This is a genomic window from Aeromonas sp. AE23HZ002T15 (assembly GCF_054165525.2).
Genome location: NZ_CM201342.1, coordinates 1,603,838 through 1,661,508 on the forward strand (window position 1 = coordinate 1,603,838; position 57,671 = coordinate 1,661,508).

The window sequence follows — 57,671 nt, forward strand, 5'->3', positions numbered from 1 at the left end:
CACCCTCAGCCTGCAATACCAGAGCGATGCGGGGGTGGCCGAGAACGGCCTGTTCGTGGATGAACTGCAGGTGACCGCCGATGGGGAAACCCTGCTCAGCGATGGCGCCGAGGGCCATTCCGCCTTCACCCTCGCCGGTTTCGTGCAGAGCAACGGCAAGGAGGCCAAGGATCACTACTATCTCGCCGAGTGGCGCAACCACGCCGGGGTCGACAAGGGGCTGGCCCACATCAACGTGGCGGATCAGCTGATGCGCTACGAGCCGGGTCTGCTGCTCTGGTACGTGGACAACAGCCAGAGCAACAACTGGGTGGGCCAACATCCGGGCGAGGGCTTCCTCGGAGTGGTGGATGGAGATCAGCGCACCCTGCACTGGAGCGATGGCGCCGTCGCCGGCACCCGCTACCAGATCCATGACGCCACCTTCAGCCTGGGCTTCCAGCGCCCCCTCGATCTCACCCACCCGAGCGGCTCCCTGCTGCGGGACTTCTGGATAGCCCCGAACCGGGTGTTCAAGGATTCCCGCAGCTACCAGAGCGAGGCGATCCCGGACGCGGGCCGGCTGCTACCCGAATATGGCCTCAAGATCAGCGTCACCGGTCAGGCCAGGGACATGAGCACGGGCCGGATCATCGTCAGCCGTCATTGAGGCAGGCCAGATGCAAAGGGGCCTTTGGCCCCTTTTTTCATGGCAAGTGGCTGAAAAAGCGGGCGCTCTGCTGGCTTATACGGAGAAAAATCCTCGGCAGTAGGCCGGATTGTTCGGTTATCGAGCGAACGGCACCACAATCTGCACCCCGTGGTTGACACCTCAGTCCAGAAAGGGTTTAATGCGCGCCGTTGCCCAGATAGCTCAGTCGGTAGAGCAGGGGATTGAAAATCCCCGTGTCGGCGGTTCGATTCCGTCTCTGGGCACCAACAATTCCTCCTTAGTTCAGTCGGTAGAACGGCGGACTGTTAATCCGTATGTCACTGGTTCAAGTCCAGTAGGAGGAGCCAAATTTGAAAGGCCCGCTCATCTGAGCGGGCCTTTTCGCATTCTGTCATCCTGATCGTGCCTCCCTAATAGCGATTCTCGTCCCCGTGCCAGACGTGCCCGGCGGAGCAGGCCCGCGCCACCTCGTGGCAGGGATCGTCCGCATGGCTGCGAAAGAAGTGCTGATCCTGCTGCAGCAGGAGTGAGCTCATCGAGTGGCTGATGCCGGCCAGCGCCTCGCCAGCGGTCAATCCTGCAACCCGGTGATCGGTGGCCAGATGAGCCAATACTTTTTCACGACTATTCATGATCGCCTCCCTCGATGAACAGAGCCGTCTCTTGACCATAGCAGCAGCCCTTCCCATACCGCAAACCCGCGCCGGCAAAGGGTTTCAGGCTGGTCCGCTTGCTCGGAGCCGACCCGGGATCGAGAGCAGCACATATGTAAAAGGCCCGCTCAGTGAGCGGGCCTTTTACATTATCGATGGCTAGCCGCCATTACAGGCCGCCAGCAGCAGGGTGGCCCCGCAGGTGGCGCTGAACATCAGCAGCCCCGCCTGCAGCACCCCTTCGGGATCCGTCGGTTTCTTTCTCTTCCTGAACCTTATCCATCTAGGCTTCATCGAGCCCACCTCATCCTTTTGTGCACCTGGGTGCGCATCCCCTGCCCTCCTCGGCAGGCGGCTCATCTTTGACCGGCCAGGGTCCCCCGTCAATGGCCTTTGACGGGTAAATTTTCGACCATGGCCCGGATGAAACCAATGGATGCTAACCGTCTCTCAGCAATGCATTAACAATCCAGAAAACCGGCGTGACCAGCCTGCGTGCCAGGGCTATGATGAGGCCGACGATTTCCGACCCCAGGGAGACCCCAGATGAGCAGCCCCTTGCATTACGTGCTGGATGGCATCCATTGCGAGCCACACTTCTTCACCGTGCCCCTCGACCACCAGCAGCCCGATGACGAGGCGACCCTCACCCTGTTCGGTCGCACCCTCTGTCGCAAGGACAGGCTGGACGACGAGCTGCCCTGGCTGCTCTATCTGCAAGGGGGCCCTGGCTTTGGCGCCCCGCGCCCGAGCTCCAACGGCGGCTGGATCAAGCGGGCCCTGCAGGAGTTCCGGGTCTTGCTGCTCGATCAGCGTGGCACGGGCCATTCCACCCCCATCCACGCCGAATTGCTGGCTCACCTCAGCCCCCGCCAACAGGCCGACTACCTCAGCCATTTTCGCGCCGACAGCATAGTGCGGGACGCCGAGCTCATCCGCGAGCAGCTGAGCCCGGACCGTCCCTGGAGCCTGCTTGGCCAGAGCTTCGGCGGTTTTTGCAGCCTCACCTACCTCTCTCTGTTCCCGGACAGCCTGCACGAGGTCTACCTCACCGGTGGGGTGGCCCCCATAGGTCGCAGTGCGGACGAGGTGTACCGCGCCACCTACCAGAGGGTGGCGGACAAGAACCGCGCCTTCTTCGCGCGTTTCCCCCACGCCCAGGCCATCGCCAACCGGCTGGCGACCCATCTGCAGCGCCACGACGTGCGCCTGCCGAACGGCCAGCGCCTGACGGTGGAGCAGTTGCAGCAACAGGGGCTGGATCTCGGTGCCAGCGGCGCCTTCGAGGAGCTCTACTACCTGCTGGAGGATGCCTTCATCGGCGAGAAGCTCAACCCCGCCTTCCTCTATCAGGTGCAGGCCATGCAGCCGTTCAACACCAACCCGGTGTTCGCCATACTGCACGAGCTCATCTATTGCGAAGGGGCCGCTAGCCAGTGGGCGGCCGAGCGTGTAAGGAAGGAGTTTCCGGCACTTGCCTGGGCACCGGGCAAAGATTTTGCCTTCACCGGCGAGATGATCTTCCCCTGGATGTTCGAGCAGTTCCGCGAACTTATTCCCTTGAAAGAGGCCGCCCACCTGCTGGCCGAGAAAGCGGACTGGGGCCCCCTCTACGACCCGGTGCAGCTGGCCCGCAACCAGGTACCCGTGGCCTGCGCCGTCTACGCCGAGGACATGTACGTGGAGTTCGACTACAGCCGCGAGACCCTCAAGGGCCTTGGCAACAGCTGCGCCTGGATCACCAACGAGTACGAACACAACGGCCTGAGGGTCGATGGTGAGCAGATCCTGGACCGGCTCATCCGCCTGAACCGGGACTGCTGATCCTGCCGGGCATAGGCCCGCGGCAAAAAAACATAATATAGAGGGCGGATAACAAACCGCCCCATCCCCTGGAAGCAGCACAAAATAATAAGGATCACCCATTGGATCACCCGGAAATCTCGGCCGGCTGGCTGAGCCGTCTCTTCTATCACTGGACGGGCCCCTTGCTGCGCAAGGGGCTGAGCCAGCCCCAGGTCAGTCTCGACGATCTCTACACCCTGCTGCCGGAAGACAGGCGCGATGAGCGCGCCGATGCCTTCCTCGCCATCACCGCCAAGGCGCCGGTGCGCCCCTGGCCCATCACCGCCTTCATCTGGCGTCACTACAAGGGGCGGATTGGCCTGCTCACCCTGCTGCAACTGCTCGGCATGCTGGCGACCCTGGCCAGCCCCTGGCTGCTCAACCACAGCATGACCCAGCTCGGTGCCGGTGCTTCCACCGGCCACAAGCTGCTGCTGGCCTTCGCCCTGTTCGCCTCCGTGCTGGCCGCCGGCATGCTGGCGGAGCATTCGCTGCAGTTGGCCCTCAAGATGCACGTGCCCATTCGCCGGCTGCTGGCGGAATCCCTGCTCGCCAAGGTGATGAAGCTCGGTGGCAAGAGCTTCGATGACAGGGCCGGTGGCCGGGTGCAGAACCTCATCAACCGGGACGTGTGGGACATCACTTGGATCTTGGCGGATCCCGCCATGCCGCTCACCATGGCGCTGCAACTCATCGGCACCATAGCCCTGCTGGTGTGGCAGGTGGGCAGCGCGGGCCTGGTGGGCTTCGCCGTGCTGGCCCTGCTGCTGCTGGTCTCCACCCGGGTGGTGCGCCGCATGAATCAGCAGGAGCAGCAGCTCAAGCGCCAGCAAGATGACCGCAACGGCATACTGGCCGAGTACATCAAGAAGCTGCGCCTGGTGCGCCAGAACGGGCTCGGCGCCTTCTTCACCCAGGCGGCCAACACCAAGCGCCAGCGCGAACTCGGCGTGCTCGGCCGGGTGCTCAAGCTCGATGCCATCAACAGCTTTCTGATGATGAGCACCCCCCTGTTGGTGACGCTCGCCACCTTCACCACCTATCTGGCCTCGGGCCAGAGCCTGACCCTACCCCAGGTGTTCACCACCATAGCCCTGTTCGCCGTGCTGCGGATCCCCATGATGAGGCTGCCTTATCTCATCCGCACCCTGATCAACTTCAACACAGGTTTCAACCGGCTGTGCGAATTCCTCAACAGCCCGGAACAACACAGAGACCTCGGTGACCCCAGCCTGCCGCTCGGCGCCCTGCGGATGGACAACGTCACCGCACTGCACCAACAAAAACCTGTACTGCAAGGGGTCAGCCTCGCCATAGCGCCGGGAGAACTGGTGGGGATCACCGGGGCCACGGGCGCCGGCAAGAGCTGCCTGCTGCACCTGGTCGCCGGTTTTGACAACGACTTCGAGGGCAGCATCCGCCGCCACGGCCGGGTCGCACACCTCGGCCACAAGCCCTGGCTGATGAACGACAGCATCCGCAACAACATCCTGTTCGGCCAGCAATGGGATGAGGAGCGCTACCACTGGGTACTCGGCGCCTGCGCCCTGGTGAGCGACCTCGAGCTGCTTAGCCATGGCGATCAGACCCTGGTCGGGGAGCTTGGCACCCGCCTCTCCGGCGGTCAGCAGCAGCGGGTCGCCCTGGCCCGCGCCCTCTACGCCAGGGCCGACATACTGCTGCTGGACAACCCGCTGTCGGCGCTGGACCCCATCGTCTCGGCCCAGGTGCTGGAGCAGGGCCTGGCCTTCAAGCCGGGCCCGACCCGGCTGCTGGTGAGCCACGATCCGGACGTGCTGGCCCACTGCGATAGGGTGATCCGCATCGAGCAGGGCCAGCTGACCGAGCTCGACGCCCATCAGCTCGTGGATCTCATCCAGCACCCGCAGCCGGCTCCCCTGGTGGCTCCCCAAGAGGCGGAGCAGTTCAGCGAGGAGAAGGTGGTGGAGGGCAAGGTGGACTGGGCTCTGTTTGGCTTCATGTGGCAGCGCCTGGCCGCCCCCGGCGCCATCCTGATCGCCCTGCTGCTCACGCTTGGTCAGGAGGGGTTGCGCATCGCCTCGGATCTCTGGCTCGGCGGCAAGGCCGAGGTGAGCGAGGTCAGCTCATTGCTCGGCATCTATGTGCTGCTGGGGGCCGGCTCCCTCGTCTGCATCATGGTGGTGCGGGTCATCAACTACAAACTCGGCCTCAAGCTGGCCTGGACCCTGTTCGACGGCATGCTGGGCCGCATCAGCCGCGCCCCCATGGCCTTCTTCGACAAGGTGCCCCAGGGGCGCATCCTCAACCGCTTCGACCGGGATCTGGGGGAAGCCCAGGAGGTCTTGCTGCCCATGCTGATGGGGCTGTTCGCCATGCTCATCTCCGTGCTGCTGCAGGTGGTGGTGATCGGCGTCAACATGCCGCTGCTGCTGCTCATCGCCCCCCTGGTGGGCTGGGCGCTCTATGGGCTGCAACGCCGCTACCGGGCGGTGCAGCTCAAGCTGAGGCGCCAGTCATCCGTGCTGCGCTCGCCGCTCTACATCAGCATCAGCGAGACCATTCGCGGCGCCCCCGCCCTGCGCCTGGCCGGGGCCGAGCGCTTCGCGCTGGATCAGGTGCTGCACCACTATGACAACAACCTGCGCAGCTGGTACACCACCACCTCCATCAACCGCTGGCTCGGCATGTACCAGACCCTGCTCTCCGCCGCCCTGGTGGGGGCCGTGGCGCTGATGGTGGCGTTCAGCAGCAGCTCACTGCTGGGGGCCGTGGCCATCACCTACGCCTTCACCGCCTCCGCCATGCTCAACTCCCTCATTCGCAACTTCGCCGAAGTGGAGCAGGTGATGAACGCGGTGGAGCGGGTGCGGGAATACAGCGAGATCGAGAGCGAACGCCAGACAGGGGAAGCCCTGACATGTCCCCATCCCAAGGTGCGCTTCGACAATCTGGGGCTGCGTTATCCGGGCTCCAGCCAGTGGGCGCTGCACAAGGTCAACTTCGAGCTGGCACCGGGGGAAAAAGTCGGCGTCTGCGGCCGCACCGGCGCGGGCAAGAGCTCATTGCTCGGGGTGATGCAGGCCATGTACCCCAGCTCCCAGGGGGAGATCCATTACGGCGATCAACCCCTGTCGGCACTGGCGCCGGAGGCGGTGCGGGATCTCTACGACACCGTCTCCCAGATCCCCCTCACCTTCTTCGGCACACTGCGCGCGAACCTGGCGCCGCTCACCGAGCAGAGCGACGAGGCACTGGAGCAAGCCCTGGCCAGGGTCGGGCTGGCCGAGCGCTGCGCCGGCCGGCTGGACGAGGATCTCGACAAGTTACAACTCTCCGCCGGCGAGACCCAACTCCTGGTCATCGCCCGCATCCTGCTGTCGCGCCGCCCGCTCATCGTGCTGGACGAGGCCACCTCGGATCTCGATCACATCGGCATGCGCAAGATGGCGGAGCTGCTCTATCGCTACCGGCCGGAGGCCAGCTATCTGGTGATCGCCCACCATCTGGAGCCGCTGCTGTCGGTGGACAAGGTGGTGGTGATGGAGGCCGGCGGCGTGGTGGAGCAGGGTTCACCGGTCAGCCTGCTGGCGAACCCGGGCTCCCGCTTCCACCAGCTGTTCGCCGGTCAGGTCAATCGCCAGGTGGCGGAAATAGATCTCTAACCTCCAGCACCAGTCTCCATGCAAAGAGGGCAGCCCGCGGGCTGCCCTCTTTTTTAGTCAAAATGATTCTCACTCGAATACTTCACTCCCAGAAAACCTGTTATAACAGGAGCCCTGTCGTCCGCAAGTGCACAAGGATGTGCCATGTCGCCAAGAATGGAGGTGGTTGCGCGTCAACCACAGCTGGAACTCGCCTTGATCAGCAGCCAGGGAGGGGGATATCCCCGCCATACCCACGAAGAGTATGTGCTGTCGGCCAACCTCAGCGGGTGCGAACATATCTGGTTCGATGGTCGGGAGCAGGTGGTCGAACCCGGCCAGGTCACTCTCTACAATCCGCTGACCATGCAAGCCTCCCGCTTCGAGGGGGAGACCCGGTTCATCAGCCTGCACCTGGGGACAGAGTGGGTGAGCGATCTGCTGGGTGAAGCCGGGTTGCTGCTCGGGCGAACCGCCCCCGCCTTTCAGGAAGGGGTCCACAACAACCAGACCCTGTTCAACGCCCTGCTGGCTCTTCACCGATCCCCATCCGCCAACCAGCAGGAGGAGGGACTGGTGCGACTGCTGGCTGTCCTGCAACGCATCGCCCCTCCCCACCCTAAGTTGCTGCAGGGGCGTCTGCCGCAGTTGCTGGACTACATGCGCAGCCACCTAAGCCAGGAGATCGGCCTGGATGACCTGTGCCAGATCGCTTGCTGCTCCAAGTTCCATCTGGTGCGCAGCTTCCAGCAAGTGTTCCATGTCCCCCCCATCCACTACTTCAACCAGTTGCGGCTGATGGAGGCGCGTCGCCGCCTGCTGCAAGGAGAGAGGCCCGCCCAGGTGGCCCTAGCGCTGGGCTTCTATGACCAGAGCCACATGAGCAACGCCTTTCGCCGCGTCATGGGGATCACTCCCAGTCGTTACGGCGCCCCCAGAACAAACTCCCCATAGCCCTGGTAGATCACGTAGCAGGCGAAGTAGGCGAAGATCAGGGCCGACGCCAGGTAGGAGAAGCGCACCATCTTCTCCCCCAGCAGGCGCCCGCCCTGATAGGCCAGCGTGCAGAGCACCAGGGCCCAGAAGATCCCGGCGGTGAAGAAGCCGGAGAGGAAGAGCCCCGCATTGAGCGGATCCGCCCCCTGTCGCGCTATGATGGCGCCCCCCACGGCGGCAAACCAGAGGATGGCGCTGGGCGAGGAGAGCGCCAGCACCATGCCCCGGCCGAACAGGCGCCAGCGGCCGCCGGCCTGGGCCATGCCATCGAGCTCTCCCCCCTGCGCCCTCAGCGCCGAGAGCCCCATCTTGACCGTCAGCCAGAGCAGGGTCACCGAGCCGAAGATCCAGAGGCTCCAGCGCACCGCTTCAAATTGCAGCAGTATCGCCATGCCCGCCATGGCGAGCACCGCATAGATGAGATCACCGACACAGGTGCCCACCCCGAGCCAGAAGCCATGGGAAAAACCGCGAGACATGGCCAGCGTTATCATCGCCATGTTGGCCAGCCCTATGTCCAGGCACAGGGAGAGACTCAATAAAAAACCATTATAAAATGCCATCTTGTCGCTCCTCCCTGAGAGGCTGATGATAAGCCAGTACCCGATCACAGGGCCCCAACCCGAAGTAGAGATCCCGGTCGGCCGGCTGCAGATGAGGTGCATAACGGCGAGAGAAGTCGGCAAAGGCCGCCACATTGCCGCCCATCACATGAGTCAGCAGTTGCCCGGCGATCTCCCACATCCCTCGTTCAAGCCTGTGCTCATCGATGCGCAGGGACTCCCCCTCTCGCCACAGAATGCCCTGCTCAGCCAGCAAGGCCAGCTGCACATAGGCGGAACCGGCATCGGGAAACTCGCACGGCCCTCGCCTCAGGTAACGCAGCAGTTCCAGGCAATAGAAGCGGCACAGCTTGTCACGCTCCAGCCCCAGGCTGCTGGCGATGGAGGGATCGCAACAGAGCAGGAAGCCAAGGGTGTCTGCCACCGCCTCCTGCATCACCATGGAGCCCCAACGGTCATGACGACTCAGGGCCGCATAGTCCGTCTGCGGCAGCACCAGCCCATGCCCCAGATCGTGACCCCGAAACCAGCCGAGCAGATAGCGATCCAGCTCCCGGGCATCGGGGAGATCGCGCCCTGCCCATCCCAGCCATCCCGCCAACGGGGCTCCCGCCATCAGATGCAACTGGCGATAGGTGTTGGCAAAGACAATGGTTCTCTTGTCCGCTGCATATTTGATCCCCTGATCTTCGGGCATGAAATAGGCGAAATGCTTGGGGAAGCCATTGGCCTCCCCGGCAATGGCAAACAGATCCACCACCTTGTAGGCGCAACCCGGCAGGACGATCAATCCAGCGCAAAGGCGCTCGCAGAGCCGTGGCAAGGCATGTTGCAACCCGGCATCGACGCAGTCTGACCAAGACTGCAGCTCGGGATTGGGGGTCGCGAAAAATGCCGACATCCAGGTTTGGCGAGACTTGCCAAGCCAGGTGGCAAGCGGGCCGACATGGGCCACCAGGTGTTGCTCATCCCCCTGGGCCAGCCTGGCGGCCATCAGGCGCGCCCCCTCCCCACCGCCCTGACTCTCGGCCAAAGCACCTAACAGCCTGGCCACTTCCGGCTCCTCGGCTCGATTCGCCATGTCGCTCAGCTGTACCATCAAGGCCCTGTGCAGACCACTTTTCAGGGGGGCCGCCCCGGCTCCCCCTTCCTCCAGCTGGCGCAGCCCTGCCACCATGCTCAGCACCAGGCTGATATCCTCCCTCAACCCGGGCGACATGCCGGGGGGCGCGACCAGCGTCATCATCTCGACGCGGTGACCGGCTCGCCTCGGCCAAAAAACCGTATCCATCCATGACCTCCTTGTAAGAAAGAGGTCATATGAAACCACCCTCAATATGAATAGGTATTGGAAAAAATTGCCTTTTTATTTAACAAAGGATTTACATCTCACCACTGCCTCGCCACGCCACGCGGGCCCGAGTTCCGACGCGCGGCGTCGCCATGAAAAAGGGCATCTTCCCTCGAAGATGCCCCACGGCCCGCGGCCAGAATGCCTTAGCGCTCCATGATTTGCGTCACGTCGTCTTTCTTGATCAGCATCTCCCGCCCCTCGGCATCGTAGTAACGATACATGCCGGTGTCCTCGTCCAGCCTGGGTTTGCTGTCGGTGGCTATCATACGCCCGTCCTTGGTGCTCATGATGTATTGGGAACTGCACCCAACCACTCCCAGCAGGCACACCAGGATCATCATCAGTCGTTTCATCGCTGGCCTCTTCTCCCTCCCGCACCCTCACGGCGAGGATGTTGCTTGAAGCCTAGCTCAGCCATCCGCTCCCGAATAAGCGGTGCATAGAAATAAGAACCACCACCATGATCCTCTGCCTGATGCCAATTATGCGGCACAGATGATCACTGAAAATAAAAAAGGCCGGACATCTGTCCGGCCTCTGCCTGGGGATACTGGCACATCAGCTCTTGGGCTGACGCTCGCCGGTGACGACGGGGTTCTTGGGATCCATGCTCCACTCGTACCAGCCGCCGTCGTAGACGCTGATCCGCTTCCAGTCCATCAGCCAGGCGTAGAAGAAGGCCTCGGAGGCACGCCAGCCGGTGCCACAGTAGAAGGCGGCCTGCTGGGTCGGCTCGATATTCCACTCGTCCCACATGGCGAGGATCTCCCGGGCCGGCTTCATGGTGCCATCCGGGTTGTGGAAGTCGCTCATGCTGTTGGCATCCACGCCGCCCCTACCCCACTTGGCACCAGGGATGTCGCCCTTGGGCTTGATGTAGCTGTAGCCCGAGGTGTTGCCGACGAACTCGTCCCAGGTACGCACGCTGACCAGGGCGCCATCGGGCTGCTTGAGCAGCGCTTTCGCCTGACTGAGCGTGGTGTAGTACTCGGGATGCGCCGGTATGGTAACCCCGAAATCCTTGACGGGCTTGAAGGTGTTGGCCAGACCGGTCTCGGTACGCAAATGCTGCACGAACCAGGCATCCAGGCCGCCGTCCAGCAGGCGAACGTCTTCCACCCCCGCATACATCATCAGGTGGGCGGCGCGGGCCGCCGCCATGGTGTTGCGACCATAGAGGATGACGGTGGTGTCGTGGCGGATACCGTTCTCCAGCAGCAGCTTCTTGAGCGCCTCGTCAGAGACCTTGTTCCACAGCGGCTCGGCTTCCAGGCTGTTGGTGTCGATGTAGCCGGCCCCTGGGATGTGACTCAGCAGGTAGGCCTTGGGCGCGCCCCAGGCCACCTCGAACAGCTTCCAGTCCCCCTTGGGAGCGGCCACCACCGGCTTGCCGGCCTGCAGGTCCGCGAGCCAGAGGGGATGGACCAGCTGCTGCCAGCGGGCCAGGTGCTCGCGAGGAGCCTCCTTCCAGCCCTGCAGCTCGAACAGCTGCTTGATGCCCTGCTGGCGCAGCAGGCGAGCCACCTCGGCCACGCCGCGGGACTCCCCATAAAGCGCCACCGGCTTGTCCGCAGACAATCCCTTGTCCTTGAGTGCCTTGACCCACTCCTCGTCGCTGTATTTCCACTCGGCGGAGAGGTTTTCCGCCCCCGCGACGTGGCCACCCTGCTTCTCGTCCGCCATGGGCCAGCCCTGGTAGAAGTAGCTCGGACGGGTATCCAGGATGACCGCCTCCCTGGCCGTGGCATCGGCCACGGAGAGCGGCGGCAACTCACCGGCGAAGGCCGGCAGGGCGCTCCACAGTGACAGGGCGGCCAGCGCGGTCCGCAACAGCGTCATAACTCGTTTCATGGTGATTCTCGATTCCAAAGTGAACAATCAAACATCAAAAAATTGAGCGCCCGAGCCGCTCCGCCAGCAACTCGAGGGCGGCGGTCCCCGCCAGGGAGTTGCCGGCCTTGTTGAGCTCGGGTGACCAGACACAGACACACAACTCGCCGGGAATGAGCGCCATGATGCCGCCACCGACCCCGGATTTGCCCGGCATGCCGACCCGATAGGCGAAGTCTCCTGCCTCGTCGTAGAGGCCGCAGGTGGCCAGCAGGGCATTGACCTGCTTGGCGCTGCGGGCCGGCAGCAGGGGTGCGCTCTCGCCGAGCGGGACCCCGCGATTGGCCAGATAGATGAAGGTGCGGGCGAGATCGACGCAGCTCATGCGGATGGCACAGGCATTGAAGTAGCTTTGCAGCACCTTGTCCACCTCGTTTTCGAAGTTGCCATAGGCCTTCATCAGATAGGCGATGGCGGCATTGCGGGCGGCGTGCTGATACTCGGAGCGCGCCACCACCTGATCCGCGATGATGGCCGGGTTGCCGCTGAGGCGGCGTGCCAGCTCCAGGGTGCGCTGGCGCGGGGCGGTGAGCCGGGTCTCCAGCAGATCGCTCACCACCAGGGCGCCGGCGTTGATGAAGGGGTTGCGCGGTATGCCTTGCTCGAATTCGAGCTGCACCAGGGAGTTGAACGGCTGGCCTGAGGGCTCCTTGCCGACCCGGGCCCAGATCTCCTCCTCCTGATAGAGAGTCAGCGCCAAGGTGAGGCTCAGGGCCTTGGAGATACTCTGGATGGAGAAGGGCTCGAAGGCGTCACCTGCGGTGAACAGCTCCCCCTCCACGGTGCAGACCGCGATGCCGAGCCGGTCGGCGGGCACCTGGGCCAGTGCGGGAATGTAATCGGCCACCTTGCCTTGCCCCAGCAAGGGGCGAACCTGCTCAAGAATGCTGGCCAGTAATTCGGATGACAACACCATCGACGATTCCATGACAAAAACCGGTGAGGCTATCCCCACCGACAAAAATCCCGCCGGTGGCGGGATTTTCCTGCTGCCCTGCGGGCGTGTTGACTCAGGCCGGTTCGCCGTACCAGAGGTCGAACAGCTCGGTGACCACCACGGCTTCCAACCCCTTGCCTGCCAGCCAGGACTGGACGGCGGCGCGGTCTTCCTCGGTACACTTGCCGAGTTGCTGGGTGCAGACCATGCCTTCCCAGGCCAGATGACCGGAGCCGGCGAAGGCCAGTTTGCGCGGCTCGACGACTTCATCGATGAAGGCATCGACCACGTTATCTATGGTCTCTTCGGCGGTGCCGACCGGGAAGTTGAAACTGATGTCGAACCCCATTTCCTGGAATTCATCGACGCGCAGTTTCTTACGCAGACGGCGACTACGATTGGCCATGACAGCTCCTTAGTTGACGGGTGATTTAGCTAACACGTTTGAATATCAGGTCCCAAACTCCGTGCCCCAGGCGGTGGCCACGTTGTTCGAACTTGGTCAGAGGGCGCCACTCGGGACGGGGCACCCAGTTGCCGCTCTCGGCAGTGTTCTCATAGCCTTCGGCGGCGCTCATCACCTCCAGCATGTGCTCCGCATAGTTCTCCCAGTCGGTGGCCATGTGGAAGACGCCACCTATGGCCAGCTTCTGGCGAATGGCCTGGGCAAACGCGGGCTGCACGATGCGACGCTTGTGGTGACGGCTCTTGTGCCAGGGATCCGGGAAGAAGAGCTGCAGGCAGGCCAGCGAGCCGTTCGGGATCATGTGCTCGAGCACCTCCACCGCATCGTGGCAGATGACCCGCAGGTTGGTGACACCGGCTTCCTGAGCGGTGCCAAGGCAGGCACCCACGCCAGGGGAGTGCACCTCGATGCCGATGAAGTTCTTCTCGGGGGCATTCTTGGCCATCTCCACCAGGGAGGCGCCCATGCCAAAGCCTATCTCCAGCACCACGGGGGCCTCGCGGCCAAACAGCGCCACCATGTCCAGCGGTGCCGGTGCGAAATCGATGCCCATGACCGGCCAGAGTTCTTCCAGGGCCTTCTCCTGCCCCTTGGTCAGGCGGCCTTCGCGACGGACGAAGCTGCGAACCTTGCGCATGAACTTGCCGTCTTCGTTAAACACATCTTGGGTCACAGACATAGTAAATAGCTCGTTATCTCATCGCGCTGGATCCCAGGCGACATTAATGGATTGCTCGTTATTGCATCAGTGCGCAAAAACCGGGGAGCGAATTATCCCAAGATAGGCCCAAGGCGCAAGTGTTTCGCGCAACAAATCCCCCGCCATCGACCAATTCCGCCCTCGTGATTGACAAATGCCACCTCACTCACAGAATCTGCCTGGGGTCGGGTGCATCCTGATCTCTGATAATAAAGCCATACACAACAAAGGATTGCAGTATGAAGAAAACCCTATTGACCCTGGCCATCGCGACCCTGCTGGCCGGGTGCAACCCATCGGACAACGATTCCCAGCCCCCCGCCCCCGCGACCCAGGCCTATGAGTATCTGGTGCAGCTGAGCTCCAGCGCCGAGGGCATAGGCGCCCGTCCCACGGGCACAGAGGCCGAGACCCGCGCCGCCACCTGGATCCAGGATCACCTGGCCGGCTGGGGCTATGAGGTGCAGAACCAGCCCTTCACCTACACCAAGGGCAGCGCCAGCAAGCAGTCCCAGAATATCGTCGCCGAGCTCAAGGGCACGAGCGACAAGGTGATCCTCATCGGTGCCCACTACGACAGCACGGGGGAGAAGAAGGGGTCTGAAGGGGCCACCGACAACGGGGCCGGGGTCGCCGCCCTCCTTGCGGTCGCCGAGGCGCTCAAGGGCCAGACCCTGCCCTACACGGTGCGCTTCGCCTTCTTCGGGGCGGAAGAGAACGGCCTCAACGGCTCCAAGGCCTATGCCGCCAGCCTGGACGGCGCCGCCACCGCCCAGCTGCTGGCCATGGTGAACTACGACACCATAGCCGGTGGCGACATCGTCTATGTCCATTCCGCCCACTCGGACGTGGCCGAATACGGTTGTGCCGAACCGAGCCGCTACAGCTTCGATCCCAAGGTGCGGGATCGCCTGCTGGCGCTCTCCAAGACCACGGCCACCCCCTTTGCCATTCACCCCAGCTACCCGGGCTATCCGGAGGGGGAGACCGGCAGTTGGTCGGATCACGCGCCCTTTGCCTGCCTCGGGGTGCCCATCGCCTATGTGGAGGCCACCAACTTCACCATAGATGGGGCCGATGGCTATGACGGCTACTCCCAGAGCACCAACCCGGCGCTGTGGGACTGCTACGACGAGGCCAGCAAGAGCGCCTGCGATCGGGACGGCGAGACCCAGTGGGGCAAGATCTGGCACACCGAGCACGACCGTCTCGACAAGATGGCCGAGCTGTTCCCGGGCCGGGTGCAGCAACAACTCGGCGCCAACACGGATCTGATGATCCGCTTCCTGAAGGAACCGGGTCTCTGAACCCCGAGCCGATGAGCGGCGACTTCACATCGAAGGTGCCGGCTCTCGGCGGCGGTGGCGAGAAACCGGCCTGACAGAGGGATCGACGCCCGAATCGTCACGCCGGGCCATAAAATACGGGCAGGTGCCAAACCTGCCCTTTTTTATCTATTTTTGTGACGGCCATTGCCTCATTTTTCAAATCTGATACAAACGGATAACGTGGCGGTTGAATGGAGCGACCGCCCCCCAGTCAGAGAGAACCCTATGCAGCCGTTTTTTGCCCAGCGTTTCGAGAAAGTCGAGCCTTCGTTTATCCGTGAAATCCTGAAAGTCGCCGCCAATCCGGAGATCATCTCCTTCGCCGGCGGCCTGCCCAATCCCCACCTGTTCCCGGTCAAGGCCATCGATCAGGCCTGTCAGGACGTGCTGCGCGAGCAAGGGGCCGCCGCCCTGCAATACGCCACCACGGAGGGTTTCGCCCCCCTGCGCCAGTACATCGCCGATCGCTACCTGAGCCGCCACGGCATGGAGGTCAATCCGGACAACATCCTCATCACCAGCGGCTCCCAGCAGGCGCTGGACCTGCTCGGCAAGGTGCTGGTAGACGAGGGGCAGGATCTCATCATCGAAGAGCCGGGTTACCTCGGCGCCATTCAGGCGTTCTCCGTCTATCAACCAAATTTCAGGCCCATCACCCTCGGCGAAGAGGGGCTGGATCTGGCCGCGCTGGATGCGCTGCTGGAGCAGGGCTCGAGCGCCAAGCTGCTGTACGGGGTGCCGAACTTCCAGAACCCGAGCGGCGTCTCCTACAGCCGCACCAACCGCGAGGCCCTGGCCGAGCGGTTGGTGCGTCACGAGCTGCTGATGGTGGAAGACGATCCCTACGGCGAGCTGCGCTTCGAGGGGGAACACCTGCCCCCCATCGCCAAGCTGGCCCCGAACAATACGGTACTGCTCGGATCCTTCTCCAAGACGGTAGTCCCCGCCTTCCGCCTCGGCTGGATGCTGGTACCGGACTGGCTGCGCAAGAAGGTCACCATCGCCAAGCAGGCCACCGATTTGCACAGCAACGCCTTCAGCCAGCAGGTGCTGCACCGCTTCCTGACCGACAACTCCCTCGATACTCACCTCGAGAAGATCAAGGAGGTCTACGGCCGCCAGCGCGCCGCCATGGAAGCCGCCCTGACCCGTCACTGCCCGCCAGGGGTCAGCTACACCCGCCCGGAGGGGGGCATGTTCCTCTGGCTGACCCTGCCTTCGAGCGTCAGCGCCATGGCCCTGTTCGACGAGGCGATCAAGGAGAAGGTCGCCTTCGTGCCCGGCGCCCCCTTCTACGTTCGGCCGGAGATACAGAACACCCTGCGCCTGAGCTTCTCCTGCGTGGACGAAGCCACGACGGAGGAGGGGATCAAGCGTCTTTGCCGCGCCCTCGCCCGCATGCTCTAACCCCTCTCGAATGCAAAAAGCCAGCGACCTGGGTCGCTGGCTTTTTTATTGGCGGCCAGGTTGGCCGCGATATGAACACGCCCTGCCTGCTCAGGAGGTCAGCTCGCCGATGAAGGCCTTCATCGGCATGGGCCTGCCGTAGAGATAGCCCTGCTGGAAGGTCACCGCGTGCTCGCGCAGGTAGGCGGCCTGTACCTCGTTCTCCACCCCTTCCGCCACCAGTTGCAGCTCGAGCCGGGTCGCCAGATCGACGACGTTCTCCACGATGTGGCTGGAGAGGGCATCCGAGCCAATCATACCGACGAAGCTCTGGTCGATCTTGAGGAAGTCGACCTGGAAGGCTTGCAGATAGGCCAGGCTGGAGTGGCCGGTGCCGAAGTCGTCGATGGCGATGAAGACCCCGAGGGCGTGCAACTCGGCGAACAGCCGATCCGTGGTCTCGTCCGCCACGATCAGCTCCCGTTCGGTCAGCTCCAGCACCAGCTTGATGGGGTTGGCCTTGAAGGCGTCGATGAAGTCACGGCAATCCTCCACCAGGCTCAAGTCCTTGCAGTGGCTGGCGCTGATATTGAAGCCGAAGTGGAACCCCTTGGGCAGGATATGCACCCGGCCGGCGAACTGCTCGCGCACCTGCTTCATCAGGGAGCGGGTCATGGGGACGATGAGGCCGCACTCCTCCGCCATGGGGATGAAGCGATCCGGCGAGATCATGCCCTGGCGCGGGTGTTGCCAGCGCATCAGCACCTCGCAGCCGCTCCAGTGGGCATCCTCACCGGTGACCACGGGCTGCAGATAGGGTATGAACTCCTGGTGAGCCAGTGCCCGTTTCAGCTCCTGGGCCGGCGAGGCGGCGCGCCCCGTCAACCAGAACACCCAGCAGCCAAACAGCAGGCTCAGCAAGGGGTAGAGGATGAGGCTGACCTTGGAGTAATCCCACAGGTGGGCGACATAGTCGCGGTTCGAGAGGGCGGTCACCACCTTGAAGGGATACTTGCTGGAGGCCTGCTCCAGATAGCCGTCGGTGCCAGGGGTGAGCAACTGATCGGTGAGCTGGCTGTCTCGCAGCAGCATCTGCGGCCCGACCACCAGCCCGATGGGGGAGTTACGGCTCATCATGTCCAAGATGTTGAGCAGGTAGTAGCCATCCACCCCCACCAGCACGCTGTGCTTTCCCGCCTCCTGGCGGTAGACGATGAGCGGTCGCTTCGGCGTGACCGGGTTGCCTCGCATCAGATCGAGCCTGCCCTCCACATAGTCGTCGAGATCTATATGCCCCTTGACCGGACCATAGAGGGAGGTGCAGTAGATGGTCTCCCCCTCGGTCAGGTTGACGCTGCGCACATCCGGCACCGTCGCCACCTGATCCCGCAGCCCCTGTACCACCTCGAGACAGGGTTTGCCGAGGCTCCCCATTACCGCCGAGGCGGCCAGCTTGGCGTTGTCCAGGGTGCGGTCGAACATGTACTGGGCATGCAGCAAACGCTGCTGTGCATCCTGCGTCACGCCGCTCATGGTCTGCCAGATGGAGATGGAGAGCCCGAGCACCATGGGCAGCAGGCCTGCCAGCAGGCCCCAGGCCAGCCGGACGTAGTATTGGCGCACTCTCAGACGACGAAATGGCATAATTCCCCACTATCAAGGCGGTGAAAAAGCGGGCGATTTTACAGCTTGTCGCCGACTTGGCAAGTCACACTGGCTGCAAAAGGCGCCCTGCCCTGTCTGCATTCTCTCTGCGAACCCGCCCCCTGTATACGTCTTTTCCGCGTCCGGAGGAAGGGCGTCATCCGACGGACTCTCTCCGGCGGGAAAAAGATAACGTCAGCAAAAACAGCCGCTTGTTCATCGGGCCCCGGCCCTCTAGAGTAGAGTCAACGACATCGGGAGGCTCGGCATGAAGATACTGATCACGGGGGGGACAGGGTTTATCGGCCGCCGTCTGGTGGCACACCTCAAGGTCGCCCACGAGGTATGGGTGCTGACCCGCCAGGGCAACCGTGCCTATGAGCTGCTCGGCCACGACGTCAAACTGCTGGACAATCTGGACCGGCTGGACGATCTCAACGACGTGGACATCGTCATCAACCTGGCGGGGGAGCCCATAGCCGCGGGCCGCTGGAACGAGCAGCGCAAGCAGTTGCTGTGCAACAGCCGCTGGCTGCTGACCGAGCAGCTGGTCGATCTCATCAAGCTATCCAACCGCCCCCCCAAGCTCCTGCTGAACGCCTCCGCCATCGGCTGGTATGGTCGCCATGACAGCACGCCCCTGGACGAGAGCTGCCAGCAGCCCCACGACGAGTTCACCCACCAGCTCTGCCAGCGCTGGGAGCAGCTCGCCCTGCAGGCCAGGAGCCCCAGGACCCGGGTCTGCATCCTGCGCATCGGCCTGGTGCTCGGCCCGGACGGGGGCGCCCTGCCCAAGCTGCTGCCCCCTTATCGCCTTGGGCTTGGCGGCCCCATGGGATCGGGCAAGCAGATGATGAGCTGGATCCATGTGCAGGATCTGGTGCGCGCCATGCTGTTCCTGCTGGAGCACGACGAGTGCGAAGGCATCTTCAACGGCACGGCCCCCGGTCCCGTCGACAATAACAGCTTCAGCCTGCGATTGGCCCAGACACTACACCGCCCGCACCTGCTGCGGGTGCCGGCCGCCGCCCTGCGCCTGATGATGGGGGAGGCGGCGGATCTGCTGCTCACCGGCCAGCACGTGCTCCCCGCCCGCCTGCAGCAGGCGGGGTTCCATTTCACCTATCCGGCCCTGCCCCAGGCGCTGGACAACCTGCTGCGCCCGCCCCGCTGATCCCCGATAAAAAAATCCCGGCAAGCGCCGGGATTTTTTCTGTGGGTGGCGATGGAGTCAGTCCCATATCGGACGACCGTCCCGGCCATCCACGTAGGACAGGTTACAGCAACCCCTGACCCAGGCCCCTGAGCCGATCGCTCAGGGTACCCGCCAGCAGCTGACGCCGCATGCCCTGACCGGCCAGGGTCACCAACAGGGCCCCCAGCAGGGGCAGGCCGACCCAGATGGCCCAATGGAACTGCCACTGGCCATCGAACCACCACCACTGCAGGCCGAAGGAGCAGAGCTCCACCACCATGGCGGCGCAGAGCCCCGCCAGCAGGCCGCTGGCCACCAACTCCCAGCGCAGCATCTTCTCGAGCAAGGTGCTGCCGGCTCCCAGGGTGCGCATCAACAGGAGTTCCCGGCGCCTGTGGGCCATGCTGGCCTGGGTCTGGGTCAGGAGCACCAGCAGGGCCGCCACCGTCACCAGCCCCAACATCAGGCCGAGGGCCCGGCTCACCTGATCCGAGACCACGGTGAGCCGCGCGATCAGATCCTCCACGTCGATGAGGCTGACGGTGGGATGGCGCCGGATCAGCTCCACTTCGGCACTCTTCCCCTCGGCGGGCAATCGATAGCTGCCGAGCCAGGTCTGGGAGAAGGGGGCCAGCACGTCGGCGGAGAAGATCATGTAGAAGTTCGGCCTCATGTTGTCCCACTTGATGGATCTCAGGCTGGTGACCCTGGCCTCGAACTCGCGCCCCTCGATGGAGAAGCCGAGGATATCCCCGAGAGCGATACCGAGCTGGCCCGCCAGCGCCTCGTCCACGGAGACCTCCCCCTTGCCGCCGAGCCACTGACCCGCGGTCACCTGGTTATCGGGGGGGAGCCCCGCCGTGGTGGTGAAGTTGAGCTCCCTGTTCACCCCCTCCCGCGCCGCGTCCTCCCCCACCGCCTGGCCGGCTATCTTGGTCAGACGCCCGCGCACCATGGGATAGAAGTCCGAGGTGATGGCGCCGGCCTGGTGCAGATCCGCCACTATCCCCTCCCGCTCCTCGTCGGCCACGTTGACCAGGAAGCGGTTCGGAGCGTCCGCCGGCAGACGGGCGGAGAAGTCGTCGAGCAGATCGACCCTGGCCGCCCACAGCAGGCCGAACAGCATGAGTGCCAGCGCGAAGCCCGCCAACTGGAACAGGCCGCTGCTGCGCTCCCGGGAGAGGTGGTTGATGGCGAGGCGCAGGGCGTGGGGCCCCTTGACCCGGCGGCCGAGGCGCAGCAAGCCGGAAGCGAGCAACGCCAGCAGCAACATCAACACCCCCATGCCGCCGATGAGGCCGAGGGAGAGCCTGACATCGGCGGTGAAACCCCACACCAGGCCGAACAGGCCGAACAGGCCGACCGGCACCGTCAGCCAGGGGGGGATCCCCGCCTCCAGCTCACGGCGCAGCACCCGCAGCGGGGGTACCTTGAGCAGACGCAGGAAGGGCACGAACGCCAGCAGCAAGGTGATGAAGAAGGCCACCGCCAGCCCCAGGGCGAAGGGACGCCAGGAGGGGGGCGGCAGATCCGCTGGCAGCAAGTTCCCGAGCAGTTGCAGGGTCAGCCACTGCATGGCACTGCCCGCCACCAGTCCGATGAGGGCCCCGATCAGCGTCAGGGAGAACAGCAGGGTCCCCATCAGCTGCCAGAGGGTGCCTCTGGAGGCGCCGAGGGTCTTCAGCAGGGCCACCATATTGGTCTGGCGCTCGGCGAAGTGGCGCACCGCTATGCCCATGGCCAGTGCCCCGAGCAGTACGCCGGCGAGAGACGCCAGCCGGAAGAAGCGCTCCGCATTGGCCAGGGACTTGCCCACCTGGGAGCCCTGATCATCTGGTTTGATCAGCTTCTGCCCGGCACTCAGCCTGGGATTGAGCCAGGCCTCGTAACGGGCGATGGCTTCTCTTGGCCCCTTGATGAGGTAGCGCCACTGCTGGCGACTGCCCGGCAAGAGGGCGCCGGTCGCCTCGATGTCGGCACTGTGGATCAGCGCCCTCGGCGCCATCTGGAAGGGGCTGAAGCCCTGATCCGGCTCCTGGCCCAGCTCGCCGGCTACCTTCAATCTGGTATTGCCGACTTCCAGCTCATCCCCCACCCTGGCGCCGAGCAGCTGCATCACCCGATCGGAGAGCCAGATCTCGCCGGGGGCGGGAGCCTGCTGCGGATTGAGCTCCAGCTTGCCGTAGAAGGGGAAATCCGCCGGCACGGCCCGGATGGAAGCCAGTTGCAGGCTGTCACCGTGAAACAGCATGCTGTTGAAGCTGACCGTGGTCTGCACCGCCAGACCGTCCCGGGCGGCCCGCTCGAGCCACTCCCCCTGCGCCGGGGTGGCGCTGCGCAACACCCGGTCGGCACCGATGAAGTCGCGCCCCGAGGCCTTGAGCCCCGCATCCAGTCGATCCGCCACCAGCGCCACGCTCAGCACGCAGGCCACGCTCAGGGCCAGGGCCAGCACAAACCAGCGCAGCTCACCGCTGAAGCCTTCCCGGCGCAGCAGCTTCAATCCCAGTCGCCATCGACTCATGAATCCCTCCTTGCCACCAACCGCTGCATTTCATCGCCGACAGTTTCCCGGCCCAGCCGCTTCAATGCCAATGACCATCGACTCATGCATTCCTCCTTGCCACCAACCGCTGCATCTCATCGCCGACAGCTTCCCAGTCCATCCCTTTCAATGTCCATCGACTCATGACAGCTCCCTGACCCGGGCAACCTCTGGGGTGACCTCGGCCTCCAGCCGCCCCGCCGCCATCACCAGCTGTCGCTGGCAGCGCTGGGCCAGCTCATGATCATGGGTCACCACGACCAGGGTAGTGTTATGTTCTCTGTTCAGACGAAACAGCAGTTCGATCACCTTCTCCCCCGTCTTGCTGTCGAGGTTGCCTGTGGGCTCATCCGCTAATAGCAATTGAGGCCGGGTCATAAAGGCCCGGGCGATGGCGACCCGCTGCTGCTCACCGCCGGAGAGCCGTGGCGGCAGGTGATGGAGCCGCTCGGAGAGCCCTACCTCAGCCAGCAGCTCGCGGGCCCTGGGCTCGCAGTCGGTCTCGCCATGCAGCTCGGCGGGCAGCATGACGTTCTCCAGGGCGCTCAGGGTCGGCAGCAGCAGGAAGGATTGAAAGATGAAGCCCACCTGTTCGGCCCGAAGGCGAGCACGCCCCTCCTCATCGAGCCGGATCAGGGACTGACCGAGGATCTCGATGTCGCCGCTGCTCGGCAGATCCAGTCCGGCCAGAAGCCCCAGCAGGGTAGATTTGCCGGAGCCGGAGGCGCCGACCAGCGCCAGGGTCTCCCCCGTGTTGACCTGCAGGTCGATCCCCTCGAGGATGGAAAGGCTCTCCTGGCCGAGGCGAACCGTCTTGCCCAGCCCTTTGACCGTGATGATGGGGGTTGAACTCATGTTGCGTTTCCTGTGTTCATGGGCCCTGAATGGCTGTGAGTGGTGAGCGTTGAATTCATGGCATTATTCCTGTTTACTCGGGCCCTTGCCGAAAATCCATACCGGCTGAAGGATAGGACCATAAATGAGCACGCCGATGGCGTGCCAAAGCCATGGCAAGGGGGCCTGTTTATCCGCCCCCTTGCCGACAATCCATAGCGCCCGATGACTCGGGCCTTGCATGACATGATGGGAGTTGAATCCATGGCGCGTTTTCTGTTCGCCTTGAGTTGCCTCTGCTGCTGGGCAGCCTCGGTGCAGGCCCAGACCCTGCTGGTGCTGGGAGACAGCCTGAGCGCCGGCTACCAGATGCAGGCCGAGCAGAGCTGGCCTGCCCTGCTCAATGAGAAATGGCAGCAACAGGGGGGCAAGCACAGGCTCATCAACGCCAGCATCAGCGGCGAGACGACCCAGGGGGGTCTGGCCCGCCTGCCGACCCTGCTCGAGGAGCACAAGCCGGACTGGGTGTTGATCGAACTCGGCGGCAACGATGGCCTGCGGGGCTTCGCCCCCACCATCACCCGGGCCAACCTGACCAAGATGCTGGCATTGGCCAAGGGCAGCAAGGCGAAGGTGGTGCTGACCCAGATCCAGCTGCCCCGCAACTACGGGGCTCGTTATCTGCAGCAGTTCGAGCAGATCTTCCCGGATCTCGCCGAGGCCAACGCCCTGCCTCTGATGCCCTTCTTTCTGGATGATATTGCGCTGCGCCCTGAACTCATGATGAATGATGGGCTCCATCCCACCGCCGAGGCCCAGCCGCAGATCCGCGATAGAGTCGCAAGCTTTATCGAGCCCCTGCTGACCCAATAACCCCGAAGGTGCCGCCCTCGCAGACACAAACGAAAGCCCCCGCCAAGGCGGGGGCTTTTTCATGTCATCACGGCCTCGGGCTCAGGCCCCCAGGATCTGGCGCAGCCGCTCCTGGGCGACGCCGACCAGCAGGTCTGGCTGGAACTTGGAGATGAAGCGATCACAACCCACCTTCTTGACCATGGCCTCGTTGAAGTTGCCGCTCAGCGAGGTGTTGAGGGTGATGAAGAGATCGGACATGCGGGGATCGCTGCGCACCTCGTGGGTGAGGCGATAACCGTCCATCTCAGGCATCTCGGCATCGGTGATCATCAGCATGATCTCGTCGGTCACCTTCTTGCCCGCGTCGCACCAGCCCTTGAGCAGCTTGAGGGCCTGCAGGCCGTCCTGACACTCGATCACCTCGAGTCCGAGCTGGGCAAGTGTCTCCCGCACCTGGTTGCGGGCCGTGCTGGAGTCATCGACGATGAGCACCCGGCGACCCTGCATCTGGGGCAGGATATTGCGGTCGAGCACCTCGGCGGAGATGCGGATGTCGTAGGTGATGATCTCCGCCAGCACCTTCTCCACGTCGATGATCTCGACGATCTGATCCGCCCCCCCTTCCGGAACCCGGGTGATGGCGGTCAGGTAGTTGGAGCGGCCGGCGGAGCGCGGCGGCGGCAGTATGTCCTTCCAGGTCATGTTGACGATGTGGGCCACCTGCCCCACCAGGAAGCCCTGAATGGTGCGGTTGTATTCGGTGATGATGAGGTTGGACTCGCTGTCCACCGCCATGGGGCGCATGCCGATGGCGCCCCTCAGGTTGATCACCGGGATGGAGGCGCCACGGATGTTCGCCACCCCGCTGATGTTGTGGTGCGCCCCCGGCATCTTGTTGAGGTGGGGCAGCTTGACCACTTCCCGCACCTTGAACACGTTGATTGCAAACAACTGCTGGGATCCCAGGCGGAACATCAGCAACTCCAGACGGTTCTCTCCCACCAGCTGGGTACGTTGATCCACTGAATCCAATATGCTCGCCATATAAAGCCCTTAGGTCCGTTTCCCGAGTGCCGCCCGGTATCAGGGCGCCAAGATATAGGATCCGCATTATCCCCCTCGGGGCATACGGTCACAGATAGAAATAATGAAAAAGACCGAAGAAAGATAGGGGCTTGCGCACGGGGCGTGATCCTCGCCCCATCCCCATCCGGCGGAGCTTGCGCCCCGCTTCCCGGCATTCACTGTTATCGGCCGGGAGGCGTCATGCTGAACCGGGGATTTTCAAACCGAATCCCTGCCAAATTGCGCCCATAAAAAAACCGGCCGCAATGCGGCCGGTTCAAAGATACAACAGTAGGCAGTCAGGGAATGACTTAGAAGTTGTACTGCAGTGCTACCGCAACGATGTCGTCGGTAGACTTGCCCAGGCTGTTCATGTTGGTAGAACCAACTTCGTCCAGCAGGTTGATCTTGTAATCAACGTAGGCGTTGAAGTTGTCGGTGAAGTTGTACCAGGCACCCACGGAGACGTACTCGGTGGCGGTATCATCGATACCATGTGCGCTGTCCTTCACGTCGGTGCGCAGGTAAGCCAGGGACGGCTTGAACTTCGGCGTGATGTTGTACTGAACGACGGCTTCGTAGCCATCCATCTTCTCGGCATAACCGCGCATGGCGCCGGTATCGACGAACAGGTGGTCTTCACCGTGGGAGTAGGTGGCCGCCATGTAGAGGTTGCCGGCAGAGTACTTGGCACCCACACCGAACAGCTTGGCATCGTTGTCGCCGCCGAAGCTCACGTTCGCGGACTGCTCGTCGGTCTTGCCAGCCTGGTTATAGGCGGCACCCAGGCTCAGGCCCATGTCGAAGTCATAGTTGGCAGACAGGGCGTAACCTTCGGAAGAGCCTTTCGGGTTCCAGGTACCGTTCGGGCCAACGCGCTCGCTGCGGCTTTCGTTCTGCGGGTCGTTGTTACCGGTGAACTGGGCGCCCAGGGTCAGGCCCTGCCAGTTGTAGATGTACTGGGCCAGCGCGTTGGAACGACCGGTGCCGAACACGTCGGTGTCCTTGCCCAGGCCGTCACCACCCCACTCAGGCAGCACGTCGGTGTAGTTGTTCACCGCTTTGGTGAACAGGCCGTCCTGACGACCGTAGCTGAAGGCACCGAAGCGATCGTGCTTGATACCGGCGTAGCCGTAACGCAGCTCGTCGTTGTCAGAGCCGGACACCGGCAGGTTGTACTCGGCGAAACCGAATGCGGTGGTTTCGTTATCAATCTTGGTCTCGCCTGCAACGTGCAGACGCAGGTAGCTGGCGTCGCCTTCGCTGGCGTCGTCATCGGTACCGTAGTACATGCCGTTGACGCGGCCGCCGATGTCCAGCTTGGAGCCATTCTGATCGTAAACGGTGGCAGCTTGTGCGCCACCGGCCAGCAGCAGGCTGGAGATGGCCATGGTCAATGCTGTCTTTTTCATTGTTAGTTCCTCTGGTGTAAACACTCTCTATCAGACCTGTGCTCGGTCGTTTGATCGGGTTTATGTTCCGATGACCTAGGGTAGATCCGGAAACCTTGACTGGAACTGAAGCGAAGGGTGATTAATTCGAGAAGGCCACTTGAGGCCTGTTTCATCCGACATAAAGTGTCGCCAAGGTTGACACCTGTCGACATTTAAATCCAAAAACATAGATTAAATCGAAATAAATTAACTGATAAAAATGAATGTGCAGCTGTTTATATCGACAACCATAGCACCTCAGAGGTGAGGAAGGCACCTCCTTTGTGACTTGTCCTCCCCTTCAGGCCGGTTCCCACTCCTGCATGACGCTGAGCAAGTCTGTCCAGCTGAGGATACCGACCAGGGCACCGTTCTCCAGCACAGGCAGGCAGGAGACATGCTTCTCCAGCATCAGCCGGGTGGCCGCCTGCAGGGTCTGATCCGGGGCTATGGTGATGGGGTGGCGGCTCATGATCTGGTGAGCGCGGCGATTGAGGGTTTCTGTGTCCCGGGTCATCTCCGCATCCGTATCCAGGTAGGGGCTGATGGCCCGCAGCATGTCCCTGTCCGAGATGACCCCCACCAGCAGATCGTCCTCCAGCACCAGCAGGTGGCGAAAGTGGGCCTGCTCGAAGATCTCCTTGATCACGTTCAGTCTGTCATCCATGGACACCGTCGCGACCCGGGTCGTCATGATCTCTCTCACCAGCATGCCTGCCTCCTGCTACCTGACTGATGTCTCTGTTATGGCACGTTTTTCTACCCGCAGCCAGTCGGCTCCCCCCGCCTCCAGTGCATATTGGTGCCATTTCACGTAAAATCCGCGCCAGTTTCTCTCTTTCATTCGAATCAAGCAGATCCAACCCATGATAGTTGCCAGTCAAATCGAACTGATCCGCGGCGGCCGCACGCTGCTGGACAACGCCTCCGCCACCATACATCCCGGCCACAAGGTGGGTCTGGTGGGCAAGAACGGCTGTGGCAAGTCCACCTTCTTCGCCCTGGTGCGGGGTGAGCTGGCCATCGACAACGGCAGCTTCAGCCTGCCCGCCGGCTGGCAGATCGCCGGTGTGGCCCAAGAGACACCGGCACTGGACTGCTCGGCCCTCGAGTACGTGATCGACGGTGACAAGGAGTTTCGCACCCTGGAGGCCCGCCTCGCCCAAGCCGAGAAGGATGACGACGGCCTGGCGGTGGCCGAGCTGCACGGCCGGCTCGACACCATAGGCGCCTACAGCATCCGCGCCCGCGCCGCCGAGCTGCTGCACGGCCTCGGCTTCGGCGGCGATCAGCTCAACGCACCGGTAAGGAGTTTCTCCGGTGGCTGGCGCATGCGCCTGAACCTGGCCCAGGCGCTGCTGTGCCGCTCCGATCTGCTGCTGCTGGATGAACCGACCAACCACCTGGATCTCGATGCCGTCATCTGGCTGGAGAAGTGGCTCAAGGGCTATCAGGGCACCCTGGTGCTGATTTCTCACGATCGTGACTTCCTCGACTCCGTGGTAAACCGCATCATCCATATCGAGAACGGCAAGCTCAACGAATACAGCGGCGGCTACTCCGACTTCGAACTGCAGCGGGCCGAGCACCTCGCCCAGCAGCAATCCATGTACGAGAAGCAGCAACGGGAGATGTCCCACATGCAGGCCTATGTGGATCGCTTCCGCTACAAGGCCTCCAAGGCCCGCCAGGCCCAGAGCCGGCTGAAGGCCATGGAGCGGATGGAGAAGATACTCCCCGCCCACGCCGACTCCGAGTTCAGCTTCGAGTTTCGCGAGCCATCGGCCCTGCCGACGCCGCTCATCGCCATGGAGAACCTCAGCGCCGGTTACGGCGACAAGGTGATCCTGGAGAAGATCAAGCTGAACCTGGTACCGGGTTCGCGCATCGGCCTGCTCGGCCGCAACGGCGCGGGCAAGTCCACCTTCATCAAGATGCTGTCCGGCAGCAACCCGCCGCTGTCGGGCAAGCTGGAGGTGAGCGCCGGCGTCAGCATCGGCTACTTCGCCCAGCACCAGCTGGAGACCCTGCGCCTGGATGACACCCCGCTCGATCACCTCGCCCGCCTCGCCCCGGACAAGACGGAGCAGGAGCTGCGCAACTACCTCGGCAGCTTCGGCTTCCACGGCGACAAGGCGCTGGACAAGGTGGCCCCCTTCTCCGGCGGCGAGAAGGCGCGACTGGTGCTGGCCCTCATCACCTGGCAGAAGCCGAACCTGCTGCTCCTGGATGAACCGACCAACCATCTGGATCTGGAGATGCGTCACGCCCTCACCATGGCGCTACAAGGCTTCGAAGGCGCCATGGTGGTGGTCTCTCACGACCGTCACCTGCTGCGCACCACCACGGATGACTTCTACCTGGTGCACGGTGGCCGGGTCGAGCCGTTCGACGGGGATCTGGACGATTACCACAAGTGGCTCGGCGAGCAGGAGAAAGAGAGCAACGCCAAGCAAGGGGATGGCCCCGCCTCCGCCAACTCGGCGGTGGCCCGCAAGGATCAGAAGCGGCGCGAGGCGGAGTTCCGGCAAGCGACCCGCCCCCTGCGCCAGAAGCTCGAGAAGCTCGAGGCCAGCATGGAGAAGCTGCAGGCCAAACTGGCCGATATCGAGAGCCAGCTGGCCGACCCCGCCATCTACGAAGAGGCCGCCAAGCCTAAGCTCTCCGAGCTGCTCAAATCCCAGGGCCCCCTCAAGGAGGAGCTGGAAGGGGTGGAGCTCGAGTGGATGAGCCTCTCGGAAGATCTGGAGAACCAGGAGCAAGCCTTCTTTGCGTGACACGGCGACCATGACGGATGAGCGGGTCGCCAGCCACGAACTGCCGAGCCCGCTCGAGTTCTGGCACTGGAGCGGCAAACACTACGGTCAGCGCAGCCAGGACTGGCTGCAGGTGCAGGATCTTGGCGGCAACGTGAATCTGGCCCTGCTGTTGCACCGGCTGGATTTGGATGACATCCCGGTCGATCTCGCCGCCTTCCAACCGTCCCTGACCCGGACGGAGGCGGTGCTGACCCCCTGGCGCGCCCTGCGCGCGAGCGCCAAGTCCCGCCTCGATGAGGCCGAGTACCAGAGCCTGCTGGCCCACGAACTGGAGCTGGAACGCTTGCAACAAGGCGTCTTGCTGCAGACCCTGCGCAGCCTCCCCCTTCGCCGGGGAGAGAGCCACAACCTGTTGAACTATCTAACGATATTGGGGGCCCAGCAGGGCCCCCTCAGAGACCTAATATGCTGAGTTATCGCCACGCCTTTCACGCCGGCAACCATGCCGACGTGCTCAAACACGCCGTGCAGGCCCTGATCATCGAGTCCCTCAAGAAGAAAGAGAAACCCTTCATCGTGCTGGATACCCATGCCGGCGGCGGTCTCTACGACCTGCGCGGTGACTGGTCCCAGAAGAAGGCGGAGTATGCCGACGGCATAGGCCGGCTGTGGGGCGAGCGGACCCAGTGGGCGACCATGGCCCCCTATCTCGGCGTCATCGAGGAGATGAACGCGAGCGGCGAGCTGCACTACTACCCGGGCTCCCCCGAGCTGTCCCGCCGCCTGCTGCGCGAGCAGGACAAGCTGGCGCTGATGGAGCTGCACAACAACGAGGTGGAGGACCTGCGCGCCAACATGGGCTATGACACTCGCGTCGCCGTGCACCATCGCGACGGCTTCGAGGGGTTGGTCGCCCTGCTGCCACCGACCCCCCGCCGCGGCCTGGTGCTGATCGATCCTCCCTATGAGCTGAAGGAAGACTACTTCGCCGTGGTCGACACCCTGAAAAAGGCGCAAAAGCGCTGGGCCACCGGCATCTATGCGCTCTGGTACCCCATCCTCGGGCAGGAGGCGGACAAGTCCCGCGACATGCTTAAGGCGATCAAACGGGAGAACTTCGGCAACGTGCTGGTGGCCGAGCTGGAAGTGGCCGGCCAGACCGCCGATTGGGGCATGAACGGCTCAGGCATGCTGATCGTCAGCCCTCCCTGGATGCTGGCCGAGCAGATTGAGGCTTTCTTGAAGCCCCTGTGCGCCAAGCTGGCCCAGGGCGCTGGCGCCCAGTACAGGGTGGAGTGGCTGAACAAGGTCGAGGAATAAGCTCTTCATCTTCATGTAAAAAGCCCCTTTCGGGGCTTTTTTTATTGGCGCAATCTTATCTGGCACTCCCTTGCAGATCCCTATGGTTGGGGCCCGGCTTGTCCCGCCACAGGGCCAGGATCAGCAGGGCCAGCAGTGCCATGGGCGGAAACAGGCAGAGCAGGACGCAGAGGGTGGTGATGAGCACGGGGTGACCGCTCTTGCGGCGGGCCAGCCGATAGGCGATAAACCCGACGATCACCATCAGCAGCAGGATGAAGTATCCCGCCAAGGTTGTATTGATATTCATGAAAGATCCTTTTTCATGGAAAACAGGCAGTGTAACGGCTAGGGAGGCGGCAGCCAGTCCCCATCTGGCGCAGATCGCCTCTCGATAGCTCATCCCTATCGGAACAATAAATGAGAATTATTTTCATTTAAGCAATTTCCGAGGCATACTCTTCTCATCACCAGAGGGAGTCACCACCATGATCAAGACCATCAGCTTCGCCTGTCTGCACTTCACCGTCGCCTTCACCCTGGCTTACCTGCTGACCGGCGAACTGCTGACCGCTAGCCTGATAGCCCTCGTCGAGCCCGCCGTCAACACGGTCGCTTTCTACTTCCACGACCTTGCCTGGCACAAGTTCAAGCCCAATCACAGCCTGCAGGCCAAGACCAGCAGCTTCGCCGTCGTGCACTTCTCGGTGGCGTTCGGGGTTGCCTTCCTGCTGAGCGGCGAGCTGCTCACCGGCGGCGTCATGGCCATGCTGGAGCCCACCGTCAATACCGTGGTCTTCTTCTTCCACGAGCGGCTGTGGCGCGCCCGCCAGCAACCCGCCCTGGCCTGATGACAACCGCTGTCGTCATTCCCTTCCGCCCTCTCATAAAGACTTAGCCAGGGTAGGGTTTCTATGTTCTAGTGCCTCATCACCACCCGATGGGATCTTGAACATGGACAAACGACTGCTGGCCCCACTGCTGCTTCTCTCCCTGCCGGCCCTGGCCGGCACAGCCCCCTCCTTCGACTGCGCCAAGGCCCACAGCAGCGCCGAACAGCTCATCTGCCAGGATGCGGCGCTGGCCGCCCTGGATAACGAGCTCGCCGCCCTCTACCCCAAGGCCATCGCCAACTTCTCTCCCGAGCAGGCGAAGACAGAGAAGGCGATGCAGCGCGGCTGGATCAAGGGACGCAACGAGTGCTGGAAGGATGCAGATCCCGGCAAGTGCATCGAGTCGAGCTACCAGACCCGCATCACCGAGCTGCAGATCAAGGGGGGCCAGCTGATGGTACCCTCCCCCGTTATCTACCAGTGCGGCAAGGATCTGACCCTCACCGCCTACTTCTACAACGACGGCAAGCTGCCCGCCGCCACCATCAACCTGGGTCCGGCTCAGCAGGTGCTGGCCTATGGCGTTCCCACCGGCAGCGGTGCCCGTTACGAGGGGCAGAACCTCACCCTCTTTACCAAGGGCAAGGAGGCCCGGCTCGAGCGTTATGGCGAGCCGGCCCTCACCTGCATGCAGTCCGGCAAGGGCAGCAACGAATAAGCCTCCCATCGGCTTGTGAAATGAAAAAGCCCCGCAGTGCGGGGCTTTTTGCTATCTGAGACTTATCTCGCAGGGATCATTTCACCGCGACGGGTTCGCCCGAGATGGCGGGGGAGTTGAACTCGCGTTCGGCCTCGTCGAAGCGCTCCAGCATGGCCTTGGACGGGGCCTTGTCCAGCAGGCTGAACACCACTATCGCCAAAGCGGAGAGCACGAAGCCCGGGATGATCTCATACAGACCCAGCCAGCCGAACTGCTTCCAGACGATGACGGTCAGGGCACCCACCAGCATGCCCGCCAGGGCGCCGTTGCGGGTCATGCGTGACCAGAGCACGGAGAGCAGCACCACGGGACCGAAGGCGGCACCGAAACCGGCCCAGGCGTAGCTCACCAGACCCAGCACCCGGTTCTCCGGGTTCACGGCCACGGCGATGGCGATGAGGGAGATCAGCAGCACCATGGCACGGCCGACCCACACCAGCTCCTGCTGGGAGGCGTTCTTGCGCAGGAAGGGCTTGTAGAGATCTTCCGTGATGGCGCTGGAGCAGACCAGCAGCTGACAGCTGAGCGTACTCATCACGGCCGCCAGGATGGCGGAGAGCAGCACGCCGGCGACCCAGGGGTTGAACAGGATCTTGGACAGCTCGATGAAGACCCGCTCCGGGTTGCCGGTGACGCCGGCCGCCTGCTCGGTGAAGGTGCTGAAGTAGGACAGGCCGAAGAAGCCGATGGCTACTGCGCCGCCGAGGCAGAGCACCATCCAGGTCATGCTGATGCGACGGGCGCTGGCCATGGAGTGGTGGGAATCCGCCGCCATGAAACGCGCCAGGATGTGGGGCTGGCCGAAGTAACCCAGGCCCCAGGCCATCAGGGAGATGATGGCGATGAAGTCCAGATTCTTGAACATGTCGAGGTTGCTGGCATTCTGCGCCGCCACCTGCACCATGGCGGTGTCGATGCCGCCGACGGCGATGATGACGAACACCGGGGTCAGGATCAGGGCAAAGATCATCAGGGTGGCCTGCACCGTATCGGTCCAGCTCACCGCGAGGAAGCCGCCGAAGAAGGTGTAGGTGATAGTGGCCGCGGCACCGACCCAGAGGGCGGTGTTGTAATCCATGCCGAAGGTGCTCTCGAACAGGCGGGCACCGGCCACCACGCCGGAGGCGCAGTAGATGGTGAAGAACAGCAGGATCACCAGGGCGGAGAGGATGCGCAACACCCGGCTCTTGTCCTCGAAGCGGTAGGTGAAGTAGTCCGGCAGGGTCAGGGCGTTGCGGTTCTTCTCGGTGTGAACCCGCAGCCGACCGGCGACCCAGCGCCAGTTGAAGTAGGCACCGATGACCAGGCCGATGGCGATCCAGCTCTCTGAGATGCCGCCGATGAAGACGGCGCCCGGCAGGCCCATCAGCAACCAGCCGCTCATGTCGGACGCGCCGGCGGAGAGGGCGGTGACCCAGCTCCCCATGCGGCGACCGCCGAGAATGTAATCGTCGAAGTTGCGGGTGGCGCGATAGGCGACAAAACCTATCAACACCATCCCGAGGATGTACACCAAAAAGGTGATAAGCATTGGGGTGCTAGCTGTCATTCAAAACTCCGTTATGTGACTTTGTACCCGTTCTGACGACGGGCTCTTCCTTAAAAACCGGCCTAGAGTAATCAGCAGATCCCATAAGCTCAACTGTTTTTAACAAATAAAAAACACAACGAAAACGTTTCGTTGCTAAGTAAGTAACCACTCAAAGATGAATTAGCCGGATATTATGCCACAGCAGCAACGACTTATCCTGACCGGCGCCTTTCTCGCCCCCAGAAAAAAGCCCCGGCCGGGGCCGAGGCTTTTTTTACTGCTGGATGCCGGGATCAGCGATTGATGGCGATCGGCATGCCGCTGCGCTGTTCCAGGGCCTGCTTCACCAGCTGGGAATCGCTGTCGGCGTGGGCCAGGAAGCGGGTCACCGCCGGGGTCATGGGCAGGGGGGCCGGCAGGCTGGAGTTGAACTCCTCCTCGCTGCGGGAGAGAGGCTGGTGCACTTCCAGGTAGCGGCTGCCATCCGGTTCGACCGAGGCCTTGATCGGCTGGTTGATGAACTGGACGCGGGTACCGACCGGGACCTGCTTGAACAGGTACTCGATGTCGTCGTTACGCAGGCGCACGCAGCCGTGGCTCACCCGCAGGCCGATGCCGAACTGGGCATTGGTGCCGTGGATGGCGTACATCTTGCCGATGTAGAGCGCGAACAGCCCCATGGGGTTGTCCGGACCGGCCGGCCAGACCGCAGGCAGGGTCTCGCCACGGGCGGCGTACTCGGCGTGCATCTTGGCGGTCGGGGTCCAGGTCGGACCCGCCTTCTTGCGTTGCACGCTGGTCACCCAGTTCTCCGGGGTATCGGTGCCGAGCTGACCGATGCCGATGGGCAGCACTTCCACCACCTTCTTGCCCTTGGGGTAGTAGTAGAGGCGCATCTCGGCCACGTTCAGCACAATTCCCTCGCGCGGGGCATCCGGCAGGATCAGCTGGTGCGGCACGATGAGCTTCTCACCGGCCTGTAGCAGCAGGGGATCCGCCTTGGGGTTCGCCTCCAGCATGTTGGTCAAACCGAGCTGGAACTTGGCGGCGACCGCTTCCAGCGGCTGACCCGCCTCTTCTGCCGGCACCACGTATTCCGTGTTCTCCCCCACCAGGCGGCTATTGGCCGCAGGCAGGGCATATTCGACGGCGAGGGCAGGCATGGCGGTCAGGATCAGGCTGCAGCACAGTGCAGCCGCAGTGTTGTGGAGGAGCTTCATAACTTTCCTGTGATAAATGGGGTGATGCAAGGCTCTGAGCCCGACCGGGGGTGGAGTCCCATCCCCGGGCGAAGAGAAGGCGGCCATTTTTCTCCTCTGCGGGTAAAAATTCAACCGGCAAATGCGCGGATATTAAGCGCTGACCCAGAGCCGTTACCCCTAGCCGTTGCTGACCGCACCTCGCTGCCAGGCCCGCATGTCATAACCTGTTGGAGATTGGTGCAAACGCAGATGAAACTGCCCGATAATGGCGAAGATATGGTCGAAAATATCTGCCTGGATCCCTTCGTACTCGGCCCAGGCTGTGGTCGCCGTGAAGCAGTAGATCTCGAGTGGGATCCCCTCGCTGGTGGGGGCCAGCTGGCGCACCATCAGGGTCATGTCCTTGCGGATGCTGGTGTTGGCCCGCAGATAGGCATCCAGGTAGGCGCGCAGGGTGCCCAGGTTGGTGAGGTGGCGACCGTTGATGGGGCAGTTGATCGCCTCGCTCAGCTGCTGGTTATAGCTACTGAGCTCCTGCTCCTTGCGACTCAAATAAGGGGCCAGCAGCTTGGCCTGCTTGAGGGCCACCTGCTCTTCCGCCGTCAGGAAGCGCACGCTGGTCATGTCGATGTTGACGCTGCGCTTGATGCGCCGACCGCCGGACTCCGTCATCCCTTGCCAGTTCTTGAACGAATCCGAGATCAGCGCATAGGTGGGGATGGTGGTGATGGTCTTGTCCCAGTTCGACACCTTGACCGTGGTGAGGCCGATATCGGTCACCTCCCCATCGGCGCCGTACTTGTCCATCTGCAGCCAGTCACCGACGCTCAGCATACGGTTGGCGGAGAGCTGGATACCGGCGACCAGGCCGAGGATGGGGTCCTTGAACACCAACATCAAGACCGCCGTCATGGCCCCCAGGCCGCTGAACAGGATGAGCGGGGACTTGCCGAGCAGCAGGGCGATCATCAGGATGCCCACCAGGATGCTGCCCACCAGTTTCACCCCCTGGAAGATGCCGCGCAGGGGCAAGTCTCGCCCGAGCCGGGTGTTGCGGCTGAGGGAAAGCATGCAGTCGAGCAGGGCGAACAGGGAGAGCAGCAGGAACAACAAAATCCAGAGCTGGGTCACCATCTCGATCAGCATCAGGCTGTCGGAGTTGCGGGGCAGCCAGATCTCGGCCTGACCGAGCAGCACGGCCCCCTGCAACACGAAGGCGAGGCGGTGGAACAGCCGCTTCTGCAGCTGGGGCGGCAGCCACATCTGCTTGGCCTTGCCGAGCAGGCCCACCAGGCGCACCAGCAGCACCCGGTGCAGCACCAGATGCAGCATCAGGGACGTCATCAGGATGAATCCGAGGGCGATCACCAGGGCCATCAGGTTGGTGACCTCGACCCCCATCTCAGTCAACCAGCGAAAAAAACTCTCTTTCATCCCTACCTCCACACCATGAAACGGCCTGTCAGGGTACTTGTCTCGTCCGTCATGTCAAATGACAAACCACTCAGGCTGTGCCGAAAACGACAACGCCCGGCACGGGCCGGGCGTTGTGATTCAGCAGGTTGGCATCAGCCGACCAGTGCCAGGGCATCGCGGGCGATGACCAGCTCTTCGTTGGTGGGCATCACCAGTGCCAGCGGGCTGTCGGCTGTGGTGATGCGGCCTTCCCCACCCAGCACGGCGGCGTTGTTCGCGTCTTTATCCACCTTGAAGCCGAACAGGGCCAGGCGGGCCAGCACCATCTCGCGCACCATGGCGGCGTTTTCGCCGATGCCGCCGGTGAACACCAAGGCATCCAGACGACCGTCCATGGCGGCGGCATAGGCACCGACGTACTTGGCCACCCGGTAGGTGAACACGTCCAGCGCGCGCTTGGCACCTGCATCGGTGGCGTAGTTGGAGGTGACGTAGCGGCAGTCGCTGCTCGCCTCCGTCATGCCCAGCAGACCGGATTCGCGGGTCAGGCAGTGGTTGATCTGATCCACGCTGTAACCCAGGTTGTCGTGCATGAAGAACACGATGGCCGGATCGATGTCACCGCTGCGGGTACCCATGGCCAGCCCTTCCAGCGGGGTCAGCCCCATGGAGGTGTCGACGGACTCACCGCCCCGGATGGCACAGACGGAGGCGCCGTTGCCCAGGTGGCAGTTGATCATGTTGAGCTCGGACAGCGGCTTGCCGAGCGCCTTGGCGGTCTCTTCCGCGATGAAGCGGTGGGAGGTGCCGTGGGCGCCGTAGCGACGGATGCCGTGCTCTTCATACAGCTTGTAGGGCAGCGCATAGAGGTAGGCCTCTTGCGGCAGGGTCTGGTGGAAGGCGGTGTCGAACACGGCCACGTTCTTCTCGGCCAGGGCCGGGAACACCTTCAAGGCGGCGCGGATGCCGATGAGGTGGGCCGGGTTGTGCAGGGGGGCGAACGGGATGGCGGCCTCGATACCGGCGATCACGCCGTCATCGATGCGCACGGAGCGGGAGAACTGCTCGCCGCCGTGCACGATGCGGTGGCCGATGGCGACCAGCTGCTCGGCAAGGCTGGGATCCTGGGGCAGGATCTGGCCCACGATATGGTCGAGGGCTTCCTGGTGAGCGGCACCCGCTCCCAACATGGCTTCACCCTTGACCCCGTGGAGTTTCCACTTGATACGTGCATCATCCAGATTGAAACATTCGGCCAGGCCGGACAGCATGTCCTCGCCCGTTTCGGCGTCCATAACGGCAAATTTCAGGGAAGAGCTACCGCAGTTAAGGATCAATACCAACTTGCTCATGTTCTACATCTTCCTGTGCTTCGGCTTGATGCCGACAGTGTCGTGTCATCCAACATGGATGGGATTCCCCTGCCGGGGGCTTATGGTCGCAGGAAAGTGCGTCCAATTTTTCAATTCGTTCGGTGCAGGCCAAGGGCGCGTTGCACTCATGACGGGCTACATAAGTCACCGCTGACAACAGCGGCCTTATCACAGGCGGGCATCTTGGTACCCGCGACTGGCGGCTAGAGGCCGGCCAGCAGGTCTTTATGAACCTTGACCACCAACTTCTTCACCGGGCCAGGGATGGTCAGGGTACAGAGAGGGCGATGCAGTTCTCCCGGCCAGAAGATGGCGAAGTGGCCGGGCTGCAACGCCAGATAACTGGTCTGTTCGTCGTCGACGAACCAGAGATCGGGATGGGGATGATTCGCCCCTTCGCGCTCATAGGCATGGGGTCCGACGCCGATCCACTCCTCGCCGCGCAGCAGCAACTGGATGTCCAGATACTGCTCGTGAAACTCGCCGCGGCGTGCATCAAGCGGCTCGGTCAGCTCCTCGCTCACCAGGCAGAACAGCCGCATGCCGTCGACCTCGGTCTTGCCGAGGGGGGCATCCAGCCAGTGCGGGACGCTCTTCACCACCTCCGCCATGATGCGGGCCAGGGGGGCGGGCAAGGGAGTGCGTTGCAAGGTATCCAGACTGCCGGTGATCATCGATGCGTATCCTTAGGTGTATTCGCCGTCTATCTTCGCCTGCCAATAAAAAAGGACCCGTCAAAGGTCCCTGTCCAGCGCCGTCTGCTATCCGTGCAGACCTAGAGGAGCATCTTCATCAAATGGGCGCCGGATCACTGTTGCACAGTGTTTCGCCGTTTGCCAAGAAATAACCGCTCACTCGCCAGATGATCGTACCAGCTGAAACAATATTATTCACTAGCGAATTGCCCCCGACTTTGACCAGACGCAAAAACGGGAGCATCTGCTCCCGTTTTTTCTGTCAAACCAGCCTCATTCAAGCCTTTTTGGCATTCTCGACCGGCTTCGCATACATCTGACGCCAGATGTGTTTGTACTCTTCTGGCACCTCTGACTGACGGGTCAGGAAGGCGGTCTGTTCGATGGTGCTGGCCTTGCCAGGCACGTCGGCTGCCAGATAGTTGCCGGGGAAGAGTCGATAGCTGCCCCAGATCGCCTTGTCGATCAGGGCGGCGAGCTCGTCCGGATCGCCGAAACCTTCGGTGATGGGGGCGCCGAAGGAGACGTGTACCCGCCCCTTCTGGCCGACGATGCCGGCGACTATGCTCTCGATGTCCTCGAACTCGCCCTTCTCATAGCTGCCGTTGACGGACTTCTCGTACAGCTCACGCGCCTTGGCCTTGTCGGTGGGATCCAGCTCGTAGCTGATGCTGACCGGCACTATGTTGAGGCTGCGCATGTAGTCGACGAACTCGATCTTCTGCTTCTTGCCGTCCACGTAGAACATCTTGAGGATGGCGGGATCCGTCTTGTCGTCCCCGTCTTTCGCCCGGCCTTCCTTCTGGGCGATCCAGATGGAGTGCCCCTCGTGCACCGACTGGCCGATGTAGGCCGACAGCTCGCCTAGGGTCTTCATCATCTCCCTCGGCCCCTTGGCGGAGCGCTTGACGATGAAGCTCTTGTTGAGCTTCATCAGCTCGGTGGCGCAGGGCTTGCGCAGCAGGTTGTCACCGATGGCGATGCGCACGGTGTCGAAGCCGTGGGTGTGCAGCCCCCAGTTGACGAACGCCGGATCCATGGCAATGTCCCTGTGGTTGGAGACGAACAGATAACCCTGCTCCTTCTTCAGGTGCTCGAGACCGGAGAAGGTCACCCCCTGGGTGGAGGTCGCAATCATGCGGCTCATGTACTGGGTCACCCCCAGCTGCACCTGGCGCACCGTGGTGACCTTGGCCCATTTGTGGCGCAGGAACTGGCGGATCAGCGGGCGGATGGCCCAGCCCAGCCAGCTCATCAGGGAGCCGAAACGGTATTTGGCGATGGCACCGATAAACTCATCATCCTGGATCAGTCGCTCGATGGCTGCCGGCACTTCGTCATCGCGATAGGGGCGAATGTCCGCGAATCTGTCTACTTCAGTCACAATGTCAGCCTTGCAAGTATGGAGTCGCGGCCAGCTGCTGCTGGCCGGGAAAATTCAGGGCGCAATTTTACACGCTTTTGGAGTCAGGGGTATGAGCGGCGCACAGATAGTGTGCCCGATCCCGAAAAAGCCGCGGCCCGGGACCATTTTTACGCTCAGATGGTGGGGCTGATCAGCGCGGTGGGGATGTGATCCTCCCAACGGCCGTTGAAGATAATCACTGGCATAGCCCTCCCACTCGAAACCGAGCCGCGCGAGCAGGGCGCCGCTGCGCTCATTCGCTGGCATGTAACTCGCCATGATACGGAGTAAAACCGACTCAGACGGCGGGGTTGATCAGCGCCGTGAGGATGTGATCCTCCCAGCGACCGTTGATCATCAAATAATCCCGGGCATAGCCCTCCCGCTCGAAGCCGAGTCGCGCGAGCAGGGCGCCGCTGCGCTCATTCGCAGGCATATAACTCGCCATGATGCGGTGCAGGCCCATCTCGCGAAACAGATGCTCGATGCCGGCGGTCACAACCTCCTGCATCAGCCCCTGCCCCTCGTGCTCCCTGTCCACCGCATAGCCGAGGTGGCACGCCTTGAACATGCCCATCATGATGTGAGTAAAGTTGCAGGTGGCGAGCACTCGCTCCCCCTTGGGGTCGAGCGCCACCAGTTGCAAAGCGCTGCCGTCGAAGAACTGGCTGTAGCCGTCCCGCAGGCGCTGGCGCCAGTGATCCAGGGTGTAGAAGCTCTCGTCCCGCGCTGGCTCCCAGGCTCGCAGGTGCTCGCGGTTGCGCAGATAGAAATCCAGCATCAGATCGGCCCGCTCCGGGGTCAGCACGGTCAGCCGGGTGCGGGGCGTCTTGATGACGGGCAGCGTCATGCGTGCTCCCGCTGGCGCAGCCAATCGTCCCGCAAGAGACCATAGTGGACGTGATCCACCACCCGATCCGCCAATCGCTCGGCACGGCGGATGATCCCCTCCTGCTCCATCCCTAGTCGCTCGCACACCGCCCGGCTGGCATCGTTCTCGGTGGCGGCGCTGATCTCTACCTTCTCCATCCCCATCTCCTCGAAGGCGTGGTGGATCATCGCCTGGCAGGCCCGGGTGATGATGCCGTTGCCCTGCCAGCGCTCCGCCAGCCAGTAGCCGATGGTGACCTTGCCGAGCGCCTGATCGATCTGGTTGTAACCGATGACCCCCACCACCTCCCCCTGATACTCGATGGCTGTGGTGAGCCCCTCGCCGCGGGCGAACTTCTCGATGGCGTGACGGATGAAGGTGGCGGTGTCGGCCGGCTGCTGGATATAGGGCACCCAGGGCAGCCACTGGGTCAGGTAGTCGCGATTGCGCTGGCAGAGGCCGAACAGCTCGCTGGCCATGTCGGGCTGCAGGAACAGGAGCGCCAGCTCATCATCCAGTTGCCATGAAAACATGCATCCTCCTCCCTCACCGCTCCCCATGAGCCGTCATGAGGGCCAATGTAGTCAATCAACCCATTGTCTGCCAAGGACTTTCAGCAAGGGAACGCCACAGGCAACCCCCATATGGACATATCCATCTGGATATGGAATTGGCGCCCTTGTCATTGCCGCTCTTTTGCAGAGCAAAAAACCAGATATCAGCAACAAAATAGCCAGTACGGATGGCAACAGACATTCCTGCTACCCCTTTATGCTGCCCTGTCACAACTAACAGGGCGCAATTTCAAACCGGCCCACTAGTGTAGGAACGCCGGGCAAAGAGACCCGGAATGCAATCTTCATCGACTTAAGGAAAGACGAGATGAACAAAGTTTATTTGGCCGTGGTACTGGCCTGCTGGGGAAGTGCCGCCATGGCGGCAGAACAGGTGGAAGTGAATCAGGTTGCCGGCATCCAGGGAGTACCGAGCGGCGCCGCCGGTGTCGGTGCCCTGGCCGGGGACGGGGAATACCGCCAGGTGCGGGTCGTCAAGCTGCCCAACGGCCAGCAGCGAGTGCGCTATGAGCAGACCTGGCACGGCATCCCGGTCTGGGGCCAGGTGCTGGTCGCCGAGCAATCCCTCGGTGGTCAGATAAGCCAGGTCTCCGGCCAGATCCTGCGCCAGATAGACGCCGATCTGAGCAGCCCCACCGCCACCCTCACGCCGGCTGATGCCGCGAGCAAGGCCCGTGCCGGTGCCAAGGGCAGCAACGAGCGGGTCAAGTTGTTCGTGATGCAGGATGAGGCCGGTCAGGCCCGCCTAGTCTATCTGGTCTCCTGGCTCGCGGCGAGCGATGAGCCGAGCCGCCCCTTCGTGGTGATCGATGCCCAGAGCGGCAGCGAGCTCAAGCGCTGGGAAGGGATCAACCACAAGGATGCCACCGGTCCCGGCGGCAACACCAAGACCGGCAAATACTTCTACGGCGCCGACTACGGTCCGCTGCAGGTGGACGACAGCTGCCGCATGAGCAGCGCCAACGTGGATACCATCAACCTGAACCACGCCACCTCGGGGGGCGCCGTGCACCAGTTCACCTGCCCGGAGAACACGGTCAAGGAGATCAACGGCGCCTATTCCCCCCTCAACGATGCCCACTACTTCGGCAACGTGGTGTTCGACATGTATCGCAACTGGTACAACACGGCGCCGCTGAGCTTCAAGCTCAAGATGCGGGTGCACTACAGCCGCAATTATGAGAACGCCTTCTGGGACGGCAGCCAGATGACCTTCGGCGACGGTGCCACCACCTTCTATCCCCTGGTGAGCCTGGACGTGGCCGCCCACGAAGTGAGCCACGGCTTCACCGAGCAGAACTCGGGGCTGGTCTACTCCGGTCAGTCCGGCGGCATCAACGAGGCCTTCTCCGACATGGCGGGGGAAGCGGCCGAGAACTTCATGAAGGGCAGCAACGACTGGCTGGTGGGGGCCCAGATCTTCAAGGGCAACGGCTCGCTGCGCTACTTCGAGGATCCGACCCGGGATGGCAAGTCCATCGGCCATGCCAGCGATTACTATGACGGCATCGACGTGCACCACAGCTCAGGGGTCTACAACCGCGCCTTCTACCTGCTGGCCAACACCAGCGGCTGGAACACCCGCAAGGCGTTCGAGGTGTTCGTGCTGGCCAACCGCCTCTACTGGGGTGCCAACACCACCTACGATCAGGGCGCCTGCGGCGTGACCAAGGCGGCCACGGATCTGGGCTACAGCCTGACCGATGTGGCGGCGGCCTTCACCACGGTCGGGGTCAACGCCTCCTGCAGCACCACGCCGCAACCCGGCAGCGTGCTGCAAAACGGGGTACCGGTGACCGGTCTGTCTGCCGCCAAGGGTGGCAAGGTGAGTTACACCATAGAGGTGCCCGCCGGCAAGAGCCAGCTGGTTGTCGCCAGCAGTGGTGGCACCGGGGATGCGGATCTCTATGTGAAGTTCGGCTCGGCCCCGACCAGCACCAGCTATGACTGCCGCCCCTACAAGAGTGGCAACGCCGAGACCTGCACCCTGAATGCCCCCAAGGCGGGCACCTGGCACGTGCAGCTCAGCGCCTACAGCGCCTTCTCGGGGGTGACCCTGAAAGCCAGCCATTGATCCCGTATCAAGGGAACAACTGACCCAGGCGCCGGACTTGTCCGGCGCTTTTCTTTTGGCGATCAGCCTATGCTCAGCGCCCCGCCCAACGCCTTGCCAGGGTACGGGCGGCCTCCAGCACCCGCTCCTTCTCCCGATTCGGCCGCTTGCCGCTGCGCCAGGCCATCATCACGTCCCAGTGATCCGGCGGCAGATCCACCACATCCAGCTGCACCAGGCGGCCGAACTCCAGATCCCGGCTGATGGCCAGCGCCGGCATCAGGGTGATGAAGCCGTGCTCCAGCGCCAGCTCCCGCGCCGCACTGGCGGGCTGGATGGCGTGCAGCGGGCTCGCCACCTGGCGCAGCAGCCGCAGTTGCAGGATCAGCTCGTCACAGCCGGTGCCCCACTGCTGGGGTGCCAGCCGCTCGTTGGCGATATCCTGCAGGGTCAGCCCCTGCTTGCCCGCCAGCGGATGGCCGGCGCTCGCCACGGCGATGATGGGGGAACGATAGAGCAGCTCGAGCTGGATGCCGGCGATGGCGGGGCATTTCAAGATGAAGCCGACGTCTGTCTCCCCGGTCAGCAGCTCCTGCATGATGACGCCAGAGTGATCCGTGTTGCAGCGGATCTCGAACGCCTCGTCCACCAGGGCCAGCAGCAGCGGACCGAAGACGACAGTGGTCAAAGAAGGCAGGCAGGCGAGCCGGATGCGCGGCAGGGCGGGCGCTCCCTGCATCGCCAGTCGGCCACCTTCCAATGCACTTAATGCGGCGCTGGCGGCGGGCAGGAACTGCTCGCAGGCCGGCGTGGGGGTGGCACCCCGTCGATGACGGCGAAACAGGGGCTGTCCCAGCTCCTGCTCCAGCACGGCGATCCGCTGGCTGACCATGGGCTGGGACCAGCCGCGAATGGCGGCCACCTTGCTGAAGCTGCCACGGTTGGCCACATCCAGCAGCAATTGCAGATCATCGAGGGTCATAGCCATAACAAAATCCAATATGAAATATAGCCAGTTGTCGGCTACCACTATATCTGGCTCCCTCCCAGAATAGCAGTATCAATCGTCATGAAATGGCCAGAGCGCCGCCGAGCCAGGGACTTCTCTTCGCCCTTGGCTCTGTTTGGTGACGGCGCCATTCAGGCAACACACACAATAAGCACTATTTTCGATGCGGCAGAGGTTCTAAGGGTCATGGTTGAGCGGGCGAGGCGGTTGGGGCGGTGGTTTTTGGCATTGGATTCCCTCCTGGTGATCCTGGGATTCTTCGTGGTCATGCCCATGATCAGCCTGCGCTTCGTGGATCAGCTCGGCTGGGCCGCCGGCGTGGTCGGGCTGGCGCTGGGGTTGCGGCAACTGACCCAGCAGGGGCTGGGAGTCTTCGGTGGCTCACTCGCCGACAAATTTGGCGCTCGCCCCCTCATCGTCTGCGGCATGCTGCTGCGAGCCGCCGGCTTTGCCAGCCTGGCCTATGCCCAGAGCGGACTCGACCTCATTCTCTCCTGCATCATCTCGGGGCTGGGTGGCTGCCTGTTCGACCCTCCCCGCGCGGCCCTGGTGATCAAATTCACCCGTCCCCGGGAGCGGGGTCGCTACATCTCATTGCTGATGATGCTGGAGAGTGCCGGTGCCGTGGCAGGTGCCCTGCTCGGCAGCTGGCTGCTGAACTTCGATTTCGAGTATGTCTGCCTGCTGGGGGCTGGTCTGTTTGTCTGCGCGGCCCTGTGCAACCTGCTGATCCTGCCCGCCTACAAGCTCTCGGTGCGGCCCACCCCGATCCGGGCCGGCCTCGGCCAGGTGCTGGCGGACAAGGCCTTCTGCCGACTGGTGCTGATCCTGAGCGGCTACTACGCGCTCTGGGTGCAGGTGATGTTGATCTTCCCCATCCTGGTCAAGCAGATGGCAGGCAGCACCACGGCGGTGGGCTGGATGTACACCCTGGAGACCGCCATCTCCCTGACCCTGCTCTATCCGCTGGCCCGCTATGGCGAGCGCCACTTCAAGCTGGAGAACCGCCTGATGGCCGGGGTGCTGCTGATGACAGCCGGCATCGGACTGGTGGCCTTCGCCACTACCCTGCCCGCCGTCTTCATGTTGCTGGCCTGCTTCTATCTCGGCATCGTCATCGCCGAGCCGGCGCGGGAGACGCTGATGACCAAGCTCGCACAACCGGGGGCCCGGGGCAGCTACATGGGTTTCAGCCGGCTGGGGCTGGCGCTCGGCGGCATGACCGGCTATGTCAGCGGCGGCGCATTGCACGACTACGCCAACGTCCAGGGGCAACCCTGGCTGCCCTGGCTGGTGCTCGGGACCGTCGGGGTGATCACCTTCCTGCTGCTGGTCAACTGCTTTCAGCGTGACTCCCGCCTGGCCAGGGTCAATGCCTGAGCCCGACGCTGACTGAACACAACACCATCTGACCAGGGGGTCGGTTTATCCAAACCGGCCCCCTGTTGCTATCCGGCTGACAGCCGCTGGCCAGCCTCGACTTCACCCTGGCTAGTCTCCATCTCCGTTCTTTCTAATCTTGGCCTTCACCTGGGACCCTTATGCCTAGACCCCGGTAAAAACGCCCCATAAAAAAAGCGGCAGATTGCTCTGCCGCTTTTTGCTCAAACGGGGGCCGACTTACTTGTCGATATCCAGCATGTTGTTTTGCAACATGAAGTCGATGACCTGGTTGGCCGTGGTGCCGGAGCCGCCGGTCAGGGTATCGAAGGTATGGTTCGTCAGCACTATCTCCTGAGTCACCGGCGCCGCACTGCTCTCCTTGACCTGCAGATGCACCCCTTCGATGTCCTGGAACACCGAGAGCAGGCTCTTCAGCGAGTTCTCGTCCTTGCTGCCATCGCTATCCAGCAGATCACTGAGATCCAGCTTGTCTCCCTCGGCCCTGGAGAAGTCGGTGACATAGTCTTTGGTCACAGTGCCAGGCGTCGTATCCCCCTTCTGCCAGACGAAGGTGTCGGCGCCCGTGCCACCCGTCAGGATGTCGTTGCCAAGTCCCCCGGCCAGCATGTCGTTGCCCTGACCGCCGCTCAGCACATCGTTGCCTGCGCCGCCATAGAGGTTGTCGTTGCCCGTGCCACCATAGAGGGTGTCGTTGCCACTCTCGCCAAACAGGTTGTCGTCACCGGCCCCACCGAACAGGATGTCATTGCCATCTCCGCCGAACAGGGAGTCATTGCCGCCCTGACCGAACAGGATGTCGTTGCCCGCCCCGCCGATCAGCACATCCGCCTTGTCATTGGCTGAAGACTGATCGAAATCGGCGGCATGCTCCTGGATGTAGCGATGCACGTCGGCATCCAGCACATCGCTGCGGCCCAGCTGTGCCGCCACATAGCTCTTGATGGCTGAATAGCCTTCCCCATCGATGCCGGCGAAGTGCACCGCATCACCGAACAGGATGTCATCACCGGCCCCACCATCGAAACGGTCGGCTCCCGGCAGATTGTTCACCGAGGTGCCCAGGATGGCATTGGCCAGATCCGAGGCGTTGACCCCGGTCTTGAGCACCCCATCGGAGTCGTAGGATTTCAGGTCATTGGTGGAGATGTTCGCCCCCAGCCCGATGGCCTCGACGGTCACCCCCATGCCGGTCAGCAGCCCGAAACCCGCCACCGAGTTGCTGATGGTGGTGCTGTCGGTAGAGTTCCCCGACCCCGCCAGAGTCGAGTAGGTATAACCCCCCTTGCCATCCGCACGCATATAACCGACTTGGCTCTGTGTGCCCCATCTGTCGTAGGAGTAAACCCGGCCCTGAGCATCGACGATGGTGTAGCCATTCGAGGTATAAACCCGGTTTGCAACATATCCACTACCAAGAACGGTATTCAGATAGACATCATTATTGCTCCCTGAATTGTTCACAATCCGTGGGTTGCTGCCTTCACTATCCAGGTAATAGGTCGGCTTGCCATCGGTAATGAAGTAGGTCAGGTTCTTGGCATTGGTGTTGCCCTGTACGGTCGAGCTGTTGAACCAGTTGGCCGTGGTCTTGAACACGTCCTCGTAGTTGGTGCCACCGCCGTTGTTGCTGCTGCCATCCATGCTGTCGAGGATGGTCTGCAACTGGCTCAGGGCACTCGCGTCCTTGAGATTCACGCTCACTGACTTGTTGGCCAGGGTATCGAAGTCCACCAGGAAGATGTTGACCTTGCCCGCCCCATCCGTACCGGCGCTGTTCTTCAGGCTGGCGAAGACCTGAGCCAGTTGGCTCTTGATGGTGTTCATGGCATCAGTGCCGATACTGCCGGAGCTGTCGACCATGAAGGCGATGTTGTAGTTCTGACCCGACAGCACCACGCTGCCATCCAGATCCCCCACCACGATATTGTGCTCGCTGCCATAGGTCCGGCTCTGGTCACCCGGCTCCCCTTCGGTCGCGTTGAAGTAGCTCAGACGGATGCTGTCATCATCGGTGGCGGAACTGGTCTGGTCGGTCCCCACCTCCTTGGCGATGGCCTCCACCTTGAGATCGACCTGGCCGGCACTGCCACCCGGCACGCGCAGAGTCAGCCCGGTGAGCTTCACATCCAGTGCACTGGTGCTCCACAGACTACTGTTGGCCGTGAGGGTGATCTTGCCATCAGCACCAGCGCTCCCCAGCAGTTGAGCGCCGTTATAGAGCTGCGTTCCCTGAGGCATGCCAGTGAGCACCAGGCTGTCGAATACCTCGCTGCCATCCCTGTCGTTCAGGGACGCACTCAACTCCACCGGATAGTCGACCACGGTCGGCTGTACCAGAGTCAGTGCCCCCGTATCCTGATTGATCTGGTAGATGCCATCGGCAAACTGCACGTATTCGATATCGTGCAGCGCCTTGGTGACACCGACCCCCGCCTCCGTCACCGAGAAATCGAACCAGCGATCGTTGGTCGAGAAGCCACTGCCCTTCTTGATGGCGTAGTCCGCACGATTGCCGGTCAGGACGGCGATATCTGTGCCGGCACCGCCATAGAGACCGTCGTTGCCAAGACCTGACACCAGTACATCGTTGCCGTCCCCCCCATAGAGGGAATCCCCCTGAGCCGCATTGCCGCCGACCAGGATGTCATTGCCTCCCTGCCCATAGAGCAGGTCACCACCACCATGAGAACTGACGATATAGTCGTTGCCACTATTGCCAAGCACTTGCTCCTGGCCACTGCTGCTATCGGTCAGCGAACTGGTGATACCGAATGCCGTCTTGTTGAAGTTGCCGGACTGGAACTGCTCCGTCGTGATACCCGCGCTCGGGAAGCTCAGGTTGTAAAGCGGTATGCCATTGCCCGTCAGGGTCACGTTGACCATCGGCTTGTCGGCCACGGCCGCCACATCGATCACCAGCTTGCCGCTGTTGCTGAGGTTGGCACCGTCGCTTATCTGATAACCGAAGCTGGCGTAGTCCCCCTGCTTGTTGCCGACGGAGAGACCGCCGCCGTCAGTCCCATTGGTGCTCGACTCATTGAGCCCGGGCACGAAGCGCAGATGGCCGGTATTGATGTCGCCGTAAGAGATCAGGTCCCCCACCTTCACCGCCACCCATTGGCCTGCGGCATTGAGGTATTCCAGCTTGCCGTTGAGGGGCAGGGTGCCGATCTTCACACTCAGATCGCTGTTGGCCTGATCGTCGCTGGCACCAAACTGGGACCACTTCAGCACCTGGGGCTGATCTTCCAGCCCTGAGCTATAACCGCCCGCAGCGGTCGGTGCGCGATCGTTGTCGATGATGGTACCCGTGCCCGTCTGTCCACCTATGGTGACCGACAGGCTCTCGTTTGCCTCGACCAGACGATCGTCCAGGGTCGGAATGGTCACGGTGAAGCCGGACACCCCGGCAGGCACAGTGATCTTGCCGGTGGTGCTGTTGTAGGTCACCCCGTTGCTGAATTGGGCGCTTCCCCAGTCGAGAGCCGAGGCGGGATTGGTGCCGCTACCCTGGATGGCGAAATCATATTGGGTCGCCTCCTGGGTCGCGTCGGACAGGGTCACGCTGTGGCTCAGGTTGCCGCCTTCCGCCACGCTCTCGCTGGAGACCGACTGCACAACAGGCGTGAACAGCGGCTTGGTGGCAAACGACCCCAGGCTGCCGTCGCCATCCCCATCCACCGCCTTGAACTGGAAGTCGATGTCACCATCACCGACTGGCTTGGACATGTTCTGGTACTGGAAGAACTCCCACTTGCCGGTCGCCGGGGTGAACTCCAGACGGAACACCAGCGTACCGTCACTGTCCTTGCCAACCAGGGTATTGGCCGACTCCAGAGTCGTGGTGATCGCCTTGCCGGTGGCCGTGGTCAGCCCGGTTTCGGTCGTGCCGACGAGTTGCATGTAACCCTTGCCATCGGCCCCCCACTGCGGCGTGACGGTACCCGAACCGTAGGCGATGGCCTGCGCCGTCGTCGCGCCGAGGAACTCGATGCTCTTCACGGTGAAGTCGCTGTTGTCACTGGTGTTGGTGTTGCCATTGTTGGTGGCCTTGATCACCATGGTGTCGAAGCCGCCCTGCTGCACCTGGAAGTTGCCGGCATAGTCGCCGCCAGAGACATTGGAGCTGAAGGTCTGGGTACCGATCAGCACGCCACCGCGATAGAACTCCACCACGCCGCTCTCCAGCTCGCCGCCGAACATCTGGCTGAACTTGATATTGGCGCCGTAGGCCACCTTGCCCGCATCCAGCTTGATGATGAGCTGCTCGGAGGCCGAGGTACCATTGGCGAAGTGACGGAAATCGATCTCGTTGGCGATGTTGTGATAGGGAGCCGCCACGCTGGACACCCCCAACCCGGAACTGGAGCCATTCACATTCGCGGCGACCAGGGTCGAGTCTGTAGCCGACTTGAAGCCCAGCGCCGTGATGGTGAAGCCCGCCATGCCGAGAGACAGCTTGTTGCCGCTGTATTGGGTCAGATCGAACAACCCGGTCAGGGCCGCCGGGATATCCGTCTTGGTGACGGACACGGCGGCGGCATCACCCGCGACCGGCGAGTCATCCTCAACGGAAATGGGCAGGCTGCCGGTGGTGGTGGTCTTGCCATCCGATACGGTCACACCGATCTGGAAGTTGAGTACGTCCTCACTCCCCTTGGTCGGATGATCAAGAGGTGCCTTGAGGGTCACGTCATAGCTCCAGTCACCCTTGCTGCCGCCAGCCGGAGCCGTCAGTTTCACATCGATGACCGCCTTGTAGTCCGCACCGCCCGCCGTGCCGGTATAGCCGGTCAACACCTTGGTGGTGGCATTCCAGCTCCACTGTACGGTCGCCCCGCCGGACGTCAGGCCGCTCGGCCCACTCAGGCTGATGGTCAGGCTATCCTGGCTATCCAGGTCGCCGACCGTGATCTTGCCGCTGGCGGCCACGCTGTCCGTGGTATCGCTGCTGCCTGCCGTATCGGCGATCCCGCCGGCAAGCCCCTCCTCAGAAACCACGGCACTCTTGTCGATGCTCAAGGTGGGCGCATCGTTGGTGCCGGTGATGGTGATGGTCAGGGTGTTGGTCTGGCTGACGGTGCCGTCGGTCGCGGTGTAGGTGAACACCACGTTCGCGGTCTGACCGGTCGCCAGTTTCTGGGCTTCCGCCCCGTTGGCGTTGAAGCTGTAGCTGCCGTCGGCACGGATGGTCAGGGTGCCGTAGCTGTTGCTCAGCACGGTGTCGCCGCTGGCGTTGACCGCGGTCGCCGTCCCCGTGGTGCCGTTCAGGATCCCGGTCACCTTCAGGGCATTGCCATCCACATCGCTGTCGTTGGCCAGCACGCCGTTGGCTGCAGTCACCGTCAGGATGGCGTCTTCGTTGACGCTCCCCACATCGGCTTGCAGCACAGGCGCGTCATTGGTGCCGGTGATGGTGATGGTCAGGGTGCTGGTCTGGCTGACGGTGCCGTCGGTGGCGGTATAGGTGAACACCACGTTCGCGGTGTTGCCCGCCGCCAGTTTCTGGGCATCCACCCCGTTGGCGTTGAAGCTGTAGCTGCCGTCGGCACGGATGGTCAGGGTGCCGTAGCTGTTGCTCAGCACGGTGTCGCCGCTGGCGTTGACCGCGGTCGCCGTGCCCGTGGTGCCGTTCAGGATCCCGGTCACCTTCAAGGCATTGCCGTCGACGTCGCTGTCGTTGGCCAGCACGCCGTTGGCTGCAGTCACCGTCAGAACAGCGTCTTCATTGACCGCCCCCACATCGGCCTGCAGCACAGGGGCATCGTTGGTACCGGTGATGGTGATGGTCAGGGTGCTGGTCTGGCTGACGGTGCCGTCGGCGGCGGTATAGGTAAACACCACGTTCGCGGTCTGACCGGTCGCCAGTTTCTGGGCATCCGCCCCGTTGGCGTTGAAGCTGTAGCTGCCGTCGGCACGGATGGTCAGGGTGCCGTAGCTGTTGCTCAGCACGGTGTCGCCGCTGGCGTTGACCGCGGTCGCCGTGCCCGTGGTGCCGTTCAGGATCCCGGTCACCTTGAGGGCGTTGCCGTCGACGTCGCTGTCATTGGCCAGCACGCCGTTCGCCGCGTTCACGGTCAGAACAGCGTCTTCATTGACCGCACCCACATCAGCCTGCAGCACAGGGGCATCGTTGGTGCCGGTGATGGTGATGGTCAGGGTGCTGGTCTGGCTGACGGTGCCGTCGGTCGCGGTGTAGGTGAACACCACGTTCGCGGTCTGACCGGTCGCCAGTTTCTGGGCTTCCGCCCCGTTGGCGTTGAAGCTGTAGCTGCCGTCGGCACGGATGGTCAGGGTGCCGTAGCTGTTGCTCAGCACGGTGTCGCCGCTGGCGTTGACCGCGGTCGCCGTCCCCGTGGTGCCGTTCAGGATCCCGGTCACCTTCAGGGCATTGCCATCCACATCGCTGTCGTTGGCCAGCACGCCGTTGGCTGCAGTCACCGTCAGAACAGCGTCTTCGTTGACGCTCCCCACATCGGCTTGCAGCACAGGGGCATCGTTGGTGCCGGTGATGGTGATGGTCAGGGTGCTGGTCTGGCTCACGGTGCCGTCGGTCGCGGTATAGGTGAACACCACGTTCGCGGTCTGACCGGTCGCCAGTTTCTGGGCATCCGCCCCGTTGGCGTTGAAGCTGTAGCTGCCGTCGGCACGGATGGTCAGGGTGCCGTAGCTGTTGCTCAGCACGGTGTCGCCGCTGGCGTTGACCGCGGTCGCCGTCCCCGTGGTGCCGTTCAGGATCCCGGTCACCTTCAGGGCATTGCCATCCACATCGCTGTCGTTGGCCAGCACGCCGTTGGCTGCAGTCACCGTCAGAACAGCGTCTTCGTTGACGCTCCCCACATCGGCCTGCAGCACCGGCGCGTCATTGGTGCCGGTGATGGTGATGGTCAGGGTGTTGGTCTGGCTGACGGTGCCGTCGGTCGCGGTGTAGGTGAACACCACGTTCGCGGTCTGACCGGTCGCCAGTTTCTGGGCATCCGCCCCGTTGGCGTTGAAGCTGTAGCTGCCGTCGGCACGGATGGTCAGGGTGCCGTAGCTGTTGCTCAGCACGGTGTCGCCGCTGGCGTTGACCGCGGTCGCCGTCCCCGTGGTGCCGTTCAGGATCCCGGTCACCTTCAGGGCATTGCCGTCCACATCGCTGTCATTGGCCAGCACGCCGTTGGCTGCAGTCACCGTCAGAACAGCGTCTTCGTTGACGCTCCCCACATCGGCCTGCAGCACCGGCGCGTCATTGGTGCCGGTGATGGTGATGGTGACGGTGTGCTCGGTGCCATCCAGGCTCTTGACCACGAAGGTCTCCACCTTGGTCTCACCCTGGCCCAGGTACTGCACGTCGCCGTTGGCCACGTGGTAGGTCCACTCACCGCCTTCGGTGATGGTCAGGGTCCCCAGCGCACCGGCGCTCGGGGTGCCGTTGCCGGCCACAAACCTGGCTTCATCCGCCCCGTCCACGTCGGTCACGGTCAGGGTGCCGGTTTCGGTCAGGGTCGGGGAGCTCTCGTCTTCGGTCACGCCGCCGGCGTCAGCACCGCCGATCACCGCGCCATCGTTCACGCCGGTGATGGTGATGGTGACGGTGTGCTCGGTGCCGTCCAGGCTCTTGACCACGAAGGTCTCCACCTTGGTCTCACCCTGGCCCAGGTACTGCACGTCGCCGTTCGCCACGTGATAGGTCCACTCACCGCCTTCGGTGATGGTCAGGGAGCCCAGCGCACCGGCGCTCGGGGTGCCGTTGCCAGCCACAAACTTGGCTTCATCCGCCCCGTCCACGTCGGTCACGCTCAGGGTGCCGGTCTCGGTCAACAGCGGGGTGCTCTCGTCTTCGGTCACGCCGCCGCTGTCAGCACCGCCGATCACCGCGCCATCGTTCACGCCGGTGATGGTGATGGTGACGGTGTGCTCGGTGCCATCCAGGCTCTTGACCACGAAGGTCTCGACCTTGGTCTCACCCTGGCCCAGGTACTGCACGTCGCCGTTGGCCACGTGGTAGGTCCACTCACCGCCTTCGGTGATGGTCAGGGAGCCCAGCGCACCGGCGCTCGGGGTGCCGTTGCCAGCCACAAACTTGGCCTCGTCCGCCCCGTCCACGTCGGTCACGGTCAGGGTGCCGGTCTCGGTCAGGTTACCGCTGACCACGTTCAGATCTTCGGTCACCGCACCGGTGTCGACACCACCTATCACCGCACCATCGTTCACGCCGGTGATGGTGATGGTGACGGTGTGCTCAGTGCCGTCCAGGCTCTTGACCACGAAGGTCTCCACCTTGGTCTCACCCTGGCCCAGGTACTGCACGTCGCCGTTGGCCACGTGATAGGTCCACTCACCCCCTTCGGTGATGGTCAGGGAGCCCAGCGCGCCATTGCTGGCCACACCGTTGCCGGCCACGAACTTGGCCTCGTCCGCCCCGTCCACGTCGGTCACGGTCAGGGTGCCGGTCTCGGTCAGCAGCGGGGTGCTCTCGTCTTCGGTCACGCCGCCGCTGTCAGCACCGCCGATCACCGCGCCATCGTTCACGCCGGTGATGGTGATGGTGACGGTGTGCTCGGTGCCATCCAGGCTCTTGACCACGAAGGTCTCCACCTTGGTCTCACCCTGGCCCAGGTACTGCACGTCGCCGTTGGCCACGTGGTAGGTCCACTCACCGCCTTCGGTGATGGTCAGGGAGCCCAGCGCGCCATTGCTGGCCACGCCGTTGCCGGCGATGAACTTGGCTTCATCCGCCCCGTCCACGTCGGTCACGGTCAGGGTGCCGGTCTCGGTCAGGAGCGGGGTGCTCTCGTCTTCGGTCACGCCGCCGGTGTCGGTGCCGCCGATCACCGCACCGTCGTTCACGCCGGTGATGGTGATGGTGACGGTGTGCTCGGTGCCATCCAGGCTCTTAACCACGAAGGTCTCCACCTTGGTCTCACCCTGGCCCAGGTACTGCACGTCGCCGTTGGCCACGTGATAGGTCCACTCACCCCCTTCGGTGATGGTCAGGGAGCCCAGCGCACCGGCGCTCGGGGTGCCGTTGCCAGCCACAAACTTGGCTTCATCCGCCCCGTCCACGTCGGTCACGCTCAGGGTGCCGGTCTCGGTCAGGGTCGGGGTGCTCTCGTCTTCGGTCACGCCGCCGGCGTCAGCACCGCCGATCACCGCGCCATCGTTCACGCCGGTGATGGTGATGGTGACGGTGTGCTCAGTGCCGTCCAGGCTCTTGACCACGAAGGTCTCCACCTTGGTCTCACCCTGGCCCAGGTACTGCACGTCGCCGTTCGCCACGTGATAGGTCCACTCACCGCCTTCGGTGATGGTCAGGGTCCCCAGCGCACCGGCGCTCGGGGTGCCGTTGCCAGCCACAAACTTGGCCTCATCCGCCCCGTCCACGTCGGTCACGGTCAGGGTGCCGGTTTCGGTCAGGGTCGGGGAGCTCTCGTCTTCGGTCACGCCGCCGGCGTCAGCACCGCCGATCACCGCGCCATCGTTCACGCCGGTGATGGTGATGGTGACGGTGTGCTCGGTGCCGTCCAGGCTCTTGACCACGAAGGTCTCCACCTTGGTCTCACCCTGGCCCAGGTACTGCACGTCGCCGTTCGCCACGTGATAGGTCCACTCACCGCCTTCGGTGATGGTCAGGGAGCCCAGCGCACCGGCGCTCGGGGTGCCGTTGCCAGCCACAAACTTGGCTTCATCCGCCCCGTCCACGTCGGTCACGCTCAGGGTGCCGGTCTCGGTCAACAGCGGGGTGCTCTCGTCTTCGGTCACGCCGCCGCTGTCAGCACCGCCGATCACCGCGCCATCGTTCACGCCGGTGATGGTGATGGTGACGGTGTGCTCGGTGCCATCCAGGCTCTTGACCACGAAGGTCTCGACCTTGGTCTCACCCTGGCCCAGGTACTGCACGTCGCCGTTGGCCACGTGGTAGGTCCACTCACCGCCTTCGGTGATGGTCAGGGAGCCCAGCGCACCGGCGCTCGGGGTGCCGTTGCCAGCCACAAACTTGGCCTCGTCCGCCCCGTCCACGTCGGTCACGGTCAGGGTGCCGGTCTCGGTCAGGTTACCGCTGACCACGTTCAGATCTTCGGTCACCGCACCGGTGTCGACACCACCTATCACCGCACCATCGTTCACGCCGGTGATGGTGATGGTGACGGTGTGCTCAGTGCCGTCCAGGCTCTTGACCACGAAGGTCTCCACCTTGGTCTCACCCTGGCCCAGGTACTGCACGTCGCCGTTGGCCACGTGATAGGTCCACTCACCCCCTTCGGTGATGGTCAGGGAGCCCAGCGCGCCATTGCTGGCCACACCGTTGCCGGCCACGAACTTGGCCTCGTCCGCCCCGTCCACGTCGGTCACGGTCAGGGTGCCGGTCTCGGTCAGCAGCGGGGTGCTCTCGTCTTCGGTCACGCCGCCGCTGTCAGCACCGCCGATCACCGCGCCATCGTTCACGCCGGTGATGGTGATGGTGACGGTGTGCTCGGTGCCATCCAGGCTCTTGACCACGAAGGTCTCCACCTTGGTCTCACCCTGGCCCAGGTACTGCACGTCGCCGTTGGCCACGTGGTAGGTCCACTCACCGCCTTCGGTGATGGTCAGGGAGCCCAGCGCGCCATTGCTGGCCACGCCGTTGCCGGCGATGAACTTGGCTTCATCCGCCCCGTCCACGTCGGTCACGGTCAGGGTGCCGGTCTCGGTCAGGAGCGGGGTGCTCTCGTCTTCGGTCACGCCGCCGGTGTCGGTGCCGCCGATCACCGCACCGTCGTTCACGCCGGTGATGGTGATGGTGACGGTGTGCTCGGTGCCATCCAGGCTCTTAACCACGAAGGTCTCCACCTTGGTCTCACCCTGGCCCAGGTACTGCACGTCGCCGTTGGCCACGTGATAGGTCCACTCACCCCCTTCGGTGATGGTCAGGGAGCCCAGCGCACCGGCGCTCGGGGTGCCGTTGCCAGCCACAAACTTGGCTTCATCCGCCCCGTCCACGTCGGTCACGCTCAGGGTGCCGGTCTCGGTCAGGGTCGGGGTGCTCTCGTCTTCGGTCACGCCGCCGGCGTCAGCACCGCCGATCACCGCGCCATCGTTCACGCCGGTGATGGTGATGGTGACGGTGTGCTCAGTGCCGTCCAGGCTCTTGACCACGAAGGTCTCCACCTTGGTCTCACCCTGGCCCAGGTACTGCACGTCGCCGTTCGCCACGTGATAGGTCCACTCACCGCCTTCGGTGATGGTCAGGGTCCCCAGCGCACCGGCGCTCGGGGTGCCGTTGCCAGCCACAAACTTGGCCTCGTCCGCCCCGTCCACGTCGGTCACGGTCAGGGTGCCGGTCTCGGTCAGCAGCGGGGTGCTCTCGTCTTCGGTCACGCCGCCGCTGTCAGCACCGCCGATCACCGCGCCATCGTTCACGCCGGTGATGGTGATGGTGACGGTGTGCTCGGTGCCATCCAGGCTCTTGACCACGAAGGTCTCCACCTTGGTCTCACCCTGGCCCAGGTACTGCACGTCGCCGTTGGCCACGTGGTAGGTCCACTCACCGCCTTCGGTGATGGTCAGGGTCCCCAGCGCACCGGCGCTCGGGGTGCCGTTGCCGGCCACAAACCTGGCTTCATCCGCCCCGTCCACGTCGGTCACGGTCAGGGTGCCGGTTTCGGTCAGGGTCGGGGAGCTCTCGTCTTCGGTCACGCCGCCGGCGTCAGCACCGCCGATCACCGCGCCATCGTTCACGCCGGTGATGGTGATGGTGACGGTGTGCTCGGTGCCGTCCAGGCTCTTGACCACGAAGGTCTCCACCTTGGTCTCACCCTGGCCCAGGTACTGCACGTCGCCGTTCGCCACGTGATAGGTCCACTCACCGCCTTCGGTGATGGTCAGGGAGCCCAGCGCACCGGCGCTCGGGGTGCCGTTGCCAGCCACAAACTTGGCTTCATCCGCCCCGTCCACGTCGGTCACGCTCAGGGTGCCGGTCTCGGTCAACAGCGGGGTGCTCTCGTCTTCGGTCACGCCGCCGCTGTCAGCACCGCCGATCACCGCGCCATCGTTCACGCCGGTGATGGTGATGGTGACGGTGTGCTCGGTGCCATCCAGGCTCTTGACCACGAAGGTCTCGACCTTGGTCTCACCCTGGCCCAGGTACTGCACGTCGCCGTTGGCCACGTGGTAGGTCCACTCACCGCCTTCGGTGATGGTCAGGGAGCCCAGCGCACCGGCGCTCGGGGTGCCGTTGCCAGCCACAAACTTGGCCTCGTCCGCCCCGTCCACGTCGGTCACGGTCAGGGTGCCGGTCTCGGTCAGGTTACCGCTGACCACGTTCAGATCTTCGGTCACCGCACCGGTGTCGACACCACCTATCACCGCACCATCGTTCACGCCGGTGATGGTGATGGTGACGGTGTGCTCAGTGCCGTCCAGGCTCTTGACCACGAAGGTCTCCACCTTGGTCTCACCCTGGCCCAGGTACTGCACGTCGCCGTTGGCCACGTGATAGGTCCACTCACCCCCTTCGGTGATGGTCAGGGAGCCCAGCGCGCCATTGCTGGCCACACCGTT

The 57,671-nt window shown here is 63.1% G+C and carries 41 protein-coding genes, 2 tRNA genes and 1 pseudogene (2 of these 44 running past the window's edge); 17 read left to right on the forward strand and 27 right to left on the reverse strand.

Going from position 1 to position 57,671, the window contains the following annotated elements:
* From ACT5M9_RS07355 to ACT5M9_RS07365, 3 genes are all read left to right on the forward strand, one after another.
* A protein-coding gene (locus ACT5M9_RS07355; RefSeq protein WP_457980688.1) for an immune inhibitor A domain-containing protein crosses the window boundary here: on the forward strand, window positions 1–649 show its 3' end. 1,628 nt of this gene lie to the left of the window's left edge; only the last 649 of its 2,277 coding nucleotides appear in the window; the start codon falls outside the window, past its left edge; it ends in the stop codon at window positions 647–649.
* Window positions 650–842: 193 nt separating this feature from the next.
* Window positions 843–918, forward strand: a tRNA-Phe gene (locus ACT5M9_RS07360).
* Between the two features lie 5 nt (window positions 919–923).
* Window positions 924–999, forward strand: a tRNA-Asn gene (locus ACT5M9_RS07365).
* A 63-nt stretch (window positions 1,000–1,062) separates the two neighbouring features.
* Here ACT5M9_RS07365 and ACT5M9_RS07370 read toward each other — a convergent pair.
* Complete coding sequence (locus ACT5M9_RS07370; protein ID WP_349919355.1) at window positions 1,063–1,284, reverse strand: hypothetical protein; 222 nt, start codon at window positions 1,282–1,284, stop codon at window positions 1,063–1,065.
* 180 nt (window positions 1,285–1,464) lie between these two features.
* A complete protein-coding gene (locus ACT5M9_RS07375; protein ID WP_438551818.1) occupies window positions 1,465–1,599 on the reverse strand; it encodes a hypothetical protein in 135 nt (44 codons plus the stop codon).
* A gap of 252 nt (window positions 1,600–1,851) precedes the next feature.
* Here ACT5M9_RS07375 and ACT5M9_RS07380 point away from each other — a divergent pair, with 252 nt between their 5' ends.
* The 3 genes from ACT5M9_RS07380 (at window position 1,852) to ACT5M9_RS07390 (ending at window position 7,727) form a co-directional block, all read left to right on the forward strand.
* Window positions 1,852–3,129 carry an alpha/beta hydrolase gene (locus ACT5M9_RS07380; protein ID WP_457980686.1) on the forward strand — a complete coding sequence of 426 codons (1,278 nt, stop codon included), beginning with the start codon at window positions 1,852–1,854 and terminating at the stop codon, window positions 3,127–3,129.
* Between the two features lie 101 nt (window positions 3,130–3,230).
* A complete protein-coding gene (locus tag ACT5M9_RS07385; RefSeq protein ID WP_457980684.1) occupies window positions 3,231–6,794 on the forward strand; it encodes an ATP-binding cassette domain-containing protein in 3,564 nt (1,187 codons plus the stop codon).
* Window positions 6,795–6,938: 144 nt separating this feature from the next.
* The gene (locus ACT5M9_RS07390; RefSeq protein WP_457980682.1) at window positions 6,939–7,727 is read left to right on the forward strand and encodes a helix-turn-helix domain-containing protein; all 789 of its coding nucleotides are present in this window, start codon (window positions 6,939–6,941) and stop codon (window positions 7,725–7,727) included.
* Here the strand turns inward: ACT5M9_RS07390 and ACT5M9_RS07395 are convergent.
* The 7 genes from ACT5M9_RS07395 to trmB all read right to left on the reverse strand — a co-directional run bounded on the left by ACT5M9_RS07395 (window position 7,697) and on the right by trmB (window position 13,658).
* Window positions 7,697–8,332 carry a LysE family translocator gene (locus ACT5M9_RS07395; RefSeq protein WP_457980680.1) on the reverse strand — a complete coding sequence of 212 codons (636 nt, stop codon included), beginning with the start codon at window positions 8,330–8,332 and terminating at the stop codon, window positions 7,697–7,699. The two genes, ACT5M9_RS07390 and ACT5M9_RS07395, sit on opposite strands and share 31 nt — an antisense overlap.
* Window positions 8,319–9,623 (reverse strand): DUF8614 domain-containing protein, encoded by a 1,305-nt coding sequence (locus ACT5M9_RS07400; RefSeq protein ID WP_457980678.1) that lies wholly within the window; start codon window positions 9,621–9,623, stop codon window positions 8,319–8,321. Before ACT5M9_RS07400 ends, ACT5M9_RS07395 begins: the two co-directional genes overlap by 14 nt.
* 206 nt (window positions 9,624–9,829) lie before the next feature.
* Window positions 9,830–10,039, reverse strand: coding sequence for a YgdI/YgdR family lipoprotein (locus tag ACT5M9_RS07405; RefSeq protein ID WP_438551812.1), 210 nt, complete (start codon window positions 10,037–10,039; stop codon window positions 9,830–9,832).
* Between the two features lie 205 nt (window positions 10,040–10,244).
* Complete coding sequence (locus tag ACT5M9_RS07410; protein ID WP_457980676.1) at window positions 10,245–11,537, reverse strand: rhodanese-like domain-containing protein; 1,293 nt, start codon at window positions 11,535–11,537, stop codon at window positions 10,245–10,247.
* Window positions 11,538–11,571: 34 nt separating this feature from the next.
* Window positions 11,572–12,492, reverse strand: a complete 921-nt coding sequence (gene glsB / locus ACT5M9_RS07415) for a glutaminase B (protein WP_457980674.1) — start codon at window positions 12,490–12,492, stop codon at window positions 11,572–11,574.
* Window positions 12,493–12,586: 94 nt separating this feature from the next.
* A complete protein-coding gene (locus tag ACT5M9_RS07420) occupies window positions 12,587–12,919 on the reverse strand; it encodes a YggL family protein (protein WP_438551809.1) in 333 nt (110 codons plus the stop codon).
* A gap of 25 nt (window positions 12,920–12,944) precedes the next feature.
* Window positions 12,945–13,658 (reverse strand): tRNA (guanosine(46)-N7)-methyltransferase TrmB, encoded by a 714-nt coding sequence (trmB, locus tag ACT5M9_RS07425; RefSeq protein ID WP_438551808.1) that lies wholly within the window; start codon window positions 13,656–13,658, stop codon window positions 12,945–12,947.
* 260 nt (window positions 13,659–13,918) lie between these two features.
* Here trmB and ACT5M9_RS07430 point away from each other — a divergent pair, with 260 nt between their 5' ends.
* Together ACT5M9_RS07430 and ACT5M9_RS07435 are read left to right on the forward strand one after the other, a co-directional pair.
* The gene (locus tag ACT5M9_RS07430; RefSeq protein ID WP_457980672.1) at window positions 13,919–14,986 is read left to right on the forward strand and encodes a M28 family metallopeptidase; all 1,068 of its coding nucleotides are present in this window, start codon (window positions 13,919–13,921) and stop codon (window positions 14,984–14,986) included.
* Between the two features lie 246 nt (window positions 14,987–15,232).
* Complete coding sequence (locus ACT5M9_RS07435) at window positions 15,233–16,414, forward strand: aminotransferase-like domain-containing protein (RefSeq protein ID WP_457980670.1); 1,182 nt, start codon at window positions 15,233–15,235, stop codon at window positions 16,412–16,414.
* A 90-nt stretch (window positions 16,415–16,504) separates the two neighbouring features.
* On the opposite strand, the gene ACT5M9_RS07440 is transcribed toward ACT5M9_RS07435, so the two are convergent.
* Window positions 16,505–18,037, reverse strand: a complete 1,533-nt coding sequence (locus ACT5M9_RS07440; protein WP_457980668.1) for an EAL domain-containing protein — start codon at window positions 18,035–18,037, stop codon at window positions 16,505–16,507.
* Window positions 18,038–18,305: 268 nt separating this feature from the next.
* Between ACT5M9_RS07440 and ACT5M9_RS07445 the strand changes: the two genes are divergently transcribed.
* On the forward strand, window positions 18,306–19,211 hold the full coding sequence (locus ACT5M9_RS07445; protein ID WP_457980666.1) for a TIGR01777 family oxidoreductase: 906 nt from the start codon (window positions 18,306–18,308) through the stop codon (window positions 19,209–19,211).
* Window positions 19,212–19,314: 103 nt separating this feature from the next.
* Here ACT5M9_RS07445 and ACT5M9_RS07450 read toward each other — a convergent pair whose 3' ends face one another.
* Together ACT5M9_RS07450 and ACT5M9_RS07455 are read right to left on the reverse strand one after the other, a co-directional pair.
* Window positions 19,315–21,756, reverse strand: a complete 2,442-nt coding sequence (locus ACT5M9_RS07450; protein WP_457980664.1) for an ABC transporter permease — start codon at window positions 21,754–21,756, stop codon at window positions 19,315–19,317.
* Between the two features lie 162 nt (window positions 21,757–21,918).
* Complete coding sequence (locus ACT5M9_RS07455) at window positions 21,919–22,632, reverse strand: ABC transporter ATP-binding protein (RefSeq protein ID WP_457980662.1); 714 nt, start codon at window positions 22,630–22,632, stop codon at window positions 21,919–21,921.
* Between the two features lie 243 nt (window positions 22,633–22,875).
* Between ACT5M9_RS07455 and ACT5M9_RS07460 the strand changes: the two genes are divergently transcribed.
* The gene (locus tag ACT5M9_RS07460; protein ID WP_457980660.1) at window positions 22,876–23,484 is read left to right on the forward strand and encodes an arylesterase; all 609 of its coding nucleotides are present in this window, start codon (window positions 22,876–22,878) and stop codon (window positions 23,482–23,484) included.
* 81 nt (window positions 23,485–23,565) lie between these two features.
* Here the strand turns inward: ACT5M9_RS07460 and ACT5M9_RS07465 are convergent, their stop codons facing one another.
* The 3 genes from ACT5M9_RS07465 to ACT5M9_RS07475 all read right to left on the reverse strand — a co-directional run bounded on the left by ACT5M9_RS07465 (window position 23,566) and on the right by ACT5M9_RS07475 (window position 26,676).
* Window positions 23,566–24,510: a chemotaxis protein CheV gene (locus ACT5M9_RS07465; protein ID WP_457980658.1), complete on the reverse strand. Its 945-nt coding sequence runs from the start codon at window positions 24,508–24,510 to the stop codon at window positions 23,566–23,568.
* 332 nt (window positions 24,511–24,842) lie between these two features.
* On the reverse strand, window positions 24,843–25,943 hold the full coding sequence (locus tag ACT5M9_RS07470; RefSeq protein WP_438551799.1) for a porin: 1,101 nt from the start codon (window positions 25,941–25,943) through the stop codon (window positions 24,843–24,845).
* A gap of 322 nt (window positions 25,944–26,265) precedes the next feature.
* Window positions 26,266–26,676: a CBS domain-containing protein gene (locus ACT5M9_RS07475; protein WP_438551798.1), complete on the reverse strand. Its 411-nt coding sequence runs from the start codon at window positions 26,674–26,676 to the stop codon at window positions 26,266–26,268.
* Window positions 26,677–26,830: 154 nt separating this feature from the next.
* On the opposite strand from ACT5M9_RS07475, the gene ACT5M9_RS07480 reads away from it, so the two are divergent.
* From ACT5M9_RS07480 to ACT5M9_RS07490, 3 genes are read left to right on the forward strand one after another with little or no spacing between them, the layout of a single operon-like run.
* On the forward strand, window positions 26,831–28,741 hold the full coding sequence (locus ACT5M9_RS07480; RefSeq protein ID WP_457980656.1) for an ABC transporter ATP-binding protein: 1,911 nt from the start codon (window positions 26,831–26,833) through the stop codon (window positions 28,739–28,741).
* On the forward strand, window positions 28,734–29,195 hold the full coding sequence (locus ACT5M9_RS07485; protein ID WP_457980654.1) for a DUF2390 domain-containing protein: 462 nt from the start codon (window positions 28,734–28,736) through the stop codon (window positions 29,193–29,195). The genes ACT5M9_RS07480 and ACT5M9_RS07485 overlap by 8 nt, the downstream gene beginning before the upstream one ends.
* Window positions 29,189–30,043: a 23S rRNA (adenine(2030)-N(6))-methyltransferase RlmJ gene (locus ACT5M9_RS07490; protein ID WP_457980653.1), complete on the forward strand. Its 855-nt coding sequence runs from the start codon at window positions 29,189–29,191 to the stop codon at window positions 30,041–30,043. The genes ACT5M9_RS07485 and ACT5M9_RS07490 overlap by 7 nt, the downstream gene beginning before the upstream one ends.
* Window positions 30,044–30,098: 55 nt before the next feature.
* On the opposite strand, the gene ACT5M9_RS07495 is transcribed toward ACT5M9_RS07490, so the two are convergent.
* The gene (locus ACT5M9_RS07495; protein ID WP_457980651.1) at window positions 30,099–30,332 is read right to left on the reverse strand and encodes a hypothetical protein; all 234 of its coding nucleotides are present in this window, start codon (window positions 30,330–30,332) and stop codon (window positions 30,099–30,101) included.
* Window positions 30,333–30,510: 178 nt separating this feature from the next.
* On the opposite strand from ACT5M9_RS07495, the gene ACT5M9_RS07500 reads away from it, so the two are divergent.
* Both ACT5M9_RS07500 and ACT5M9_RS07505 read left to right on the forward strand, forming a co-directional pair.
* On the forward strand, window positions 30,511–30,873 hold the full coding sequence (locus ACT5M9_RS07500) for a DUF2061 domain-containing protein (RefSeq protein WP_457980649.1): 363 nt from the start codon (window positions 30,511–30,513) through the stop codon (window positions 30,871–30,873).
* 103 nt (window positions 30,874–30,976) lie between these two features.
* Window positions 30,977–31,573 carry an MliC family protein gene (locus ACT5M9_RS07505; protein WP_457980648.1) on the forward strand — a complete coding sequence of 199 codons (597 nt, stop codon included), beginning with the start codon at window positions 30,977–30,979 and terminating at the stop codon, window positions 31,571–31,573.
* A gap of 76 nt (window positions 31,574–31,649) precedes the next feature.
* Here the strand turns inward: ACT5M9_RS07505 and putP are convergent, their stop codons facing one another.
* From putP to ACT5M9_RS07550, 9 genes and pseudogenes are all read right to left on the reverse strand, one after another.
* On the reverse strand, window positions 31,650–33,164 hold the full coding sequence (putP, locus tag ACT5M9_RS07510) for a sodium/proline symporter PutP (RefSeq protein ID WP_457980646.1): 1,515 nt from the start codon (window positions 33,162–33,164) through the stop codon (window positions 31,650–31,652).
* A gap of 275 nt (window positions 33,165–33,439) precedes the next feature.
* On the reverse strand, window positions 33,440–34,366 hold the full coding sequence (locus ACT5M9_RS07515) for a L,D-transpeptidase family protein (RefSeq protein ID WP_457980644.1): 927 nt from the start codon (window positions 34,364–34,366) through the stop codon (window positions 33,440–33,442).
* Between the two features lie 159 nt (window positions 34,367–34,525).
* Complete coding sequence (locus ACT5M9_RS07520; RefSeq protein ID WP_438551790.1) at window positions 34,526–35,782, reverse strand: mechanosensitive ion channel family protein; 1,257 nt, start codon at window positions 35,780–35,782, stop codon at window positions 34,526–34,528.
* A gap of 134 nt (window positions 35,783–35,916) precedes the next feature.
* Complete coding sequence (locus ACT5M9_RS07525) at window positions 35,917–37,116, reverse strand: acetate kinase (protein WP_457980642.1); 1,200 nt, start codon at window positions 37,114–37,116, stop codon at window positions 35,917–35,919.
* A gap of 224 nt (window positions 37,117–37,340) precedes the next feature.
* The gene (locus ACT5M9_RS07530) at window positions 37,341–37,811 is read right to left on the reverse strand and encodes a NanQ anomerase/TabA/YiaL family protein (RefSeq protein ID WP_457980641.1); all 471 of its coding nucleotides are present in this window, start codon (window positions 37,809–37,811) and stop codon (window positions 37,341–37,343) included.
* 298 nt (window positions 37,812–38,109) lie between these two features.
* Window positions 38,110–39,216 (reverse strand): 1-acyl-sn-glycerol-3-phosphate acyltransferase, encoded by a 1,107-nt coding sequence (locus ACT5M9_RS07535; RefSeq protein WP_457980640.1) that lies wholly within the window; start codon window positions 39,214–39,216, stop codon window positions 38,110–38,112.
* A 155-nt stretch (window positions 39,217–39,371) separates the two neighbouring features.
* Window positions 39,372–39,537 (reverse strand): annotated as a pseudogene (locus tag ACT5M9_RS07540) (GNAT family N-acetyltransferase); the annotation flags it as partial.
* On the reverse strand, window positions 39,536–40,087 hold the full coding sequence (locus ACT5M9_RS07545) for a GNAT family N-acetyltransferase (RefSeq protein ID WP_457980638.1): 552 nt from the start codon (window positions 40,085–40,087) through the stop codon (window positions 39,536–39,538). The pseudogene ACT5M9_RS07540 and the gene ACT5M9_RS07545, both read right to left, overlap by 2 nt.
* Window positions 40,084–40,641, reverse strand: a complete 558-nt coding sequence (locus ACT5M9_RS07550) for a GNAT family N-acetyltransferase (protein ID WP_457980637.1) — start codon at window positions 40,639–40,641, stop codon at window positions 40,084–40,086. Before ACT5M9_RS07550 ends, ACT5M9_RS07545 begins: the two co-directional genes overlap by 4 nt.
* A 349-nt stretch (window positions 40,642–40,990) precedes the next feature.
* Here ACT5M9_RS07550 and ACT5M9_RS07555 point away from each other — a divergent pair, with 349 nt between their 5' ends.
* Window positions 40,991–42,757, forward strand: a complete 1,767-nt coding sequence (locus ACT5M9_RS07555; protein WP_457980636.1) for a M4 family metallopeptidase — start codon at window positions 40,991–40,993, stop codon at window positions 42,755–42,757.
* A 73-nt stretch (window positions 42,758–42,830) separates the two neighbouring features.
* On the opposite strand, the gene ACT5M9_RS07560 is transcribed toward ACT5M9_RS07555, so the two are convergent.
* Entirely contained in the window at window positions 42,831–43,724 is an 894-nt protein-coding gene (locus ACT5M9_RS07560; RefSeq protein ID WP_438551783.1) for a LysR family transcriptional regulator, read from the reverse strand.
* Between the two features lie 207 nt (window positions 43,725–43,931).
* On the opposite strand from ACT5M9_RS07560, the gene mdtH reads away from it, so the two are divergent.
* Window positions 43,932–45,125: a multidrug efflux MFS transporter MdtH gene (gene mdtH, locus ACT5M9_RS07565; RefSeq protein WP_457980634.1), complete on the forward strand. Its 1,194-nt coding sequence runs from the start codon at window positions 43,932–43,934 to the stop codon at window positions 45,123–45,125.
* A 240-nt stretch (window positions 45,126–45,365) separates the two neighbouring features.
* On the opposite strand, the gene ACT5M9_RS07570 is transcribed toward mdtH, so the two are convergent.
* A protein-coding gene (locus ACT5M9_RS07570) for a VCBS domain-containing protein (RefSeq protein WP_520395662.1) crosses the window boundary here: on the reverse strand, window positions 45,366–57,671 show its 3' portion. 2,826 nt of this gene lie beyond the right edge of the window; 12,306 of the gene's 15,132 nt are visible here — the last part of the coding sequence; its start codon lies off the right edge, out of view; it ends in the stop codon at window positions 45,366–45,368.

Coding starts and splice junctions, on each gene's coding strand:
- ACT5M9_RS07370 (WP_349919355.1), bottom strand. CDS start 1,284: ATGAATAGTCGTGAAAAAGTATTGGCTCATCTGGCCACCGATCACCGG.
- ACT5M9_RS07375 (WP_438551818.1), bottom strand. CDS start 1,599: ATGAAGCCTAGATGGATAAGGTTCAGGAAGAGAAAGAAACCGACGGAT.
- ACT5M9_RS07380 (WP_457980686.1), top strand. CDS start 1,852: ATGAGCAGCCCCTTGCATTACGTGCTGGATGGCATCCATTGCGAGCCA.
- ACT5M9_RS07390 (WP_457980682.1), top strand. CDS start 6,939: ATGTCGCCAAGAATGGAGGTGGTTGCGCGTCAACCACAGCTGGAACTC.
- ACT5M9_RS07395 (WP_457980680.1), bottom strand. CDS start 8,332: ATGGCATTTTATAATGGTTTTTTATTGAGTCTCTCCCTGTGCCTGGAC.
- ACT5M9_RS07400 (WP_457980678.1), bottom strand. CDS start 9,623: ATGGATACGGTTTTTTGGCCGAGGCGAGCCGGTCACCGCGTCGAGATG.
- ACT5M9_RS07405 (WP_438551812.1), bottom strand. CDS start 10,039: ATGAAACGACTGATGATGATCCTGGTGTGCCTGCTGGGAGTGGTTGGG.
- ACT5M9_RS07410 (WP_457980676.1), bottom strand. CDS start 11,537: ATGAAACGAGTTATGACGCTGTTGCGGACCGCGCTGGCCGCCCTGTCA.
- glsB (WP_457980674.1), bottom strand. CDS start 12,492: ATGGTGTTGTCATCCGAATTACTGGCCAGCATTCTTGAGCAGGTTCGC.
- ACT5M9_RS07420 (WP_438551809.1), bottom strand. CDS start 12,919: ATGGCCAATCGTAGTCGCCGTCTGCGTAAGAAACTGCGCGTCGATGAA.
- trmB (WP_438551808.1), bottom strand. CDS start 13,658: ATGTCTGTGACCCAAGATGTGTTTAACGAAGACGGCAAGTTCATGCGC.
- ACT5M9_RS07430 (WP_457980672.1), top strand. CDS start 13,919: ATGAAGAAAACCCTATTGACCCTGGCCATCGCGACCCTGCTGGCCGGG.
- ACT5M9_RS07435 (WP_457980670.1), top strand. CDS start 15,233: ATGCAGCCGTTTTTTGCCCAGCGTTTCGAGAAAGTCGAGCCTTCGTTT.
- ACT5M9_RS07440 (WP_457980668.1), bottom strand. CDS start 18,037: ATGCCATTTCGTCGTCTGAGAGTGCGCCAATACTACGTCCGGCTGGCC.
- ACT5M9_RS07445 (WP_457980666.1), top strand. CDS start 18,306: ATGAAGATACTGATCACGGGGGGGACAGGGTTTATCGGCCGCCGTCTG.
- ACT5M9_RS07450 (WP_457980664.1), bottom strand. CDS start 21,756: ATGAGTCGATGGCGACTGGGATTGAAGCTGCTGCGCCGGGAAGGCTTC.
- ACT5M9_RS07455 (WP_457980662.1), bottom strand. CDS start 22,632: ATGAGTTCAACCCCCATCATCACGGTCAAAGGGCTGGGCAAGACGGTT.
- ACT5M9_RS07460 (WP_457980660.1), top strand. CDS start 22,876: ATGGCGCGTTTTCTGTTCGCCTTGAGTTGCCTCTGCTGCTGGGCAGCC.
- ACT5M9_RS07465 (WP_457980658.1), bottom strand. CDS start 24,510: ATGGCGAGCATATTGGATTCAGTGGATCAACGTACCCAGCTGGTGGGA.
- ACT5M9_RS07470 (WP_438551799.1), bottom strand. CDS start 25,943: ATGAAAAAGACAGCATTGACCATGGCCATCTCCAGCCTGCTGCTGGCC.
- ACT5M9_RS07475 (WP_438551798.1), bottom strand. CDS start 26,676: ATGCTGGTGAGAGAGATCATGACGACCCGGGTCGCGACGGTGTCCATG.
- ACT5M9_RS07480 (WP_457980656.1), top strand. CDS start 26,831: ATGATAGTTGCCAGTCAAATCGAACTGATCCGCGGCGGCCGCACGCTG.
- ACT5M9_RS07490 (WP_457980653.1), top strand. CDS start 29,189: ATGCTGAGTTATCGCCACGCCTTTCACGCCGGCAACCATGCCGACGTG.
- ACT5M9_RS07495 (WP_457980651.1), bottom strand. CDS start 30,332: ATGAATATCAATACAACCTTGGCGGGATACTTCATCCTGCTGCTGATG.
- ACT5M9_RS07500 (WP_457980649.1), top strand. CDS start 30,511: ATGATCAAGACCATCAGCTTCGCCTGTCTGCACTTCACCGTCGCCTTC.
- ACT5M9_RS07505 (WP_457980648.1), top strand. CDS start 30,977: ATGGACAAACGACTGCTGGCCCCACTGCTGCTTCTCTCCCTGCCGGCC.
- putP (WP_457980646.1), bottom strand. CDS start 33,164: ATGACAGCTAGCACCCCAATGCTTATCACCTTTTTGGTGTACATCCTC.
- ACT5M9_RS07515 (WP_457980644.1), bottom strand. CDS start 34,366: ATGAAGCTCCTCCACAACACTGCGGCTGCACTGTGCTGCAGCCTGATC.
- ACT5M9_RS07520 (WP_438551790.1), bottom strand. CDS start 35,782: ATGAAAGAGAGTTTTTTTCGCTGGTTGACTGAGATGGGGGTCGAGGTC.
- ACT5M9_RS07525 (WP_457980642.1), bottom strand. CDS start 37,116: ATGAGCAAGTTGGTATTGATCCTTAACTGCGGTAGCTCTTCCCTGAAA.
- ACT5M9_RS07530 (WP_457980641.1), bottom strand. CDS start 37,811: ATGATCACCGGCAGTCTGGATACCTTGCAACGCACTCCCTTGCCCGCC.
- ACT5M9_RS07545 (WP_457980638.1), bottom strand. CDS start 40,087: ATGACGCTGCCCGTCATCAAGACGCCCCGCACCCGGCTGACCGTGCTG.
- ACT5M9_RS07550 (WP_457980637.1), bottom strand. CDS start 40,641: ATGTTTTCATGGCAACTGGATGATGAGCTGGCGCTCCTGTTCCTGCAG.
- ACT5M9_RS07555 (WP_457980636.1), top strand. CDS start 40,991: ATGAACAAAGTTTATTTGGCCGTGGTACTGGCCTGCTGGGGAAGTGCC.
- ACT5M9_RS07560 (WP_438551783.1), bottom strand. CDS start 43,724: ATGGCTATGACCCTCGATGATCTGCAATTGCTGCTGGATGTGGCCAAC.
- mdtH (WP_457980634.1), top strand. CDS start 43,932: ATGGTTGAGCGGGCGAGGCGGTTGGGGCGGTGGTTTTTGGCATTGGAT.